A 47,884-nucleotide genomic window follows, 5' to 3' on the forward strand; every position below is an offset into this window, starting at 1 on the left:
AGTTCGCTCCTACAAAAGCCTGTGAGCACCTGTAGGCGCGAACTTGTTCGCGAAGACGATATTGCAGACGCAGAAATTACATCGAGTGTAACTACCTATTCGCGAACAAGTTCGCTCCTACAAAAGCCTGTGAGCACCTGCAGGAGCGAACTTGTTCGCGAAGACGCTATTGCAGACGCAGAAAGTGCATCGAATGTAACTGCCTTCGGACCAGCCCGCTCCTGCAAAAAGCGCGGCATTACTTCGTCATGGAGTTGGTACGAGATCATCAGGTCTACAAAACACAAAGGCACCCGCTGAGGGTGCCTTTGTGTTTGTGGCGCTTGAGACGTTCAGGTCAGAACTTGTAACCCACGCCCACCATGTACACCCACGGGTCGATGTCCACGTCGACCTTGGTCTTGCCGACGGCCAGGGCTGACGGGCCGTCCACGGTTGCTTTGGTGTCGATGTCGACGTACCAGACCGAGGCGTTGAGCAGCACGTTGTCGGTGATCATGTAATCCATGCCCAGCTGTGCGGCCAGGCCGACCGAGTCTTTGAGCTTGAGGTTGCTGAAACCCTGATCCTTGCGGTTGCCGGTCAGGTCGGTATCGAAGAAGGTGGTGTAGTTGATGCCCACGCCGGCATACGGCTGGAACTTCGACGATGGTTCCATCGGGTAGTACTGCAACGACAGCGTCGGCGGCAGTTGTTTGATATCGGCCAGCTTGCCATCCAGGCCAGGCCCGAGGCCTTTGACCGACACGGTATGGCTGAACGGTGTGGCGGCCAGCAGCTCGATACCGACGTGCTGGGTCAGCATGTAGGCGAAGGTCAGGCCCAGCTGGTTTTCGCCGTCGACAGTCGCTTTGGTGCCGGAAACCTTGGCACCGTCGAGGCGCACTTCGCCGCTGTCTTCATTGGGTTGAACGTGCGCGACACCGGCGCGAACGATGAAGTCGCCAGGCTGGTAGGCGTGTGCCGCGACCGGGGCAGTAAGGGCAAGCGCGACAAGGGACGCGCGTAACAGATGCTTGTGCATGGAGGCTCCAGAGATCAGTCAAAATTTATGGGCGTAATGTTAAAGCGCTGTCGAGCGGCGACTTTGACTCAGCTCAATGAAATCGCTGGGAACCTCGTCATCCTTATGAATCCGGCAACTCGTAGACAAGAATCTTGTCTGCCTGCATCTGATAGCCCGCTTCTGCCAGTTCGCTGGAAGACGACTTGGCCTGCATCGGTCCTTCGATCCAGTACGGCTGATACAGCTCATCGACCTTCACACCCAGCTCGCTCGTGACGTGCACGATCTGGTTCGCCGGTGGCGGCGGCACATGGATGCAGGCGCCGAAATACGGCACCAGCAAAAACTCCGTCACCCGGCCTTCCTCACTGACCTCGAGCGGCACGATGTAGCCCGGTAAACGCACCAGTTTGCCATCCAGTGCCTTGACCACCGGCGCATGCGGCGCCAGTTGGTGGGCCGCAGGCGCTGCCTCCATGGCCAGTGCATCGGACAGCTTGGACATATCGTGGAGCGGAGCCGTTACCGGCTTCACCACAGGTGCATCGGGTGGAATCATGTCATTCCAGGTCAGCTCACGCGGCTCGGCGGCCCACACTTGAGTGGTAACCGAGAACAGCAGAGTGAGTAGCATGCGCCGCATCATGAAGGTCCTCATAAACGAATCGACAGTCCATCGGCCAGTGACTGCCTGTAGGCTCGCCAGGCTGGCACGGTTCCCATCAACAGCGCGCAGCCGAGAATGGCACCGAGTAATGTCCATTCATATTGGCCAGGTGGCATAGACGACAGGTACAGACCGTAGTTGTCGAGCACGTAGTCGCGGGCCACGAAGATGCCGATATAGAGCAGCGCAAGGCCGCTGATGACACCCGCCAGCGCCAGGGCGAAGGCTTCGAGTATAAGCAGGCTTGCGATATGCCAGGGGCGCGCGCCGACCGAGCGCAGGATGGCCATTTCCCGGCGCCGTTCATTGAGGCTGGTGAGAATCGCGGTCAGCATGCCGATCAGCCCGGTCAGCACCACGAACAGCGAAATCACGAACAGCGCCTTTTCCGCCGTGCCCATCAGGCTCCACAGCTCCTGCAGTGCCACGCCGGGCAGAATCGCCAGCATGGGTTCGCCACGGTATTCGTTGATCTCGCGTTGCAGGCTGAAGGTGGAAATCTTGCTGTTCAAGCCCAGCATGAACGCGGTGATCGCAGTCGGCGTCAGGTCCATGTTGCGCGCCTGATCGGCTGAAATGCGCTCGTTGCCGCGTGCCGGGGCGCCGTTGTGCCAGTCGATATGAATGGCTTCCATGCCGCCCAGGCTGATATGCAGCGTGCGGTCCACCGGCGTACCGGTCGGCTTGAGGATGCCGACCACGGTGAACGGTTTGTCGTCATGCTTGACCAGGCTGATCGCCGCTACACCGTGCGCCAGCACCAGTTTGTCGCCCAGCTTGTAATGCAGCGCCTTGGCGACCTCCGAACCCAGCACCACTTCAAAGGGATCGGTCTTGAACTCGCGTCCTTCGGCCATTTCCAGGTGCTGCTGGCGACCGAACTGGTAATGCTCGAAATACGCCTCATTGGTGCCCATCACCCGATAGCCACGATGGGAGTCGCCCAGCGAAACCGGGATCGCCCACTTGACCTGTTTGCTGTTGGCGAAATGCTCGAAGCTGTCCCAGCGAATGTTGTTGGTGGCATTGCCGATGCGGAACACCGAGTACAGCAACAGGTTGATCGAGCCCGAGCGTGCACCGACGATCAGGTCGGTGCCGCTGATGGTGCTGGCGAAACTGGAGCGCGCTTCGGTGCGCACCCGTTCGACGGCCAGTAACAGGCAAACCGACAGCGCAATGGCGAAGGCAGTGAGGAATGCAGTGAAACGGCGGTTGGCCAGGCTGGCCATGGCCAGACGAAACAGATACATCTCAAATCTCCACGGCGACGGCGGCGCGATTCAGGTCGCTCAGCGACAGATTGCGATCAAACAGCGGTGCCAGGCTCTGGTCATGACTGACAAACAGCAGGCTGGCCCCGGCCTCGCGGCACTCGGCGAACAACAGGCGAATGAACGCCTCGCGCGAGTCCGCGTCCAGCGCAGACGTAGGCTCGTCGGCAATCACCAGTTCCGGTTGACCGATCAGCGCGCGGGCGGCAGCGACTCGCTGTTGTTGGCCGATCGACAGCGAGTCGGCGCGGCGTGTCAGCATCGCCGGATCTTTCAGACCCAGGTGGGCGAGCAGGGTGGTGGTCGCTTTCTCGACGCTGCCGTGGCGTTGCCTGGCACGCTCGGCACGCACGCTGGAAAAGTGGCAGGGCAGTTCGATGTTTTCCCGCACCGACAAAAACGGCAGCAGGTTGAACTGCTGGAAGATGTAGCCGGTGTGATCGACGCGGAAGCGATCACGCGCGGCCGAAGAGAGCGCCGACAGGTCCTGGTTCAACAGGCGAATGCTGCCGCTGACCGGTTTTTGCACACCGCCCAGCAGGCCCAGCAGCGTGGTTTTACCGCTGCCACTCGGGCCTTTGAGGAACACGGTTTCACCGCTTTGCAGGCGGAACTCGGGGATGTCCAGCAGTTGCGGGTGGCCGGGCCAGTTGAAGCGCAGGTCCGACAGTTCGATCAGTGCTTGGGTCATGGGCTGACTCACGCTCGGTTGGAAATTAAAAGACCGGGCCAGGCCCGGTCGTTGTGCCGCAGGGTGCGATCAGAATTTCAGCGTCGGGTTGGCTGCGATCACTTCTGCGCCCGACTGGCCGCCTGGCGAAATCAGTTGTACCTGAAGCTTCTTGGTGTCGGGAAAGGTTTTGAAGATTTGCGACAGGTCGAGCTTCTTCAGAATGGCCGGTGCGTCACAGACGAACTTGTAGTGACCGTGGATTTCACTGTGCTCGTGATGCTCGGCATCGCCAGCGTCGGCATGCGCGTCGTGATCGTCATCCTTGTCACCAAACAGCGGGCTTTCCAGCTTCACCGAAGTGGCCGAGCAATTGGCGGCATCGGCAATGCTGAACAACGCGTTGGGCTTGAGCAGCAATTCGCGGGCCTTGGCGACTTTGGCCTTGTCTTCATCCGAGGTCGCAACGTGTTCGAAGCCGACGATGTTCATGGCCGGACTGTCGAATTCGAATTCCAGCGTCTTGCCTTCCAGCACCACATCGAGACGCCCTACGCCATGCTCGTGCGCGCCCAGGCTGCCATGTTCATCGCCATGATCGTGGTCGTGTTCTTCAGCCGCGTGCGCAGCAACGAGTGGCAACAGGGCGAAAGGCAGGGCGAGTAGCAGACGGCGCATAGCGGGCTCCAGAACAATAATCGAGAAAAACTGTTATGTGATCTTATAACAAGTAGCGTTCTGCGTGGACGTGTTTTTATCCAGGCGCCGGGTGACCGGGCTGCAGCAAAGCACCATCGACGAGTTTATCGGGAATACCCCGTGCAGTGCTTATGCCTAAGTAGTCTCACACTTCGCGTTATCAAGTCCTACTCTGGAAGATGAAAATCGCTACACCTGCGCCGGATGCGCAGGAAAGATTTTCATCGCCAGCCGGGACCTGCGCTCGACCTGGGCCGAGCGCGACATCAGGGAAGATACTCATGAACAAGCTCCATTCGAACAGAGAAGTCCTGCGTGCGGTGTACAAGGATATGACACGCATCACCGAATTCGCCGACGCTGACATCGTGCTGCACAAGGCGGATCAAGGCGCTGGCGGTGGCTTGTCCATAGCCGTTGGCAAGGAGGCCGTGCTTTCCCACCAGATCAATCTGATCAGACGCACGCATCAGACCCTGTACATGGATGTCCACGACATCGTCGCCAACGATCACTTCGGCTCGGTGCTGGGCGAGATGCGCGCCAGTTGCGAGGGCCGGAAAATCATCATGCCGTTTTGCGGCCTGTGGCGGTTTCGCGATGGCCGAATTATCGAGTACTGGGAAAACGTCTACGACGTGCGGGCGCTTGGCAATTTCATGAACGGCAAGGAGCCGGTCCTCAATCAGTGGCGTTACGGTTGATCATGGGAATGCGCGCCAGCCTGTGGGAGCATGTACGCCTGACTGTCAGCAGGTGCACATCATGTTGCGTATTCGTGGAACCGTAGGCCAGTGGCCGGTGGATTTGACCCTAGAACTGGACGAAGGAGACTGGGCACAACTGGGCGCGCAGCTCAAGGGCGTGGCCCCGGAGGCGCCAGCCGCCGTGGCCGAGAGCACGCCGCTCAACCAGGACGACAGGCTCTGGCAAGTCGCTCAGGAATTGCTGCGCAAGGCCGGGCAGATGAGTGGGCCGGATCTGTTGGGGCAACTGGAAGGGTTGGCGGGCAGTACCGCTGCGGGCAAGCATCTGCTGGTGCGCTTGCGTCACTCGGCGAACGTGAAAGTCGAGAGCGGCGGGGATGCGCCGCTGTACAGCTGGGTCGAAGCGACGTGACCTGACGGCTTTCAATAACAACAGGCACCCGAGCCGTGCCTGTTGCTTTTTACCTCAGTACAGCGCGGCAAACAGTTTGCGGCGGTAGGCCGTGACCAGCGGGTGCTCGTTGCCCAGCAGGTCGAATACCTGCAGCAGCGTCTTGTGCGGCAGGCCCTCGGCGTAATTGCGATTGCGGATGAACAGCTTGAGCAAGCCCTCGAGCGCCGCTTCGTACTGTTGACGCGACAACTGCTGAATCGCCAGTTGCAGCGCCGCTTCATCGTCCTGCGGGTTTTGCGCAAGACGGCTTTTCAGTTCGGCGGCGTCCGGCAGGGTCGCGGCTTGCGCGAGGAACGTCAGCTGGGCCTTGGCGCCGGCGAGTTCGGCCTTGTGCGCATCACCGGTGACCGCATCCAGCACAGCCTTGGCCTCGCTCAGTTCGCCACGTTCTGCCAGGCAGCGCGCATACAGAATCAGCGCGGCGCCATTGGTGTTGTCTTCGCCCAGCAGCACCTTGAGCTGTGCTTCGGCTTCGGCGAAACGACTTTCCGCAAACAGCGCCTGTGCCTGCTTGAGCGGGTCGGCGGCTGGCGGTGGCGGCATGACCACGTGCTGGTCGAGAATCTTGCGGATTTCCGACTCGGGCTGGGCACCGGCAAAGCCATCTACCGGCTGGCCGTCCTTGAACAGCACCACGGTCGGCAGGCTGCGAATGCCGAAGCGCGCCACGATGTCCTGCTCGATGTCGCAATTGACCTTGGCCAGCAGCAGCTCGCCCTGATAACTCTCGGTGATTTGCTGCAGCAGGGGCATCAAGACCTTGCAGGGCGCACACCACTCGGCCCAGAAATCCACCAGCACCGGCTGGTCGAAGGACTTGTCGATCACCAGTTGATCGAAGTTCGCGGCGGTTGCGTCGAAGATGTAAGCAGTTTCCTGGCTCATTGCACGTCTCGAAGAATCTGAATGCTGCCAACTATAAAGCCCGCAGGGCAATGCTGAAAGCGGTGTCGTCTATTGGACATGATCGTGCCCACACTCATTGCTATTGATGCTGGCCGAAGGCCGTGGGAGCGAACCGGGCGACGCTTCGCTTGTTCGCGAAAGGGGTGGAAAGCTCTCTGGAAATTTATCGTTTGAACGACCGTCTTCGCGAACAAGTTCGCTCCTACAAAAGCCGTTTAGCTGAGCAATCCCGGACTGTTATTTAGCGCTCACCGCGCCGCGTGATAGAGGCTCACGTCGCGAAACTCGTGCGGTTCGGCCAGGTCCGGCAGGGTGTGGGCATGCAGCATCGTCAGACGCTGGTAGGCAGCGTGTTTGAAGTCGCGCACGCGGGAATCTGCCACCAGTGCCTCGCGGCCCCGGGAGAGAAACTGATCAAGCAACGGCAGGTTGGCGCGGTCGTAGAGCACGTCGGCGACCAGAATCAGATCGAAGCGGTCCGCCTCGGCAAAGAAATCCGTCGAGTAACGCAATGACACCTGATTGAGTTCGGCATTGGCCCGGCAGGCAGTGAGCGCCAGTGGATCGAGATCACAGGCCACCACCTCAAGCGCCCCGGCCCTGAGCGCGGCAATGCCCGCTACACCCGAGCCCGCACCGAAGTCCAGTACCCGCTTGCCGGCCACCCAGTGCGGGTTTTCAGCCAGAAAACGCGCCAGGGCCAGGCCGCTCGCCCAGCAGAAGCTCCAGTACGGTGGTTCTTCCAGAATGCGCCGCGTTTCCTCCGGGCTGAAGGCGCGGTCCATGTTGACATCGTCGATCAGCCACAGCTTCAGCTCGGTGCCCGGCAGCGCAGTGACTACCAACCGGGCGTCGCCAAGCAGTTCGCTCAGCGCGTGTTGCAGATGCTGCGGAGCGATCATGGCGCCTTGACGAACTGCAACTGCCCCAGGGCCTGAGTCACCGGCTGATCGATACGCATTGATGGCAGGTGCAGGATCAATTGCCCGGACTTGCTGGCGCGGCCACGCAACTCGACACGTCCGCCGACCGGAAAGGCTTCCGGGTTGAAGCGCAGCTGGAACGGCAATGATTGACCGTTGCCCTTGAGCAGGGTGTTGGTCAGCAGCTTCTGTGGACGCCCGCGCTCGTCGATGACCAGCATTGCCAGCTCGACCTCGGCGCCGGCCGGCACGCCCAGCAATTGCCCGCTGAGTTCACGTTGGTACGGTTGCAGTGGCCCTGGCCCGGCGGGCAGCTTGATCGAGGGTGCGACCGGTGGCGGCGCAGCCGGTTTCGGCGCGTCATTACTGCTGCACGCGGCCAGCAAGCCGATGAAGCAGAGTAGAAAAGCGGGGCGTAACGTCATCAAAAGCTCCACAAGACAAAATTCGAAAGGCTGGGGGACGCCAAGCGTGCAGTATTACCGAGCCCGGACAATTTCACACCGCTTTAATGTGCGTCTATATACCGTAAACCCTCAGCCTTGTCTTGCCAGCAGGATGCGCTAACATGGCGCTCCTCATTCTTTTGTTGCCAGCCACCATGCACTGTCCCTTCTGCGGTGCCAATGACACCAAAGTCATCGACTCCCGCCTCGTCGCCGAAGGCGAGCAAGTACGCCGCCGACGCGAGTGCCTGGCCTGCGGCGAGCGCTTCACCACGTTCGAAACGGCCGAGCTGGTCTTGCCGCGTCTGATCAAGCAGGACGGCAGCCGCCAGCCTTTCGATGAAGAAAAACTGCGCGCCGGTATGCAGCGGGCGCTCGAAAAGCGTCCGGTGAGTGTCGAGCGCCTGGAAGCGGCCCTGGTTCACATCAAACACAAGCTGCGCGCAACCGGCGAACGCGAAGTCAAATCGCTGGTGGTGGGTGAGCTGGTGATGACCGAGCTGCAGAAGCTCGACGAAGTGGCCTATATCCGCTTCGCTTCGGTGTACCGCCGCTTTCAGGACCTCAACGAATTCCGTGAAGAAATCGATCGTCTGGCCCGCGAGCCGGGCAAGGAATAAATGCATTGCTGACTGAACAGGCGGCTCTCGACGTTCATTACATGGCGCGAGCACTCGAGCTGGCGCGCAAGGGGCTGTACTCCACGCATCCCAACCCGCGAGTCGGCTGCGTGATCGTGCGTGAAGGCCGGATCGTTGGCGAAGGCTGGCATGCGCGCGCCGGTGAACCGCATGCCGAAGTGCATGCCTTGCGCCAGGCCGGCGAGCTGGCCAGAGGCGCGACCGCCTACGTCACCCTCGAGCCGTGCAGTCACCAGGGGCGCACACCGCCCTGTGCCGATGCACTGATCGAAGCCGGGCTGACGCGGGTTGTCGCAGCGATGCAGGACCCCAACCCCGAAGTTTCCGGTCGCGGCCTGTTGCGCCTCATGAATGCCGGCATCGGCGTTCAGTGTGGTGTGCTGGAAAGCGAAGCGCGAGCGCTGAACAAAGGCTTTCTCAAGCGCATGGAGACCGGCCTGCCGTATGTGCGGGTCAAAATGGCCATGAGCCTGGATGGCCGAACGGCGATGGCCAGCGGGGAAAGCCAGTGGATCACCGGCCCCGAGGCGCGCTCTGCCGTACAGCGCCTGCGCGCCCAGTCGAGCGTGGTGCTCAGCGGTGCCGACACGGTGCTGGCCGACAAGGCTCGTCTCACCGTACGCCCTGATGAACTGGGGCTCGATGCCGAATTGACCGCGCTGGCCGCGGCACGCGCGCCGTTGCGCGTGTTGATCGACGGCCGTTTGCGTGTGCCGCTCGATGCACCGTTCTTCCAGGCAGGCAGTGCGCTGGTCGTGACCTGCGCTGCTGCGTCGGCGCGAGGTCGCTATCAGGAGGAGGGCCACGAAATGCTCGCGCTGGCCGACAGCGCCGGTCATGTGGACCTGCGCAGGTTGATGGGCGAACTCGCAGCGCGGGGCGTCAATGAAGTGCTGGTCGAGGCCGGTCCGCGACTGGCGGGGGCTTTTGCGCGGCTCGGGCTGGTCGACGAGTTTCAGCTCTTCATTGCTGGCAAGTTTCTCGGCTCATCGGCCCGTCCGCTGCTCGATCTGCCACTGGCGCAGATGAGCGAAGCGCTGGAACTGAACATTGTGGAAATGCGTGCTGTCGGTAATGACTGGCGAGTCATCGCTCTCCCTGTGCGCACACCCGGCGTATAATTCCCGGCTTTCGCCTTGCGCGCAGCCCTTGTTCTCCCGGAGGACCCATGTTTACCGGCATTATCGAATCCATTGGCAGCATCCGCGCCCTGACTCCCAAAGGCGGCGACGTCCGCGTTTATGTGGAAACCGGCAAGCTTGACCTGACCGACGTCAAACTCGGCGACAGCATTGCCGTCAATGGCGTATGCCTGACCGCCGTCGAATTGCCCGGTGATGGCTTCTGGGCTGACGTCAGCCGCGAGACACTGACTGTCACCGCCTTTGTCGACCTGAAGAGCGGCAGCCGGGTCAACCTGGAAAAGGCCCTGACCCCGACCACACGTCTGGGCGGCCATCTGGTCAGCGGCCATGTCGATGGCGTCGGCGAAATCGTCGCCCGCGCGGATAACGCCCGTGCCATTCAGTTCACGGTGCGTGCGCCACGTGAACTGGCCAAATACATCGCCCACAAAGGCTCGATCACGGTCGACGGCACCAGCCTGACCGTCAATTCGGTCAACGGCGCGGAGTTTGAACTGACCATCGTGCCTCATACCTGGAGCGAAACGATCATGGCCGACTACCAGCCCGGCCGTAAGGTCAACCTGGAAGTCGATCTGCTGGCGCGTTATCTGGAGCGCCTGCTGCTGGGTGACAAGGCCGCCGAGCCGGGCCACGGCACGATCACCGAAAGCTTCCTGGCCGAGAACGGCTACCTCAAATCCTGAATTGATTGAAGGGGGTGCCGCGTGGCGCTCAACAGTATCGAAGAACTGGTCGAAGACATTCGCCAGGGCAAGATGGTCATCCTCATGGATGACGAAGACCGCGAAAACGAAGGCGACCTGATCATGGCCGCCGAATGCGTGAAGCCCGAGCACATCAACTTCATGGCGCGTTTCGCCCGTGGTCTGATCTGCATGCCGATGACTCGCGAGCGCTGCGAAACCCTCAAGCTGCCGCTGATGGCAGCGCGCAACGGTTCGGGTTTCGGCACCAAGTTCACCGTTTCCATCGAAGCCGCCGAAGGCGTGACCACCGGCATCTCGGCAGCCGACCGTGCACGCACGGTGCAGGCCGCCGCTGCCAAGGACGCCAAGGCCGAAGACATCGTCAGCCCTGGGCATATCTTCCCGCTCATGGCTCAGGCGGGCGGCACCCTGGCGCGCGCCGGTCATACCGAAGCGGCCTGCGACCTGGCGCGCATGGCCGGTTTCGAGCCGACGGGCCTGATCTGCGAAGTCATGAACGACGACGGCACCATGTCGCGTCGCGCCGAACTCGAAGCATTTGCCCTGCAACATGACATCAAGATCGGCACCATCGCCGACTTGATTCACTACCGGATGATCCACGAACGTACCGTTCAGCGGATTGCCGAGCAGCCGATGGACAGCGAACTGGGCAGTTTCAACCTGGTGACCTACCGCGATTCGGTCGAGGGCGACGTGCATCTGGCGCTGACCCTGGGCACCATCTGCGCCGAAGAGCCCACGCTGGTTCGCGTGCATAACATGGACCCGCTGCGTGACCTGTTGATGGTCAATCAGCCCGGCCGCTGGAGCCTGCGCGCCGCCATGCGCGCGGTTAACGAGGCGGGCAGCGGTGTGGTGCTGCTGCTCGGTCACCCGCTGGATGGCGATGTCTTACTGGCACATATCCGCGAAACCGCCGGTCAGCAACCGATCAAGACGCCGACTACGTACAGCACGGTCGGTGCCGGTTCGCAGATCCTTCGTGACCTCGGTGTGCGCAAAATGCGCCTGATGAGTTCGCCGATGAAGTTCAATGCGATATCCGGTTTCGATCTGGAAGTTGTAGAATACGTGCCCTCCGAATAAATACTGGCAGGTCGGGGCGTGTGAAAGATGGTTTTTCGCAGGTTTTGGCCTGGCAGGCATGATTCGTGGCCTAATATCCCTCAAAGTCCGCCCCAAGGCGGGCTTGCTCTTTAATACGAGACTCACCGAATGACCTTGAAGACCATCGAAGGTACCTTCATCGCCCCCCAAGGCCGCTATGCCTTGGTAGTTGGCCGTTTCAACAGCTTCGTCGTGGAAAGCCTGGTTAGCGGTGCCGTTGATGCGCTGGTACGCCATGGTGTGAGTGAAAGCGACATCACCATCATCCGTGCGCCGGGTGCGTTCGAGATTCCACTGGTTGTGCAGAAAGTTGCCCAACGCAGCGAGTTCGCGGCCATCGTCGCACTGGGTGCAGTGATCCGTGGCGGTACTCCGCACTTCGAATACGTGGCAGGCGAGTGCGTCAAGGGCTTGTCCCAGGTGTCCATGGAATTCGGCGTGCCGGTCGCTTTCGGCGTATTGACTGTCGATTCCATCGAGCAGGCCATCGAGCGTTCCGGCACCAAGGCTGGCAACAAGGGCGCTGAAGCTGCCCTGTCCGCCATCGAAATGGTCAGCCTGCTGTCGCAGTTGGAGGCCAAGTGATTTCCGACGATACCGACCAGTTCAACCCGCGCGACGCCAAATCGCCGGAAGCCGCCAAGGGCAAGAGCGCCAAACGTCGCGAAGCGCGTCAGATGGCAACTCAGGCCCTGTACCAACGGCACATGGCTGGCCACGCGCTGAACGAAATCGAAGCCCAGTTCCGTGTCGACAATGACTTCAGTAACGTTGACGGCACTTACTTCCGTGAGTTGTTGCACGGCGTGGCAACCAACCAGACCGAGATCGACACCGCTCTGAAGCCTTGCCTTGACCTGACCATCGAAGAACTCGATCCGATTGAGCTGGCGATATTGCGCCTGTCCACCTTCGAACTGCTCAAGCGCATCGACGTGCCTTATCGCGTGGTGATCAACGAAGGCATCGAGCTGGCGAAAGTCTACGGCTCCACTGACGGCCACAAGTTCGTCAATGGCGTGCTGGACAAGCTGGCGCCGCGCCTGCGTGAAGTCGAAGTGAAGGCCCACAAGCGCTGATTCGCGCCTGACCTTCATGGGAGAGTTCGAGCTGATCCGCAATTACTTCGCCGCCGCGCCCTGTGCGCAGGCGGGCGAGGAAGTTGCCCTGGGGATCGGCGATGACTGCGCGCTGCTGGCGTTGGCGCCCGGCGAGCAGTTGGCGATCTCGACCGACACCCTGGTTGCCGGGGTGCATTTTCCTGATGTCTGCGACCCCTTTCTGCTTGGCCAGCGTGCGCTGGCAGTGTCTGCCAGTGACCTGGCGGCCATGGGCGCCAGGCCTGTCGCGTTCACCCTTGCCCTGACCCTGCCGCAGGTCGATGCCGACTGGCTGCAGACCTTCGCTCGCGGCCTGAACCAGATGGCGCAAGGCTGTTCGCTGCGTCTGATCGGTGGTGATACCACGCGCGGTCCCTTGAGCCTGACCCTGACAGTGTTCGGCGCTGTGCCGGCCGGATCAGCCCTGACCCGCGCGGGTGCCGAGGCGGGTGACCTGCTGTGTGTCGGCGGCACACTGGGTGATGGCGCCGGTGCATTGCCGCTGGTATTGAAGCAGCGCAGCGCCGAACCCTCGATCGCCGAAGCATTGCTGGCCCGCTACTGGTCGCCCCAACCGCAACTGGCGCTGGGCCAGGCCTTGCGCGGCAGGGCGACGTCGGCGCTGGACATCTCCGATGGGCTGCTGGCCGACTGTGGGCATATCGCCCGCGCTTCGGGTGTGCGTCTGGTGGTCGAGCGCGACAGGCTGCCGATGTCCGATCAGTTGCTGACCTTGTTCGATCTGCCCTCAGCCCGACAGGCCGCGCTGAGCGGTGGTGATGATTACATCCTGGCCTTCACCCTGCCTTCCGAACACTTGTCGGCGTTGCTGAAAGAAGGCTGGCCGGTGCATGTCATTGGCCGGGTAGAGCAGGGGCAAGGCGTCGTGCTTGTCGACGACACCGGGCAAGACGTCACACCCGACACGCGTGGCTACCAGCATTTTGGCGGTGAGCAGTGAGCGGATGAGCACTTCTATCTATCGAACTTTATGATCTAAATGCCCGAGAATTCACCCTGAGCGTCTGCAGGAGCCTGCTGTTACAATGCAAATCTTGCGAATTTCCAGTCTTCATACTGATCAGGAGCACACGGTGCCCGTCGTCTTTGTCGCCGCTTCCAAACTGCCCACTCCCTTTGCAGAGTTTGCCATGCACGGCTTTATCGAGTCGGCAACCGGCCGTGAACATGTCGTCCTGAGTCTGGGCGATGTGGCGGACGGTGAGCCGGTTCTGGGTCGCGTACATTCCGAATGCCTGACCGGCGACGCCCTGTTCAGTCAGCGTTGCGATTGCGGCTCTCAACTGGAGGCTGCCCTGCGCGCCATCGCCACCGAAGGGCGGGGCGTACTGTTGTATTTGCGCCAGGAAGGGCGCGGTATCGGTCTGATGAACAAGATCCGCGCCTACGAGCTGCAGGATGGCGGTGCCGATACGGTTGAAGCCAACGAGCGTCTGGGCTTTGCTGCCGATCAGCGTGACTACGCGATCTGCCTGCCGATGCTTCAGCATCTGGGCGTGCAGTCGCTACGGCTTATGACCAACAACCCGCGCAAGGTCAAAGCCTTGACCGAGATGGGCATCAGGGTCGCTGAGCGCGTGCCTCTGCACACCGGGCAAAACCCGCACAACCGCCTTTATCTCGCGACCAAGGCGGGCAAGCTGGGGCACATGATGGGTAACGAACATCAAAGCGAGGTCGGTCCCGCGTGACACGCAGCGAGGTTCGTCAAAAGCTGGAGATGCAATGGTGGCGTCAACTGGGCCTGACCCTGGCGCCATTGCTGGTGGTCTGTGTCTTTTTCGGTGCCAGCGAGCCGCTCATTCCGGTGTTGGCGCTCCCGCTGTTCATCGCCGGGATAGGCTCGATGTTCGTCAGCCTGAAACCCTTCGGCGCGTACAAGCGCGCGTTGGCCGTCACCCAGGCTGCACTCGATACCCCCGAGGAGCCGGCAGCATGGCTGAAACTCGCTGCCATCCGCCGCCTGGCCTTTCTGGCCGCCGGGTTGCCTGCCTGGATCGCCGCCATCGCGGTGCTGTTCGGTCTGCATCCGTTGCCGGTCTGCCTGCTGGCGTTTGCCAGCGCAGTGCTGCTCTACCTGTACCGCATTCCTGTGCTTTCACGCTGATCATGCCCAGCTGAAGCGGACACGAGCAGCGCGAAACTCCCTCAGGCTGCCAGCAACCATACTCCCGCTGCCGCAGAAGCTGCACCGGCGATACGCACCAGCGGTGCTGCCGCCTGCGGCAACACGCGAACCACTGCATAACCCAGCGCATGCAAGGCCGCGGTCGCTGCAACGAAACCTGCTGCGTAGGCCCATGGGCTGGACATTTCCGGCAGTTCAAGGCCATGCGCCACGCCGTGGAACAAGGCGAACAGGGCTGTTGCGGCTACCGCCAATGCCAGTGGCGGACGTACTGCCAATGCCACGGCCAGGCCCAGAGCCAGTACCGATGCTGCAATGCCGCTTTCCAGCGCTGGCAGGTTCAGACCTTCAAAGCCCAGCATGCCGCCGACCAGCATGGTGCCAACGAAGGTGCATGGCAGCGCCCAGCGTGCCGAACCTTGTTGCTGCGCAGCCCACAAGCCGACGGCAAGCATTGCCAGCAAATGATCCAGCCCGCCGATCGGGTGGCTGATACCGGCGATCAGGCCGTTATCGCCATGACCGGGGTGAGCCAGCGCCAGAGTCGGGACCAGCAACAGCGCGAGGGCGCCAAGGGCTTTTTTGTAATTCATCGACGGGTTCCTTTTGGTTGTGAATTCAGGCGGCCGCAGTCAGCAGGCCCTGGCGCTCAATGAAGGCAATGATCTGTTCCAGACCCTGACCGGTTTTCTGATTGCTGAACACGAACGGCTTTTCGCCACGCATCCTGCGCGTGTCGCTGTCCATCATCTCCAGTGACGCGCCCACCAAAGGGGCGAGGTCGATCTTGTTGATCACCAGCAGGTCGGACTTGCAGATGCCCGGACCGCCCTTGCGCGGCAGCTTGTCGCCGGCCGACACGTCGATTACGTAGATGGTCAGGTCGGAAAGCTCCGGGCTGAAGGTCGCGGAAAGGTTGTCGCCACCGGACTCGACGATGATCAGGTCCAGGCCTTCGAAGCGGCGATTGAGTTGGTCGACCGCTTCCAGGTTGATCGAAGCATCCTCACGAATGGCGGTATGCGGGCAGCCGCCGGTTTCAACGCCGATGATGCGCTCTGGTGCCAGTGCCTCGTTACGCACCAGAAAATCGGCGTCTTCACGGGTATAGATATCGTTGGTCACGACGGCCAGGTTATAGCGGTCGCGCAATGCCAGGCACAGCGCCAGGGTCAGCGCCGTCTTGCCGGATCCGACCGGGCCACCGATTCCGACACGCAGAGGTTGGCTGTTCATTGAGTTCTCCATAAGGACTGATCAGGACCGGAATAACCGGCTGTATTGACGTTCGTGCGCCATGCTCGCCAGGGACAGGCCGAAGGCTGCACTGCCGGCATGGCAGGGATCTTGTGCGCTGGCACTGACCTGCGCCTGCTGCAATAACGGCAACAGCTCGCTGGTCAGGCGCTGGGCGGCTTGCTGGCCCAGCGGCAGGGTTTTCATCAGCACCGCCAGCTGGTTTTCAAGCCAGCTCCATAGCCAGGCGGCCAGCGCATCCTGCGGGCTGATCTGCCAGGCGCGTGCGGCCAGCGCCCAGCCAAGGGCCAGGTGCGGCTCGGCAGTCTGCTGCAGAAAATGGCGTGCATCACGATCCAGTTCAGGCAGGCCATTGAGCAACTGCTTCAAGGAATACCCCATCTGCCGACTTTCCAGATGCAGCTCGCGGGTCTCGCGGCTGGCGCGATGCTGTTCGCTGACTTGCAGCAACTGGCCCCAGTAACCGGCTGCCGCCGCCTCGCAATGAGCCAGCAGCAGGGGCGCCTCGAAACGCGCGAGATTAAGCAACAGTTGATCGCCGATCCAGCGGCCCGCGGTCTGCGGGTCCACCACAATGGATTGCTCCACTGCCATTTCCAGCCCTTGCGAATAGCTGTAGCCACCGATAGGCAACTGCGGACTGGCCAGGCGCAACAGCGCCCAGGCGCTGTTCACTTGCGCACGCCGAACTGGTGCATGCGCGGCGGATAGTTGAAATCCTCCTCGCCTGCGCGCGAGTGATGATGCCCGCCGCCGTAGGCGCCATGTTCCGGCTGGAACGGCGCTTCGATGGTGTCGACAGTAGCGCCCAGTTGGTCGAGCATCGCCTTGAGCACGTAATCGTCGAGCAGGCGCAACCAGCCGTCGCCGACTTGCAGGGCCACGTGACGATTGCCAAGGTGATAGGCCGCGCGGGTCAGTTCGAACGTGCTGCTGCACGTGACATGCATGAGTTTTTCGGGACGTGCGCAGACACGCACGACACGGCCGTCCTTGGCCTGCAGAAACTCGCCATCGCGCAGGGGCGACTGGCCGCGTTGCAGAAACAGGCCAACGTCTTCGTTTTCCGCACTGAAGCAGCGCAGTCGACTTTTGCTGCGTGCCTCGAAATTCAAATGCAGCTCGGCGGCCCATTCGGCCTGAGGTTCGATTCGGTCGTGAATCACCAGCATCAGATAGCTTCCAGCCAATTGCGATGCTTCAAATCAGAGCAAGGGGCTTGCCAACAGTGCAGCTTGTAGGGAAAAGGCTGACAGAGGCAGGTGATGCGAGCATTGGCGGGCTTATCAGTGATCTTTTATGGTGCGCAATCAAGTTCGTGCTTTAAGTTGGTGCGTAGTGTGGTGGTCAAGATAACGTTAATAATGAGACGGTTAACGCCGCAGGACGGAGTACAGCGTGCTGACGCTCAATCATGACTGCCCAGCCCCCGCCAGTGCCGTGCGCCGATGAAGATGAAGCGCAGTTGCTGGGTGATCTTCGCCTGAGGGGTCAGGTGCGGGGCGAGTGAGGCGGGGGGCGGGTCGATCAGTTCCGGCAGCATCGCAAACACGCTTTTCACCACCAGATCGGCGATGATCGATAGTGCATCGGCATTCAGATGCTGCCATTTGGGCATCTTTGCCAGATCGGCCGTAAGGTCGGCGCTGATGCCTTCGCGCAGCGCTCCGAGCGCCTGGCGCACCTTCAAGGAGCCGCCGTATTGTTCGCGCGCCAGAAACAGGAACTGCGAGCGGTTGGCCGCCACGCGTTCGAGGAATATCTTCACCGACGCACGAATCAGCCCGCCCATGGCGAATTCGTTGTGGCGCACCAGCCGGATGGTCTCGCGAAAGGTCTGGCCGACCTCGCTGACCAGCGCCAGCCCCAACTGGTCCATGTCTTCAAAGTGCCGGTAGAACCCGGTCGGCACGATGCCCGCCGTGCGCGCCACTTCGCGCAGGCTCAGGCTGCCGAAGCCGCGCCCGCTCTCCATCAGTTGATGGGCAGCATCGAGCAAGGCTCTTCGGGTCTGTTGTTTCTGTTCGGCGCGGGGCAGCATGGCTCAAACGATTCTTGGATTAGGCTGGGATGCACTTTAGCAAATGCGCTTTACCTGCGTCGAAAGGGTTTTCAGTCAGGCTCCTTGACCAGTAATAGTGCATGAGTGCTGGCCTTCGATGCATTTTCGTATTCAAATCAAACCCTCGGCGCGTTTGTCAGTCGAATATTCATGTCGTATTCAGCGCGCCAGGGTCGGGGCGCTGTTTTCTGGAGAGTCACGCATGACGCGCAGCCGCAAGATTTTCGCCTGGACAGGTGCCACGTTGCTGGTGGTGCTGGCTATATTGGTCATTGTGATTGTCACTTTCGACTGGAACCGCATCAAACCCACCCTCAACGCGAAAGTCAGCGAAGCGCTGCATCGTCCGTTCGCCATCAATGGTGATCTGGATGTGCGCTGGACGCGCGAGCCCGAACTCGGTGGCTGGCGCGCCTGGGTGCCGTCGCCGCATTTTGTCGCCGACGACCTGAGCCTGGGTAACCCCGAGTGGTCGAAGACCCCGCAGATGGTGACCCTCAAGCACGTCGAATTTCGTCTCTCGCTGCTGCCGCTGCTGGCGCAGCAAGTGGTTATCCCGCGCATCGACCTGACCGGCCCCGAGGCCCGGCTGGAGCGCCTGGCCGATGGTCGCGCCAACTGGGTCTTCGATCTGCCCAAGTCCGACCCGAATGCCGAGCCCTCCAAATGGGTGATGGACATCGGTGCGATCAAGTTCGACAAGGGGCTGGTGAGCTTCAACGACCAGAAACTCAACGCCAATCTGGACGTCGTGATCGACCTGCTCGGCAAGCCGGTCCCGTTCAGTGAAATCGTCGGCAGCAAGGAAGCGCAAAAGGCTCAGGAAAAGGGCGCAGTGCCGCAGGACTACGCATTCGGTCTGGCGGTCACCGGCCAGTATCACGGTCAGAAGCTGAGCGGCACCGGCAAGGTCGGCGGTCTGCTCGCGCTCAAGGATGCCAATCAGCCGTTTCCGGTGCAGGCTGACGTGAAGGTCGGTGACACCCATGCGGTGATCGCCGGGACCCTGACCGATCCACAGAACCTGGGCGCGCTGGATCTACGCCTCAAGCTTTCCGGCGCGAGCCTGAGCAATCTGTACCCTCTGACTGGCGTGACCCTGCCGGATTCTCCGGCGTACTCCACCGATGGCCGCCTGATCGCCAAACTGCATGATCCGGCCGGCGCCAGCTTCCGTTACGAAGGCTTCAACGGCAAGATCGGCAACAGCGATATCCATGGTGATCTGGGCTTCGTCGCCAGTCAGCCCCGGCCCAAGCTGAGTGGCGTGCTGGTCTCCAACCAATTGCTGTTCAGTGATCTCGCGCCGCTGATTGGTGCGGACTCCAATGCCGCGCAGAAAAAGCGTGGTGGCGAGAGCAAACAGCCTTCGGGCAAGGTTCTGCCGGTAGAAGAGTTTCAGACTGATCGCTGGCGGGCGATGGACGCCGACGTGGAGTTCACCGGCAAGCGCATCGTGCAGAGCCCGGACCTGCCGTTCACCGACCTCTACACCCATCTGGTTCTCGACGATGGTCAGTTGAGCCTCGAGCCGCTGCGTTTTGGTGTGGCAGGCGGCAAGCTGGACGCGGATATTCGCCTGAACGGGCAAAACAAACCGATGCAGGGCCGGGCAAAACTGTCGGCGCGTAATTTCAAGCTCAAGCAGCTGTTCCCGACCTTCGAACCGATGAAAACCAGCTTCGGTGAGCTGAACGGCGATGCCGACATCAGTGGGCGCGGCAACTCGGTCGCAGCCTTGCTGGGGACTGCCAACGGCGAAATGAAGATGCTGGTAAACGACGGTGCAATCAGTCGTGGCCTGATGGAAATTGCCGGGCTCAACGTGGGCAATTACGTGGTCGGCAAGCTGTTCGGCGACAAGGACGTGAAGATCAATTGCGCGGCCTCGAACTTCGGCATCAAGGACGGGCTGGCGACCAGCCGGCTGTTTGTCTTCGATACCGAGAACGCCATTATCTACATCAACGGCACCGCGAACCTGAAAACCGAGCAACTGGACCTGCAGATCAATCCGGAATCCAAGGGCTTTCGCGTGTTCTCGCTGCGTTCGCCGCTGTACGTCAACGGCCCGTTCGCCAAGCCCAACGCAGGCGTGCAGTCTGGCCCGTTATTGCTGCGCGGAGCCGGCATGGTCCTGCTCGGTGCAACCGTAGGTCCTGTTGCCGGTTTGCTGGCGCTGGTCGCCACTGGTGACAGCGAGCCCAATCAGTGTGGCCCGCTGCTGGAGCAGATGCGCACCGGCAAGGCGCCGAAGACGGTGAAGTAACCCTCCATCTCTCGTGCCAGCGCTCCGCGTTGGCGCGCACGTGGATGGACGCAGAGCGTTCAGACATGCATTCCCATGCTGGAGCATGCAGAACGATGTTCACGCATCTGGCTTGAGACAATATCTCCCACAAAAAAGCCAGGACACAGGTCCTGGCTTTTCATTTGCTGCCGCGCGTTACAGATCGTTCAGAATGTCTGCCATGTCATCGGCGTGCTCTTCTTCCTGAGCAAGGATTTCTTCGAAGATGCGGCGGGTCGTCGGATCGTTGTCGCCGAGGTATTGAATGATTTCGCGGTAGCTGTCGACGGCGATGCGCTCGGCAACCAGATCTTCGTAGACCATTTCCTTCAGCGTGTTGCCAGCCACGTACTGCGCGTGGGAGTTTTTCGACAGCGTGTCCGGGTTGAACTCCGGTTCACCGCCCAGTTGCACGATACGCTCGGCCAGTTTGTCAGCGTGCTGCGCTTCCTGTTCTGCGTGCTCCAGAAACTCGGCTGCCGCGACGCTCGCTTTGAGGCCCGACGCCATGTAGTAGTGGCGCTTGTAGCGCAGCACACAGACCAGCTCGGTAGCCAGCGATTCATTGAGCAGGCGCAGGACCGTTTCGCGGTCAGCGCTGTAGCCTTGAGTCACAGCACCATCCTCAACGTTCTGGCGTGCGCGCTGGCGCAGAGTATTGACATCGGAAAGCTGTGATTGCGGTGCAGAATTCATCATTTATCTCCAGGACTCATCAGGTTTTGCTGTCTCGCTCTGTGTATTGCCCGGCAGGATCAGCAAGGGTTGTGAGTGTTGGAGAAGGGAAAAAGTTTTATCGGATTTTCGCAGGTGCGCAAGGTTGTGACTGAATGTAAAAATATAAGAAACGAGTGCTGAGCCTCGCGGTCCCAACCTTGAGACCCAAATAAATCGTGGAGATACACAATGCTCAAGTTCCTGGGAAGCACCGTTGGCATCATCTTTCTGATCGGCCTGGTCGTGGTTATCGCCCTGTTCAAGCTGGTTTTCTAGGCTCTGTACGAAAAGTCGGCGAGCGAAGGTCAGGCGAGGCAAAAACAGGCGAGGAAGCGGAGTCTACGTGTTGTAAATGAGCATTCCGAGCCTGTTTTTAACGAAGCATCACCGAGCGCAGCCACTTTTCGTACAGATCCTAAAAAAGCGTTCAACAAAAAGCCCGAGGCATTCATGCCTCGGGCTTTTTGTTTGTGCCTGCGTTTTGATTACATCGCTTTTTCGTTCTTCTCGCGTTGTTCGCAAGTCATGAAACCTTTGTTGGTCACACGCCCGTCGCTGTTGAAGCTGACGTGGTAAACCTGTTTGTGGCCGTCCTTGTTCATGACGTAGTTGTTGCAAGTGCCCGGGTTGACCTTGCGCTCGATGGTGCTCGACGGTTCACCGCCGATGGTCAGGACCTGCTGGCGCGTCATGCCGTTCTCGACCTGCTTGACCAGCGGCTCGTTGCGATAAGTGACGTAGTCCACCGGGTTCTGCACGGTTGTGTTGCTGCAGCCAGCCATCGTCGCCAATACAAAGGTCGCCGCGAAGAGTTTTTTGTACATCGTTGTTGCTCCACATGTCAGAGCCGGTTTTGGCCCGGTATGCCTTGGAGCCGGGAGGGGTCCAAGAGTTCGAAAAAAAGATGGCGATGAGGCAGTACCTTGCATCCACCCTGATGCCGTTGCTGATCCCCCGAACGCTATGACGATAGCGCATGAAAAGCGCTTTGAATATTCCTCGCACGTTCCCCAAAGGCCGAGGTCAATCTGATGGCATGGTTGAGCGTTTTGCTCAGCCTTGGGCTCGGTCATCGGTTGTCGGACCGTAGTTCGTTAATCAGCCGCTCCTCTGTGACGGCCAGGAAGATGCGATGAGCGATAAAGAACTGTATGAGATCGAGTACACCCTGCTCGGCGAGCACCACGTAGACATTATCGAGAATCTGGACGTGCCTATCATTGAAGTGGTGCACGAACTGGCGCTCAAGCATCACGTAGAACTGGACGAGCTTCCAATGGGTGAAGCCGGTCTGCCGCTTGCCGCCGGCATCACCGATGTGTCGATTCACAGCCTGGAGGGCAGCGAAGGCAGCGCGACTGTCTAATCCGCACCTGACCGCAGCGGCGTCGTCCAGCGTTCCGCGAGGATGACGCCGCACAGGGTCAGCGCTCCGCCGAACAGGTGATAGAGCGCCAGTTGCTCGCCCAGTGTCGCCGCGGCAATCAATGCCGTGGCGATGGGCATCAGGTTGAAGAACAAAGTTGTGCGGCTGGGGCCCAGGCGCATGATCGAGGTCATCCACAACCACGGCGCGAGCATCGACGTTGGAATCGCTGCATACAGCACCATCGGGAGGTTGCTCGCATTCAGGCCGGTTTTCGCCGATAGCATGAACGGCGGCAGCAAAACCATAATCGCCAGCAGGATCTGTACGTAAAGCAGCTGCAGGGGCGGCAGGCGCAACTGCCACTTCTTCAGCAGCGTGCTATAGACCGCATACGACGCGGCGGCCACCAGCACCATCGCGTCGCCCCGATTGACACCCTGCTCGATCAGGCTGGCCGGATTGCCCGCCGAGACCACAACCAGCACCCCCGCGAATGACAGCACTGCCCCCAGCAGCGCGCCCGAGGTCAGGCGAGTGCCGAGGCAGGCTATCGACAGCCCCAGCGCCATCATCGGCACCATCGACTGAATGATCCCCATGTTGGTGGCCGTCGTCAGGCTGGCCGCGAAGTACGCCAGGCTCTGATACAGCGCTGTGCCAAGCACGGCCAGAATGAAGATCTTGCCCAGTACCGGTTTGATCGCCGCGCGGTTCGCCCACACCGGCCCGAGCATGAACGGCGTGAACAGCAAGCCGGCCAGCGCCCAGCGATAAAAGCCTATTTCAGCCGGAAAGATCACCCCGGCAGACGCCTTGGTGACAGCTGTGTTGATCGCCCAGATAAGGACGGTAATCAGCGGGAAAGCGTATTGCATGAGGGGATCATCGTTAAAGCGAGGCGTAATTATCCGCCTGTTTGTCGAGAATGCCAGCGGCGATGTCCGGTGTCCCGTCACAGAGCGCAGACGCTGACTACACTGACTCTCAGCCTGTGCCGCCCGGTGCAGTGGATCTGGAGAGTGGATCGATGAACAAGCTCGGTATTCCTGTGCTGCTCGTAGGCTTGATGTTGTCTGCCCAGGGTTTCGCTGCGACCGCGCAGCAGAACAAAATGACCACCTGCAATGCCGACGCCAGCGCGAAGTCGCTGAAGGGCGATGAGCGCAAGACGTTCATGAGCACTTGCCTGAAAGCGGCACCGCCGCCGGCGGCCACCCAGCAGGAGAAGATGAAAACCTGCAACGCGACTGCCAGCACTCAGGCGCTCAAGGGTGACGCGCGCAAGAGTTTCATGAGCGATTGTCTCAAGAAGAAATAATTTTTCAGCCGGCCCCCTTGCTGCAGGTAACAGGCGCGGGTGCAGTAAACACTGCACTTTCGCGCCGTTCTCGAGCCGATCATCGGGCAGATGGTTGCTGCTTGTTTTTTAGCGCTTTCGGATCACTGGTTCTGGACTGCGAAGGCTGGCAGACTGCCCACCTTCCTTGTGTTGCCCGTTGAGGGTCTATGCCAACGTTTTCTGCGCGTCAGGTGTTAATAGCCAGCTGGATTCTTGTATTTGGCGGTCTGTTATTGGTGTTGCCATTCAAGTTATTGCCCAGCCTGCTGGCCGGACTGTTGGTGTTCGAGCTGGTCAACATGTTGACCCCCAAGCTGCAACGTCTGATCTCCGGCGAACGGGCGCGCTGGCTGGCTGTGGCGCTGCTGGGCACGCTGGTGGTCAGCCTGCTGACGCTGATTTTCGCCGGGGCCATCAGCTTTGTGCTGCATGAAGCCGAAAACCCCGGAGCCTCGCTCGACAAGTTCATGACCCTGGTGGATCGCGCACGTGGTCAGTTGCCACCGTTTATCGATGCCTATCTGCCTGCCAGCGCCGCGGAGTTTCAGGTTTCGCTCGGGCAGTGGCTGCAGAAACACGTCGGCGAGTTGCAATTGATCGGCAAGGGCGCGGCGCACATGTTCGTCACCATGCTGATCGGCATGGTACTGGGCGCGATCATTGCCTTGCAGCGTATCTCCGATGTGCATGCGCGCAAACCGCTGGCAGCCGCACTGTTCGATCGGCTGTACCTGGTCAGCCGGGCGTTTCGCAACATCGTTTTCGCCCAGATCAAGATTTCCCTGCTCAACACCGCGTTTACGTCGGTATTTCTGGCCGTCGTGCTGCCGCTGTGCGGGATTCACCTGCCGCTGACCAAGACCCTGATCATCATGACCTTCCTGCTCGGCCTGTTGCCGGTGGTGGGTAACCTGATGTCCAACACCCTGATCTTCATCGTCGGCATGTCCATCTCGATCTGGGTCGCGCTGGCGGCGCTGGGCTACCTGATCGTGATCCACAAGGTCGAGTACTTCCTCAATGCGCGCATCGTGGGCGGGCAGATCAATGCCAGGTCGTGGGAGTTGCTGCTGGCGATGCTGCTGTTCGAAGCCGCATTCGGCCTGCCGGGTGTGGTCGCAGGGCCGATTTACTATGCGTACCTGAAGAGCGAGTTGCAGAAGGAAGGGTTGGTCTAGGGCGCTTGCGTAGATAGGCGTCCGAAAGAACGTCTATCGTGCCAGTTCACCGCGTTGGCATGCAGTTCTGGACGCTCTACGTCTGCGGTGCTGCAGAGCATCCACATGGCTCGAAATACTTCCGCCCGTGGGAGTGAGCTTGCTCACGAAGAGGCCCGTGCAGCCGCTGGACATCCATTGATCAGGTAATCCGTCTTCGCGAGCAAGCTCGCTCCCACAAGATCAGCGATCTTTGACGCGGAGCATCACGAAGGGCATTGCCACGATAGGCGCATGACTAGCCGTAACGCTTCTTCGCTTCGATGGCCAGGCCGCTGCCGATGCTGCCGAAGATGTTGCCTTCGACGTGGCGTGCGTTGGGCAGCATGTCCGAGACGCTGTTGCGCAGGGCCGGGATGCCGCTTGAACCGCCGGTGAAGAACACCGTGCTGACCTGTTCGACACTCACTCCCGCATCGTTGAGCAAGTTCGTCACGCTGTTGCGCACGCGCTCAAGCTGGGCGTCGATCGCTGCTTCGAACATCACCCGGCTCAGGTCCACGCTCATTCCGGCTTCCACTCGATCCATGAGCAGGTGACGGCTGTCAGCGTGGGTCAGCTGGATCTTGGTTTCTTCCACTTCCATGGCCAGCCAGTGCCCGGCGCGCTGTTCGATCAGTTTGAACAGGCGATCGATGCCGCCGGTGTCTTCGATGTCGTAGCGCATGCTGCCCAGGGCCAGTTGCGACTTTTGCGAGTACACGGCGTTGATGGTGTGCCAGGTCGCCAGGTTCATATGGTGGCTGGTCGGCATGTACGCACCGCTTTTCATGCGGCTGCCATAACCGAACAGCGGCATCACGCCTTGCAGGCTCAACTGCTTGTCGAAGTCGGTCCCGCCGATGTGCACGCCACCGGTGGCGAGGATGTCCTGCTGGCGATCATCGTGCTGGCGTCGCTCGGGCGACAGACGCACCAGCGAAAAGTCCGAGGTACCGCCGCCAATGTCGACGATCAGCACCAGTTCTTCGTCCTGGATGGTGGACTCGTAGTCGAAGGCCGCAGCGATAGGCTCGAACTGGAACGACACGTCCTTGAAGCCGATCTTGCGTGCCACTTCAGCCAGCGTATCTTCGGCTTCCTGATCGGCCTGGGCGTCGTCATCGACAAAATGCACCGGACGGCCCAGTACGACTTGCTCGAATTCGCGTCCGGCCGTTTGCTCCGCGCGCTTTTTCAGCTCGCCGATAAACAGGGCCAGCAAATCCTTGAAGGGCATCGCCGTGCCCAGCACGCTGGTGTCATGTTTGATCAGCTTCGAGCCCAGCAGGCTCTTGAGCGAGCGCATCAGGCGGCCTTCGTAGCCTTCCAGATACTCGTGCAGCGCCAGGCGGCCATACACCGGGCGGCGTTCTTCCATATTGAAGAACACCACCGAAGGCAGGGTAATCTTGTCGTCCTCCAGCGCGATCAACGATTCCATGCCGGGTCGTTGCCAGCCGACAGTGGAGTTGGACGTGCCGAAATCGATACCGCAGGCACGGGCCGGGGATTGGTCATTCATGTCTTTTACGTTCCAGTCAAAAAACGGCCGCGCAGTTTATGTCAGCGCGGGCAAATTGCGTAGCGCGACACGTCGCTTATATTTACCTGGCTGTATTTGCGGCCAAGGCTTGAACTGAGGCCCGTTACCCCCAATCTTGTAGGGATTCTCGGTAGACCCTGTTGTCGGACACTATGTTGTCGAGCTATCGACCCGCCGGCAAAGGCGGCTGGTCTATCTGTATATTTTTCGACGTTAGGTAATCCAGATGCCTCGTGACAGAGGGAGCTGGGCGCGTGACGCCAGCGTATCTGGCTTTGCCGGATAATTCGGATGGGTGATCGTTACATGGATTTCAAAGACTACTACAAGATACTTGCCGTGGAGCCGACTGCGGACGACAAGGCGATCAAGACCGCCTATCGCAAACTCGCGCGCAAGTATCATCCGGACGTCAGCAAGGAGGCAGGCGCCGAAGACAAGTTCAAGGAAGCTTCCGAAGCCTATGAGGTACTCAGCAGCCCTGAAAAGCGCGCCGAGTATGATGAGCTGCGCAAATACGGTCGTCAGGGCCGCCCGTTCCAGACTCCGCCGGGCTGGCAAAGCCGCGCAGGCGCCGGGGCAGGCGGGTTCGAGGAAACGGCAGACTTCTCGGAGTTTTTCAGCTCCATTTTCGGTGGCCGGCCACAGCAGGGCGGGCGTACCCGCAACCCGGGGCGTACCGGGCAGGACGTGGAGATGGAACTGGCGGTGTTTCTCGAAGAAACCCTGTCGGGGGAATCCAAGCAGGTCAGCTTCAAGGTGCCGCAGCACAGCCCCAACGGGCAGCGCATGAGTGATATCACCAAGACCCTGAACGTGAAGATTCCGGCGGGCGTCGTCGATGGCGAGCGTATTCGCCTGAAGGGGCAGGGCGCGCCGGGCGTAGGCGGTGGTGCCAATGGCGATCTGTACCTGATCCTTCGCCTGGCCCCGCACCCGCTGTTCGAGGTCGAAGGCCATGATCTGGTCATCACCGTGCCGCTGGCCCCCTGGGAAGCCGTGCTGGGCACCAAGGTCGCCGTGCCGACGCTGACCAGCAGGCTCAACCTGACCATCCGCCCGGACAGTCAGAATGGTCAGCGTCTGCGGATCAAGGGTAACGGCTTGATGAACAAGAGTGGCGAACGCGGCGATCTTTATGCGCAGCTGAAAATCGTCGTGCCCAAGCACACCGACGAGGCTACGCGGGCGCTCTGGCAGAAACTGGCAGACAGTTCTTCGTTCGATCCCCGTGCGCAGTGGAAGGGTTGAGCGGAGCAGTCTTGCGACTCGGTCTTTTCTGCCTGGGCTGATGCGGCACCCGTATCTGCGGGCAGTCAGCCCCGGTCAGTTTTTCGGCAGCACCACATTGAAGGTCGTGCCCTCACCAATGGTCGAGGTCACAGTGATGCTGCCGCCGTGGGCGTTGACCACTTCCTTGACGATGAACAGGCCCAGGCCCAGGCTGGTCGACGTGCCGCGTGTTTCGCTGTTTTCCTCGGTGCTGCGCACCAGCGGATCGAAAATCGTCCCGATAGCGTCTTCGGCAATCGGTTTGCCTTCGTTGTGTACCACCAATATCACGGCTTTCTCGGCGCCCGTGACTGTCACCGTTATCTCGTGGCTGGCCGCACCATGCTGCAGGGCATTGCCGATCAGGTTTTGCAGCATCTGGCTGATCCGCCCGGCGTCCCAGTGGCCCTTGGTGTTGCCTTCTACGTTCAGCACCGGAGCAGAGTCCGGTCGCCCTGCACAGGCTTCTTCGATCGCCTCGCGGCAGGCGCTGGCCAGGTCCATGTATTTGCGTTCCACCGGCAGCCCGGCGCCCAGACGACTGCGTACGAACTCCAGCAGATCGCTGACCATCGAGCCCATATGGCGGGTGCTGGTCTGGATACGTGAAACATAGGACTGGGTTTTTTCGTCCAGCGTTATTTTGCGTGCCAGCAACTCGGTGGACATGCTGACGGCCTGCAGCGGTGCGCGCAGATCGTGACCGAGAATGGCAAGAAAGATATCCCGTGAGCGGCCAACCCGTTCCGCATAGGCCGCGGTGGATTCGGCAAGCGCCTCGTCGATGGCTTCGTTGAAGCGAATCACGTCCTGAAAATCAGCCAGTTGCGGCGCTGCCAGGCTTTCTACCCAGAGGCGGATGACGCTGGCGCGCAGATGGCGAAACTCCGACGTCATCTGCACCAGATCAAAACCGACCTCATGGCGCAACTCGCCATGGCTGCTGGCTGCTTCATCCAGGCTTGGCGTCTTGTTCAGCTCTTCGCCTCTGGCCTTGGCAATCTCCTCGCTTTTGCTCTGCGCGGTCTTCATGTCCCGTGCGGCGGCGAGCAAAATCGACCTGGCATGATCCCGCAGCTCGGCCTTGGTCATCGTTTCTGCCGCAGGTTTCAGGGTTCTGGCGAAGGCTTCCCATTCATCGACGATGCGATCCACATGAATAACGATGAATTCGGAAAGGCGCATGGCCGAGTACCTTGCTGGAGAGGCGTGACGAAAGATGGCGCATATTATCGCCTTTACAGAGCACGACAAACAGAGTGTTTACTGTCATTTCTGTCAGTAGACGCTGATTTCTATGGGGCCTATGTTCATTCGGCAGGTTAATCGAATGGAGGCCCTGAGCATGAGTGTCATGACAGTTACTGATTCGACCTTTCAGAAGGATGTCATTGAGGCGAGCAACCAAAAGCTCGTGGTGGTGGAATTCTCGACGAAAGTGAAGGTAAACAAGCGAGGCGAGGATAACGCCAGCGCCAGAATGGATACCATTTTTAATGCGCTGGAAGAGAAATATGCCGGAAAGGTCAGCTTGGTCAGGGTCGAGATCGAACTGGATTCGCATCTCAACCCGGTGACTTCGACTCAATATCAGATAAATCATGGTCCGACGATGGTTTTCTTCAAGGCTGGCGCAAGAGCAAGGGAAGACCTTGTCGGCCAGCAAACCAAAGAACGGATGACGCAAATCCTGGATGAATTGCTACCCGCTTCGTAATGGGAGAATGACCATGTCGAACACAGAACTCACAGCTTTTGTCGAAGAGCGTGTAACGCGTGCCCAGCAGACACTGGCTGATGGAAAAGTCAGCAAGCTCGACGACGTAGCGACAGGAAAACTGAGCGTTTTTCTCCCATTGCAGCGAGCATTGCAGGGCACCGGCACCCCCCAGGATCTGGGGGTACTGGACGCTATCAACGATACGCTGCAGTCGCTGAAAATATTGGAATCTAAAGAAACACTTCTGAATTACCAGAACAAAGCGGCCCGGGCCCGGGTCGTTAAGAACGATGCGGACTTCAGTTCCCAATGGACTGCAATCAGCCCGTTGGTGGTGTTGGAATTCAGCAACCCCGGCGTTAATGACCACGGTGAAGCGAACAACAGTACACGGACTGGGGCAATTCTCGATGAGCTAGCGCCTGAGTTTGCCGGGAGGGTCGTCATGCTTCGTGTGCCTGTGGACACTAGCCCAGCGACCGCCCAAAACTACAATGTCACCGTTACACCAACCGTCATCTTTTTCAAGAGCGGTAAAAAGATTGAGGAAACCGCTGATTTTCATCTGAAGTCCTGGTTCAGAGCCAAACTCAACGAGTTGCTTAGCCTCAAAGAATAAACCGAGCAATAAATATTGAAGGGCCTTCTGAAAGCGAAGGCCCTTGCTGATTCAAAACAGAAAATACCGCTGCGCCATTGGCAGCACATCGGCAGGTTCGCACCATAGCAGCACACCGTCGGCCTTGACCTGATAGGTCTGCGGGTCGACTTCGATGTCCGGCAGGTAATCGTTGTGGATCAGGTCTTTCTTCTGCACAGTGCGACAGCCTTTGACGACACCGATCTGCTTCTTCAGGCCCAGTGACTCCGGTACGCCGGCGTCGAACGCTGCCTGGCTGATGAAGGTCAGGCTGGTGGCGTGCAGCGAGCTGCCGAAGCTTGCGAACATGGGGCGGTAATGAACCGGTTGCGGGGTCGGGATCGAAGCGTTGGCGTCGCCCATCAGGCTGGCGGCGATGGCCCCGCCCTTGAGGATCAGGGTCGGTTTGACGCCAAAGAACGCTGGCCGCCACAGCACCAGATCCGCCCACTTGCCGACTTCGATCGAGCCCACTTCATGGCTGATGCCGTGGGTGATCGCCGGATTGATGGTGTATTTGGCGATGTAACGCTTGGCGCGGAAGTTGTCGTTGCCCGGGCCATCCTGCGGCAGTGGCCCACGCTGTTTCTTCATCTTGTCGGCGGTTTGCCAGGTGCGCATGATCACTTCGCCAACCCGGCCCATGGCCTGGCTGTCGGAACTGAGCATGGAAAAGGCGCCCAGGTCGTGAAGGATATCCTCGGCGGCGATGGTCTCGCGGCGGATGCGGCTTTCCGCGAAAGCCACGTCTTCGGCGATGCTAGGGTCCAGGTGGTGGCAGACCATGAGCATGTCCAGGTGCTCGTCGATGGTGTTGCGGGTGAACGGGCGCGTCGGGTTGGTCGAGCTCGGCAGCACGTTCGGCGAACCACAGGCCTTGATGATGTCCGGCGCGTGACCGCCACCGGCACCTTCGGTGTGATAAGTGTGAATCGTGCGGTTCTTGAACGCGGCCAGGGTGGTCTCGACAAAACCCGACTCGTTGAGGGTGTCGGTGTGGATCGCGACCTGCACGTCGTATTCGTCGGCCACGCTCAGGCAATTGTCGATGGCCGCAGGCGTGGTACCCCAGTCTTCGTGCAGCTTCAGACCGATGGCCCCCGCCTTGACCTGTTCGATCAGCGGGCCGGGCAGGCTGACGTTGCCCTTGCCGGTGAAGCCGATGTTCATCGGGAACGAGTCCGAGGCCTGGAGCATGCGCGCCATGTGCCACGGGCCGGGTGTGACGGTGGTGGCGTTGGTGCCCGTGGCCGGGCCGGTGCCGCCGCCGATCATCGTTGTCACGCCGCTCATCAGGGCCTCTTCGATCTGTTGCGGGCAGATGAAGTGGATGTGCGTGTCGACGCCACCCGCGGTGAGGATCATGCCTTCGCCGGCAATGACCTCGGTGGCAGCGCCGACGGCAATGGTCACGTCCGGCTGGATGTCCGGGTTGCCCGCCTTGCCAATGGCCGCGATACGCCCGTTCTTGATGCCGACGTCGGCCTTGACGATGCCCCAGTGATCGATGATCAAGGCATTGGTGATCAGCGTGTCGACCACCTCGGCGGCCAGCAGCTGGCCCTGGCCCATGCCGTCACGAATGACCTTGCCACCGCCGAACTTCACTTCTTCGCCATAGGTGGTGAAGTCCTTCTCGACCTCGATCCACAGCTCGGTGTCGGCCAGGCGAACCTTGTCGCCGACGGTGGGGCCGAACATGTCTGCGTAGGCCTGTCGGCTTATCTTCATCTCTCGTACCTCGGATTCAGAGCGGCAAGCTGCAGGCCGCACACTGTAATGTGTTCAAAGCGACAAGCTGAAAGATGCAAGCTGCAAGTCTTTAGTCGTCACATGCTTTTCTCTTGAAGCTTGAAGCTTGAAGCTTGAAGCTTGAAGCTAAAGCTCCCCCATCACTCGCCCGGCAAACCCGTAAACCTTGCGCAGGCCGGCCAGGTCGACCAGCTCGACTTCGCGGGACTGGCCCGGTTCGAAGCGCACGGCGGTGCCTGCCGGAATGTTCAGGCGCATGCCCCGGCTGGCGGCGCGGTCGAAGGTCAGTGCGTCGTTGGTTTCGAAAAAGTGGAAATGCGAGCCCACCTGAATCGGCCGGTCGCCGCTGTTGGCGACGGTCAGGCTGAGGGTGCGGCGTCCGGCGTTGAGTTCGATGTCGCCGGGCTGGATCTGGTATTGACCAGGGATCATGTCGGTTGCCCCAAGGTTTTGAAATAAATGGCGGTCGGCCGATAGCGACCGTCCGGTGTGGCGCAATAATCCGGCAGCTCCCCGACACGGTGGTAGGCCAGCGCGCTGTAGAAGGCTTCAGCCGTCGAACCTGCTTCGGTGTCCAGGTGCAGCAGCCCACGCTTGTGTTTCACCGCAGTCTGTTCGACCTCCTCCATCAGTTGCCTGCCCAGGCCGCGACCTCGGGCTTGCGGCAGAACCATCAGTTTTTGCACTTCGGCGCGGTTCAGGCCGTTGGGCTTCTGACACAGCGACAACTGCGCGCTGGCCAGCACATGGCTGTCCTCGGCCACCACCCACAGCAGCAGATCGCCTGCGGCGATATCGGCCTTCAGGCTATCGCACCAGGCATACGCCTGCTGCATATCCAGATCCGCCATGAACCCGACCGATGCGCCGCCGTGAACCGTGTCGAACAGCAGTTGCGCCAGGCCATGGCGATAATGCGCGAAGCTTTCAGCGGTAACACGTCGCAGTTGTGCATGGTTCATGGCGTGCTCTCTAGAGGGGCTTGGGTGAGAGGGGCTTGGGTGCCTGTGAAGCGGGCGCAGGCGCACCGGGCGACAGGTCGAGCTGCATGAACGTCAGGTCCAGCCAGCGGCCGAACTTGGTGCCGACCTGCGGCATTTGCCCGGTAATCTTGAAGCCCAGGCGATCATGCAGGGCGATGGACGCAGCGTTACCGCTTTCGATGGCCGCGACCATCATGTGCTTGTCACAGTCGCGGGCGCGCTCGATCAAGGCGTCCATCAGGCGCGGGCCCAGGCCTTTGCCGCGCTGGTCGGCGCGCACGTAGACCGAATGCTCGACCGTATGGCGAAAGCCTTCGAACGGCCGCCAGTCGCCAAACGACGAATAGCCGAGCACTTCGCCGGCGTTGTCGACCGCCACCAGAATCGGATAACCCTGACTCTGGCGAGCTGCGTACCAGGCCTGGCGGTTGGCCAGATCAACCGGCTGCTCGTTCCAGATAGCCGTGGTGTTGAGCACTGCATCGTTGTAGATGTCCAGAATGCCCGGCAGATCGTCCGGCAGGGCATCGCGAATCACGTCCTGCATGATTACTCCTTCAGGCAATCGGCTGATGCACGGTGACGAGTTTGGTGCCGTCCGGGAAGGTGGCTTCCACCTGGATCTCCGGGATCATTTCCGCGATACCTTCCATGACCTGATCGCGGCTCAGCAGGGTCGTGCCGTAATGCATGAGCTCAGCGACGGTCTGCCCGTCACGCGCACCTTCGAGCAGCGCCGCAGAAATATAGGCCATGGCTTCCGGGTAGTTGAGCTTCACGCCGCGCGCCAGACGCCGTTCGGCGACCAGTCCGGCGGTGAAGATCAGCAGCTTGTCTTTTTCGCGTGGTGTCAGGTCCATGGGGCTTCCGTTTGTTCAAATTCGTTGGTTGATCGTTCCCAGGCTTGAGCCCTCATCGTTATGTATAAGTCTGTTTTGGGTTCTGGCCGAAGGCCGTGGGAGCGAACTTGTTCGCGAAGGGGCCGGTGTAGTCGCCGAAAATGCAGCGCCTAAAACATTGTCTTCGCGAACAAGTTCGCTCCCACGCCCTGCGGGCAGAAGCGCTAAAAGCCCCGATTTTCGGGCTTTTCAGGACTTATGTATCACGCTGAGTGCATCAGCGCCGAGGGTGTAGCATGGAATGCAGAGCGTCCAGTCATCAATCAGGTGTTCCAGATTCTTGGCGTTACCGCCTCGCGTCCCAGCAGGGCAGGGCGCAGGTATTTCCAGATTTGTATCAGCCAGGCCCGTGCGTGCAGTGCTTCGTCTGCCAGGCAGCGAGCGACCAGCAGGCCGGGCAGTTGCGTCAGATCGCCGCGTACCGGGTTGGGCATCGACAGCGAACGGCAGGCCTCGAGCAGCTCGCTGTCGACTTCGCCGGTCATCAGCAGGGTGGCGAACACTGTTCTGCCGTCCAGGCCGATGGGCGAGTCCAGCAGCCCGTCGCCACCGATAATGCGTTGTCGCTCATGCCAGAGCAATGTGCCGTCGCGACGGATATCCAGATGCGATTGAAAATGCCCGTGCTCGAACCGCTCGCCACTGGCCGGCCGGCCCAGCGCCACCACATCCCAGTAGCATAGCTTCGCATCACCGTGCAGCTCTATGCGGGTGCTCAGTTCTGCCTGGGCGTTGCTGAAGACGATGCTTTCCTGCGGCAGCCATTCCAGTGTCGCGCCGGGCTGGACGTGCAGTTCCAGTTGCTGAAAGGCCGGGCTGGCGGCGCGATACCATTTGGCCGCGCCGGGGCTGGTCAATTGTGCCCAGGCATCGGCACCCACGGTGGCCGAGATATCCAGCCGGTCTCCCCCGGCGATACCGCCCGGTGGATGTACGATGATGTGCTGGCACACCTCCGGGCCTTCGGCGTACAGATGCTTTTGCACGCGCAGCGGTCCTTTGTGGCGCCGCAGTGTCGGGCGTGTGCTGTCATCGAAACGGCCGTAACCCAATTCCAGCTCGGCGTGCCAGCTGGGGGTGAAGAGGGCGGTGTTGGCAGGCAGGTTCATGGTGTCTTCATTGGCTTGTCGAGTGCTGCACGATAACGGATTGACGCATCAAATGGTCACCAGACCACGAACGCCGTCGCTCTCCATGTTCTCGCCACGGCCCTGCTGGACGATCTCGCCCCGCGACATCACCAGGTACTGATCGGCCAGTTCCGCGGCGAAGTCGTAGAACTGCTCGACCAGCAGAATCGCCATGTCGCCACGCTCGGCGAGCTTTTTGATGACCGCGCCGATTTCCTTGATCACCGAGGGCTGAATACCTTCGGTGGGCTCGTCGAGAATCAGCAGGCGTGGACGGCTCGCCAGCGCCCGGCCTATCGCCAGTTGCTGCTGCTGACCACCGGACAGATCGCCGCCGCGACGGTGCTTCATTTGCAGCAGCACCGGGAACAACTCGTAGATGAAGGCCGGCACTTCCTTGGCCTCGGAGCCCGGAAAACGCGACAGGCCCATGAGCAGATTTTCCTCGACCGTCAGCCGGCCGAATATTTCCCGGCCCTGCGGCACGTAAGCAATCCCGGCATGTACCCGTTGGTGTGTCTTGAACTGGGTGATGGCCTTGCCTTCCCATTGCACCGAACCTTCCTTCGATGGCAGCAGGCCCATCAGTACACGCAGGAGCGTGGTCTTGCCCACGCCGTTGCGGCCCAGCAGGCAGGTGACCTCTCCGACCTTCACATCAAACGACAGACCGCGAAGAATGTGGCTGCCGCCGTAATATTGGTGGAGCTGGCTAACAGTGAGCATGAGGGCCTCATGAGTTATAAGCTTCAAGCTTCAAGCTGCAAGTAAAGAGCAGCACGTTGTTTTTGCTTCTAGCTTGCAGCTTGCAGCTTGCAGCTAAAAGCTTGCAGCTGGTCGCGCTAGCGCCCCAAGTAAACTTCGATCACGCGTTCGTCGGCCTGTACGTCGTTCAGCGAGCCTTCAGCCAGCACGCTGCCCTGGTGCAGCACGGTGACATGGTCGGCAATCGAGCCGACAAACCCCATGTCGTGCTCAACCACCATCAGCGAATGCTTGCCGGCCAGGCTCTTGAACAGCTCGGCGGTGAATTCGGTTTCGGCATCGGTCATGCCCGCGACGGGTTCGTCGAGCAGCAGTAATTGCGGGTCCTGAACCAGCAGCATGCCGATCTCCAGAAACTGCTTCTGGCCGTGGGACAGCAAGCCCGCAGGGCGGTGCATCGAGCTGATCAGGCGGATCGTTTCCAGCACCTCAGCGATCCGGTCCTGTTGCTCGCCGCTCAACCGCGCACGCAGACTGGCCCACACCGATTTGTCGGTCTTCTGCGCCAGCTCAAGGTTTTCGAACACGCTCAAGGCCTCGAATACCGTGGGTTTCTGGAACTTGCGGCCGATGCCGGCCTGAGCGATCTGCACTTCGGTCATCTTCGTTAGGTCCAGCGTTTCACCGAACCAGGCCTTGCCGTGGCTGGGACGGGTCTTGCCGGTGATGACGTCCATCAGCGTGGTCTTGCCCGCGCCGTTGGGGCCGATGATGCAGCGCAGTTCGCCTACGCCGATGTACAGATTCAGATCGTTCAGGGCCTTGAAGCCGTCGAAGCTGACGCTGATGTCTTCCAGCGTCAGGATCGTGCCGTGGCGAGTATTGAGGCCCTTGCCTGCGCTCTTGCCGAGCCCCACCGCATCGCGGCTGGTGCCGGCGTCGGAGTTCGGGGCCAGGATCGGTTCCAGCATGAAAGACGGGGTCGGAGTGGTTTTCATTGCTCGCTCCTTTTCTTCAGCATGCCGATCACGCCCTTGGGCAGATACAGCGTGACGATGATGAATAGCGCGCCGAGAAAGAACAGCCAGTATTCCGGGAAGGCCATGGTGAACCAGCTTTTCATGCCGTTCACCAGACCTGCGCCCAGCAGCGGGCCGATCAGCGTGCCACGGCCACCCAGGGCTACCCAGACAGCGGCTTCAATGGAGTTGGTCGGCGACATTTCGCTGGGGTTGATAATGCCGACCTGCGGCACATACAAGGCGCCAGCCAGACCGCACAGCACGGCGCTCAGCACCCAGACGAACAGTTTGAAGCCGCGCGGATCGTAACCGCAGAACATCAGGCGGTTTTCCGCATCGCGCAGCGCGGTCAGCACGCGGCCGAACTTGCTCTGCGCCAGGCGCCAGCCGATGTACAGACTGGCCACCAGCAGTGCGACCGTGGCCAGAAACAGCGCGGCTCTGGTCCCTTGTGCACTGATGCTGAAGCCCAGAATGCTGCGGAAGTTGGTGAAGCCGTTGTTGCCGCCAAAGCCGGTCTCGTTGCGAAAGAACAGCAGCATGCCGGCGAAGGTCAGCGCCTGGGTCATGATCGAGAAGTACACGCCCTTGATCCGCGAGCGGAAGGCGAAGAAGCCGAAGATCAGCGCCAGCAGTCCCGGTGCCAATACCACCAGGCACATCGCCCAGAGGAAATGGTCGGTGCCCGCCCAGTACCATGGCAGCTCGGTCCACGACAGGAAGGTCATGAAGGCCGGCAACCCATCCCCAGCGGCCTGGCGCATCAGGTACATGCCCATGGCATAACCGCCCAGGGCGAAGAACAGGCCGTGGCCCAGCGACAGCAGCCCGGCGTAGCCCCAGACCAGGTCCAGCGCCAGCGCGACAATGGCGTAGCAGAGGATCTTGCCCACCAGGGTCAGGGTGTAGGCCGAGACCTGAAAGCTGTTATCGGCAGGCAGCAGCGACAGCAGCGGCAGTGCCAGCAGCACTGCAAGGATTACGCAGCCTGCGGTCAGCGTGCCTCTGGGCCCGACTTTTTGCGCGGCAGTTACTATCAATGGCTGGCTCATCAGTCGATCACCCGTCCTTTCAATGCGAAGAGGCCTTGCGGACGTTTCTGGATAAACAGAATGATCAGCGCCAGGATCAGGATCTTGCCCAACACGGCGCCGATTTGCGGTTCGAGAATCTTGTTGGCGATGCCCAGCCCGAAAGCCGCCATCACGCTACCGGCCAGTTGCCCGACACCGCCGAGCACGACCACCAGGAACGAATCGATGATGTAGCTTTGGCCAAGATCAGGGCCCACGTTGCCGATCTGGCTCAGGGCTACACCCCCCAGACCTGCGATACCTGAACCCAGACCGAAGGCCATCATGTCGATGCGCCCGGTCGGTACGCCACAGCAGGCGGCCATGTTGCGGTTCTGGGTAACGGCGCGCACGTTCAGGCCCAGGCGGGTCTTGTTCAGCAGCAGCCAGGTCAGCACCACCACGAACAGCGCGAACGCGATGATCACGATGCGGTTGTAAGGCAGCACCAGATTAGGCAGCACCTGGATGCCGCCAGACAGCCATTGCGGGTTGGCGACTTCGACGTTCTGCGCGCCGAAGGCCAGACGCACGGCCTGAATCAGCATCAGGCTGATGCCCCAGGTCGCCAGCAGGGTTTCCAGTGGGCGGCCATACAGATGACGAATGACCGTACGCTCCAGGGCCATGCCGATCGCGGCGGTGACAAAGAACGCCACCGGCAACGCGATCAGCGGGTAGTACTCGATGGCCCCCGGTGCGTAGCGCTGCAGCATCAGTTGCACGACGTAGGTGGAGTAGGCCCCCAGCATCAGCATCTCGCCATGGGCCATGTTGATCACGCCCAGCAGGCCGAAGGTGATCGCCAGACCCAGCGCCGCCAGCAACAGGATAGAGCCCAGCGACATGCCGCTGAACGCCTGGCCGAGGATCTCCCCGATCATCAGCTTGCGCTTGACCTGCGCCAGGCTGGTTTCAGCCGCCACGCGTACCGAAGCGTCGGTTTCCACGCCGGGCGCCAGCAATGATTCAAGACGGGTACGCGCCAGCGGATCACCGGTTTCGCCCAGCAGTCGCACGGCAGCCAGACGTACTGTCGGGCTTGAGTCGACCATTTGCAGGTTGGCCAGCGCCAGGGTCAGTGCGCTTTTGACGCTGGAATCTGTTTCGCCGGCCACGCGTTCGGTCAGCAACTCCAGTTGTGCAGGGCGGGCGCTTTTTTGCAATTGCAGGGCGGCGGCCATGCGCAGTCGTGTATCGGCTGCCAGCAACTGGTGGCTGGCCAGCGCGGTTTCAACCAGGCCGCGCAGCCGGTTGTTCAAGCGCAATTTACGCGGTTCGTCAGGCGTTGGCGCATCGGCGGCGGCTGGTGCCTGTGCATCGACGGCCACGTATTGATCGTTGTTTTCGATCCAGGCGCGCTTGCTGCTGTCGGCACCCACACGGCCATCGCGTAAGGCTTCAAGCAGCTCGACGCGTTCCGGCACAGGCTTGGCGGCCCAGGCCTCCAGCAGTTCTGCCTGTTGCGAAGAACTGGCTGCGACAAAGTCGCTGGCATCACCGGCCTGGGCAGCCAAAGGCAGCAGCAGGCAGATGGCGAGGATCAAACGGTAAAAATAAGAAGGCATATCAATATGGCCTTGGTCTGTTATGGCGTTCCACTAGACATTCGTGGCTGTTCGCCCTGACGCTGCTCGTTCCTCACGCTCTGCGTGGGAATGCCGTTCGTGACGCTCTGCGTCAACCATGCACCGAGCCGCGCGCTCAGGATCGGACGCGGAGCGTCCAGAACTGCGTTCCCACGCTGGAGCGTGGGAACGATCAGGCTGTGTTGATAGGGGGTCAGTTGCTCTTCGCCGGGGCGTCCGGCTTCTTGTCGTTGCCAGGGATGTACGGGCTCCATGGCTGGGCGCGGATCGGCTCTTTGGTCTGCCAGACGACGTTGAACTGACCGTCGTCCTGGATTTCGCCGATCATCACTGGCTTGTGCAAGTGGTGGTTGGTCTTGTCCATGGTCAGGGTAAAGCCCGACGGCGCTGCGAACGTCTGTCCGGCCATGGCTTCACGGACCTTGTCCACGTCGGTGGATTTGGCTTTCTCGACCGCCTGCGCCCACATGTGAATGCCGACGTAGGTGGCTTCCATCGGGTCGTTGGTCACGGCCTTGTCAGCGCCTGGCAGGTTTTTCTTTTTGGCATAGGCTTTCCAGTCAGCCACGAACTTCTTGTTGACCGGGTTTTCCACCGACTGGAAGTAGTTCCAGGCGGCCAGATGGCCTACCAATGGCTTGGTGTCGATGCCGCGCAGTTCTTCTTCGCCTACCGAGAAGGCCACAACCGGTACGTCGGTAGCGTTCAGGCCCTGGTTGGCCAGTTCCTTGTAGAACGGCACGTTGGAGTCGCCGTTGACGGTGGAGATAACGGCCGTCTTGCCACCCGCGGAGAACTTCTTGATGTTGGCCACGATGGTTTGATAATCGGAGTGACCGAACGGGGTGTAGACCTCTTCGATATCGGTGTCTTTCACGCCTTTGGAATGCAGGAATGCGCGCAGAATCTTGTTGGTGGTGCGCGGGTAGACATAGTCGGTGCCAAGCAGGAAGAAGCGCTTGGCAGCGCCGCCATCTTCACTCATGACATAGTCGACGGCCGGGATAGCCTGTTGGTTAGGCGCGGCGCCGGTGTAGAAAACATTGGGCGACATTTCTTCGCCTTCGTACTGCACCGGGTAGAACAGCAGGCCGTTGAGTTCTTCGAAGACCGGCAGTACCGATTTGCGCGACACCGATGTCCAGCAGCCGAACACCACGGCGACCTTGTCCTGGGTCAGCAACTGACGGCCTTTTTCCGCGAACAGCGGCCAGTTGGACGCCGGGTCCACAACGACCGGCTCCAGCATCTTGCCGTTGACGCCGCCTTTGGCGTTGATCTCGTCGATGGTCATCAAGGCCATGTCCTTGAGCGACGTCTCGGAGATGGCCATGGTGCCGGACAACGAATGCAGAATGCCGACCTTGATGGTCTCGGCAGCCTGAACGGTCCAGGTCAGCCCCATGGCGGCGATGGATGCGGACAGGGTAAAGGCTTTGATCAGGCTGCGACGCTTCATTGACTGGCTCCCTTAGTACATTGTTTGAGGTTTGGCGGCGGTGCATTTCGTTGCTCTTTCAGGCTTTAGCAAGGTCTGGGCCAACGCAGCAACGTCGCGAAACGGAATGATTTTGTCGCGTTGAGTCGAGGAGTCGCACCAAGGTGGAACAACGTTCTGCCGTTGGTGCGTATGAAGCTCTGCGATGGTGCGAAAGGGGTGTTCAGGCTAGCGAGCGGTCAATTTCCCAGGTGTTTCAGACCCATAGCTCCTTTGCTCCGGTGTACAGGTCAAACGTCTGATCAGTGAGTTGCTCGGGAGCGTCGAACCACGCAAACAGCTGACCGTTGATTCGCGTTGTCGCCCCCAGTTGCATGCGCGTGCCCGGTGCGACGGCGACGTGATCACCGAGGAAGCCGGTAAACATGTTTTTTTTCGGTATGCCCGGGGCAAAGATGAAAAAGACCGGGTGATTTTCTGCATTGGCGTTACTGCTCACAAATCCATCCCGGCTCCACAGGAAGGCATTGGCTCGCGATATCGAGGCGGACTGCACGCCACTGTCGGTAAACACCGCACCTGCTTCGTGCTCCAGACAGGCCATCCCTTCGCTTGATACGTACGTCGAGCGAAAAGCAGTGCCATCCCATGCTTTGAGCTGATAGAACTGGCTTAGAAAGTTGCGTGTTGTGGCATTGCGCACACCGCTTCGTAACAGAGGGTTGATGTCCGTCGAGCCACCTTCCGCATAAGCCGCTATTTCGGAAAGGTTTTCGGCGTTGGACGCTGCGCCCAGGGCGAGGTAGTCGGCCTCGAACTTCAAGCGTTCGGCGCTACCTGTCTCTTCCAGGGACACAGGCCAGGCAGTGGTCAGGCTGGCCAGTTGTGATCGGGCATTACGGATGGCGGACTGACTGATGCGTGGTATCTGTTTGCCCACGGTTTTCCAGGCCCCGCTGGTGGTGCGCAAAGCGTATTCCTGCTCATGCACCAGTAGCGTTGGGTCAGTCGGGGATCGCCGATAAAGGCGCGAGTGACCAAACATATTGGTACGTCGGCTTACGAAAAAGGTCTGGCCCTCTATATCGATGGCGATGAAACGTTGGGAGTCCATAGCGACGATCAATTTGGGGTCTGCAAAGCGGGGGGCTCTGGAGTGCGACAGGAGGTAGCCGATCTGGATCTGCCCGTCGCGGCCGACCCTGCGGATCAGGTGCGGGCGTCTTACCACCTTCGAGGCATGCATTGCCGGCTTCAGGGCGAGCGCCAGGCGGCCAATGAAAGCGGTAGCAAGATAGCCTACGGCGCTCAGAAATTCCTCGGCTGCACCTTCGAGGTCGCCTTCGTCGAGTTTCGAGAAGGCGCTCCAGGTCTTGTACAGGCCCACGCCCAGTGCGACAGGCATCATGATCGGGTCAGGCAAAAACAGAATTCCGATGTTGGCGATCAGATCGAAGGTTCGGCCTGATCGCCCCATGCCGTTGGCCAGACTCATTTGCCGTTTGGCTTCGCTGATCAACTGATTGATCCTGGTCTCGTGGATTTCCACATAAAGGTCTTTGCTTTGGCTGACAAATACCACCGGGTGCAGCAGCCTCGCCGGGATCGGTATCAGCGACAGTTGGGTAAAAACCTCTGGCATGCGCCAGTGCTTGGCCTGCTTTTCGTATTGCATGGCACGCAACGTTTCCAGGCGTCTGGAAACCGGTATTTGCTCAATCAGATACTGCTGGAATGGCGCTTTTTCCAAAAAACCGGTGGTCAGGTGATACATGCTGTTGAACCAGCGGAAGACGACGCCGTCGGCAGCATCCAGCGTGCACAGCACCAGTGGCCCCCGCTCGAATTTGTCGGCTGGAGCAATCAGCATGACATTGGTCATCATGAATTGATTGACGCTGAAAAACCGGACCTCGATGGCTTCCCCTTTGATGGTCCGACGCCCTTGCGGTGCCGGCGAATCAAGCACTGCCTCGATCCACTCAAGACCGGCCGGTGCAAAAGCCTGCTGTTCGATCTCCAGCAGGGCCATCTTCATCCGGGCTTCCAGCATGGCTTTCTGCAACTGCTTGAGTTGTCGCGCATACGCCGATGTCTTCAGATTGAGATCGAGGTAGTCGCTAAGGTGCTGAGGGTTCTCTATGGCTGTGATCAGCCCCTTTATAGTGGCCATGTCCAGTTTATGGATGACGGCGCCTGCCTCATCGACAGCCTTGATCAGCACTGCATCTGCGGCCCTGGCACGGTGGGCATGGGTATGCGCCAGTTGCCAGAGCGAAATGTTTTCAGTTTCGGTTGTCGGCAGCACAGGTGCGCCGGGGATCTCCAGCACTTCGGTGCCAAGCCTGTAATTAATTGAAACGGTAATCTGCTGCGCGGCTATTTCGACAGATGCCTGTTTCAATACTTCATCCAGCTGCTTGTCGATATAGCGCGTGAGATAGGTACGGCTATCATTGTCCGGCGGGTCGAAGTTAGCCTTGCTGACTTGGCGGATGCTGACAACCGACTCACCAAACTGTTGTGCCTGCGCAAGCCATTCCTCGCGTTGCGACGCCTGCATGGTTTTCCACCAGTCAGGCATCTGGCTCTGAACCAGGTCGTTATCGAGCCTGTCCAGGCGCCAATGGTTGTCAAAGTAAAACTCTGGCTTCAGCAAATGCGTTATCGATTGCTCGAAACAAACCTCGTCCATCCGTTGAGCACGAGCAAGCTGTACGGCCTGAGCGAACATTGATTGCTGTCGGGCGATCTGGCGGGTGTGCAACAGGCTCAGAAAATTGCCTTCCAGCAAGGTGTACTGCCATTGCAGCGCGATGAAACCGGAGGCGGCCTGGCTTGCCTGTTCAGCCGCAGGCTCAATCCCCAGGCGTCGCCTGTAGTCAGGCTCTGTTGCGCGTTGAGCAAGGCGCTCATTCATGTGTGTCAGGGATGCAAATGCCTCCAGCCCGTCATAAGGAGTGAACAGCAGGACGTCCTCAAGCTCCTCTTCGTCAAGCTTTAACAGCGGTTCTTTACGAAGACGTCGAGCGATGGCAAACGCACCGGAGATCGCAATTGCAGGGCCATCACCGATACGGGTCGAGAGGCTGAAAATGCTGTGGGGTTGAATCTGCGCGATGTTTCCGGCCGGGCGTGTGGCACATGGCCCCAGTGCTGCCGATAGCAGACTGTAGTGCCCGGTCGCCATTTTTCCCGAGGCGATCAGCACCGCGCATTCGGATTTCAGACACTCGATCTGCTCGGCCAGATACCGGTTGCTCCGGGTTTCACCGTCCGGCGTTGCGATGGCCCAATAGTCTGCAAGTTTCTGGCTATAGAATTGCTCCAGCTGCTGGCTGACCCGAGTGTAGAAATCCACGATAGCCGCTCGACCCAGCGGCTGGATGGCCGGTGTCTGCGAAGTGGACGACGGGGTCGGGTAAAGACCCTGCACATCATTGTCGGTCCAGTTCAAAAGGCCGGTGAAATGCTCGACCAGGCTGGAGATCAACGGAACGCTGTGTATGTTGGCGCCGTCGTCCGCTGCGACCTTGCTGTCGCGGTAGGTCAGCCATGTGGTCTCGACATCCAGGTCGGGTTTGAGCGGGTGCAGCAGGCTACGGGCGAGCTCTTGCGTCGTCTTGCTGAAACCGGGTGGATAGCTATCGCTGGCAAGCGAGGCGGGTAGAGGTGGGGGTGATGTCGTGAGCGGTAAGTTCATGGTGCCGATTCGTCTGCATGATGGATGATCCGCTCGAGGCAATGGCCTGGCGGTTCATGTCATGTAGTCACGGTCGGTGCTGCGGGGATATCAGCCAGCGATGGTCGATGGCTGCGGCATCGGCTATTCGGTGGGTAGGACGTGTAGGGGGAGCAAGAGCAATTCAAGGCAGGGCGAGGCCTGAAACCGGGTATGAGGAGGAATTCATCACAACGCCACTCAGTGGTTTCAGGCCCCGCAGGGAGCAATCTAAGCTGTTGTCGCCTGTTTGGCAAAGCGCGAAAGCACTATTCGATCAAGCACCCAGACAATGAGCATCGAAATGCCCACCAGAGGGAACACTGCGCCCAGGGCAATCATCACCACTGTCGCTGTTTTCCAGCGTGGCAGGTCGTGGCGCAAGGGCGGTACACCGAGCCCGCGCTGAGGTCGACGTTTCCACCAGATCACCAGGCCGCTGACCGAACTGAGCAACACCATCAGGCAAACCAGCAAGATAAGCAGCTGGTTGATCCAGCCGAAAAACTTGCCCTCATGCAGCATGACGCCCAACTCGGTAGCCTTGGACACCGTGCTGTAATCGACGTAGCGCACATCGGCCAGCACCTTGCCGGTGTATTGGTCGATGTGCAGCGTCGCATCATCACGGGGGTCGTCGGCGAACACCGACACGGTAAACACGCCGTCAGCTGTCTTGGGCTGGGTGATGCTGTAGCCCGGCACGATGTCTCTGGCCCGCGCGATGTCGACCACCTTCTGCAAGGACACTGTTGGCGCTGCCGGTGCGCTGGACATGTGCATGTGGTCCATGTGCTTGGCGTGTTCGCCGGTCGAAACCGGCATCGGTGTGTTCTCCATTGCCCACGGCACGGTCTGCACGCTGGCATTGTTCAGCTCGCCAGCCTGCCTGTCGGACTTGGGGACGTCGGTCCACATGGCGGCCGGGAAGGTGTTCCACACCGCCGCGTATTGCTTGCCCCACAGACCGGTCCAGGTCATGCCGCTCAACAGCATGAACAGCAACAGCAAAGCGCCCCAGAAGCCGGTAACCGCGTGCAGATCACGCCACAGCACGCGCCCTTTTGCCGTCAGGCGCGGCCAGAAAACCCCAGCCGCGGAGCGACCGCGTGGCCACCATAGATAAAGGCCGGAAATCACCAGCACAACGCCCCAGCCTGCCGCCAGCTCGACAAGCCGGTCGCCCAGCGTGCCGATCATCAGCTCGCCGTGCAGTGCGCGGGCAACCGCCTGCAGGTTCTTTGTGGCGTCCTGGGTGCCAAGAATGTCGCCGCGATAGGGGTCGATGAAGACATTCAGCTCCCGTCCCTGCTCGCTGACGACAAACTGCGCACTGCCCTCGGTGCTGGTCGGCGGGAAATACTTGCCGACCGTGGCGTGTGGATAAGTACTCAGCACGCGCTGTTGCAACACGTCGGCAGTCAGGCGGTGCTCGGCCGGCGCGACGTTCAGCAGATCGCTGTACATCAGGTTATCCAGTTGCGGCTTGAACAGGTAAATGATGCCGGTCAGCGACAACAGGATCATGAACGGCGCGACGAACAGTCCCGCGTAGAAATGCCATCGCCAGGCAAGGTTGTAAAAAGAGACATCAGGTTTGGACACGTCAAACGCTCCCCAATAGGGACAACACAGCACGAACGGCGCGCAGCAGTGAGCCGCGCGCCCTCGTGAAATCTTTTTTTCGGCTTATGCGGTGATGAGCGCTGGTGGTGCCCGGCTTCGAGCATTGGGGAAGATGGCGTTGCGGGCATGCCCCGGCAAGGGCAGCAGGGCGAAAAAATCAGCGGGTCCGGGTGGCGGGGCGGCGACCAGTTGAAGGACATGGGGCAATGCCGGGCAACTGAACAGCAGTGTGCAATAGCCACATTTTGCCCACAGCGCGTGATCGCTCATACCGGCGTCGGCAGGCATCGCATGCTCGCTGCCATGCTGGGCGTGACCATCGGCCGGCATGTCCATCCCGGCTGGCATGGACATCGACATGCCGGCGTGATGATCCATCGGCATCGACTGGGAAACCAGTGGACCGATAAAGATCATCAACATGGCAAACAGGCTCAGCCAGGCTCCCCGGTTATTACGAGGGGCTGATCTGTCGCGACGGCATGCGTTGCTCACTCGGGAAGGCTACTCAGTGCTGGTGCTCCGAAGCCTGCTTTTGTACCACGACCTGCACCTCGATATCCCCCGCCTTTTCGAAATGCAGGGTCATCGGGAAGCGCTGGCCGACCACCAGCTTCGAACGGTCCTTGATGTCCAGCAGCATCACGTGCCAGGCCATGGGTGCGAAAACCACCTTCGCGCCAGGCGGTATGTCGACCGCCTGCACGTGCTGCATCTTCATCAGCCCGTCGGCGTGTACATGCTCATGCAACTGCGCCTGTCCGGCGATGGGCGTGTCGACGCCGATCAAGCGGTCGGCGCTGTCACCCTTGTTCTCGAGGGTGAAATAGGCCGCCACGGTTGGTGCATTGGGCGGCAGCTCCATTGACCACGGATGGCCGATCAGCAATGGCCCTGCCTTGTACTCATGGGCGTGGACGAGGCAGGCTGGCAGCAGCAGTGCGGCCAGCAGCAGTGCTTGTTTGAGCATGGGGGATTCTCCGGGGGATTCGATGAAGGAGTGAAAGGTAGCTCAACTGGAAGTCCGAAACACTTGGGCAAACCTTTGAGCGCCGCTGAGTGAGCCCGTTTCGTAGAGTCGTTCCCCAGCACGCAGCCATAAGGTGATGAGGATGAATCAGAGATCACAATCACATCGTTTACGCTTGGGGCGATTCTCCGGTACCGGCCAGATTTATTTGGTCACCGCAAAAACATTCCAGAGAACTCCTGTCTTTTCCGATTGGCGCATGGGGCGTCTGTTGGTGGATGAGCTTCGACACGTTCAGGCGCAGCAACTGGCCGATTCATTAGCCTGGGTTGTAATGCCCGACCACATTCACTGGCTACTGCAGTTGAATAGCCACTCATTATCCAGCGTTGTACAGCGCGTTAAATCGAAAAGCGCGATCGCCATCAACAGAGCCAGAGGCTGCAGTGGACCTTTTTGGCAAAGCGGATTCCACGACGTCAGCATCCGCACTGAAGAAAGCCTTTTGGATTTTGCCCGTTATATCGTTGCCAATCCTGTTCGAGCCAACCTGGTCAAAAGCGTACGCGATTATCCCTTATGGGACGCAATTTGGCTGTGAAAAACCGGCCTCTTCGTGAGCAAGCTCACTCCCACAGGTCCAGAGTTTTTTCGAGGAATGTGGATAACTCCCACAGGGCTGGTGTGTTTCAAGTCATGTAGATGTTCATGCGGCATCGCTGACCTTGTGGGAGCGAGCTTGCTCGCGAAGGCGGATTAGCAGATCAACAGATTTTCAGCGACTGCCCCGGCCTCTTCGTGAGCAAGCTCACTCCCACAGGGCCAGAGTTTTTTCGAGGAATGTGGATAACTCCCACAGGGCTGGTGTGTTTCAAGTCATGTAGATGTTCATGCGGCATCGCTGACCTTGTGGGAGCGAGCTTGCTCGCGAAGGCGTAGTCACGGATATATAGATTTTCAG

Annotated in this window: 53 protein-coding genes and 1 pseudogene; 21 read left to right on the forward strand and 33 right to left on the reverse strand. The window is 60.1% G+C overall.

Annotation, left to right across the window (positions count from 1 at the left end; genetic code table 11):
• Positions 1–337 precede the first annotated feature (337 nt).
• The 5 genes from QRN50_RS12755 to QRN50_RS12775 all read right to left on the reverse strand — a co-directional run bounded on the left by QRN50_RS12755 (position 338) and on the right by QRN50_RS12775 (position 4,295).
• Positions 338–1,024, reverse strand: coding sequence for an OmpW/AlkL family protein (locus tag QRN50_RS12755; protein ID WP_003400347.1), 687 nt, complete (start codon positions 1,022–1,024; stop codon positions 338–340).
• Between the two features lie 103 nt (positions 1,025–1,127).
• Positions 1,128–1,652 (reverse strand): DUF3299 domain-containing protein, encoded by a 525-nt coding sequence (locus tag QRN50_RS12760; protein WP_004412093.1) that lies wholly within the window; start codon positions 1,650–1,652, stop codon positions 1,128–1,130.
• Between the two features lie 8 nt (positions 1,653–1,660).
• Positions 1,661–2,926: an ABC transporter permease gene (locus tag QRN50_RS12765; RefSeq protein WP_003317058.1), complete on the reverse strand. Its 1,266-nt coding sequence runs from the start codon at positions 2,924–2,926 to the stop codon at positions 1,661–1,663.
• Between the two features lies 1 nt (position 2,927).
• Positions 2,928–3,638: an ABC transporter ATP-binding protein gene (locus QRN50_RS12770; protein WP_032654143.1), complete on the reverse strand. Its 711-nt coding sequence runs from the start codon at positions 3,636–3,638 to the stop codon at positions 2,928–2,930.
• Positions 3,639–3,707: 69 nt separating this feature from the next.
• Positions 3,708–4,295: a DUF2796 domain-containing protein gene (locus QRN50_RS12775; RefSeq protein ID WP_003400340.1), complete on the reverse strand. Its 588-nt coding sequence runs from the start codon at positions 4,293–4,295 to the stop codon at positions 3,708–3,710.
• Between the two features lie 302 nt (positions 4,296–4,597).
• Between QRN50_RS12775 and QRN50_RS12780 the strand changes: the two genes are divergently transcribed.
• Both QRN50_RS12780 and QRN50_RS12785 read left to right on the forward strand, forming a co-directional pair.
• A complete protein-coding gene (locus tag QRN50_RS12780) occupies positions 4,598–5,020 on the forward strand; it encodes a nuclear transport factor 2 family protein (RefSeq protein WP_003400338.1) in 423 nt (140 codons plus the stop codon).
• 61 nt (positions 5,021–5,081) lie between these two features.
• Positions 5,082–5,435, forward strand: a complete 354-nt coding sequence (locus QRN50_RS12785; protein WP_058399419.1) for a hypothetical protein — start codon at positions 5,082–5,084, stop codon at positions 5,433–5,435.
• 54 nt (positions 5,436–5,489) lie between these two features.
• Here QRN50_RS12785 and trxA read toward each other — a convergent pair whose 3' ends face one another.
• The 3 genes from trxA to QRN50_RS12800 form a co-directional block, all read right to left on the reverse strand.
• Complete coding sequence (gene trxA / locus QRN50_RS12790) at positions 5,490–6,362, reverse strand: thioredoxin (protein ID WP_024638220.1); 873 nt, start codon at positions 6,360–6,362, stop codon at positions 5,490–5,492.
• Between the two features lie 269 nt (positions 6,363–6,631).
• A complete protein-coding gene (locus QRN50_RS12795) occupies positions 6,632–7,285 on the reverse strand; it encodes a class I SAM-dependent methyltransferase (protein ID WP_096127288.1) in 654 nt (217 codons plus the stop codon).
• A complete protein-coding gene (locus QRN50_RS12800; protein ID WP_003419544.1) occupies positions 7,282–7,731 on the reverse strand; it encodes a lipoprotein in 450 nt (149 codons plus the stop codon). The genes QRN50_RS12795 and QRN50_RS12800 overlap by 4 nt, the downstream gene beginning before the upstream one ends.
• Positions 7,732–7,907: 176 nt before the next feature.
• Between QRN50_RS12800 and nrdR the strand changes: the two genes are divergently transcribed.
• The 9 genes from nrdR (at position 7,908) to QRN50_RS12845 (ending at position 14,586) form a co-directional block, all read left to right on the forward strand.
• Positions 7,908–8,372, forward strand: a complete 465-nt coding sequence (gene nrdR, locus QRN50_RS12805) for a transcriptional regulator NrdR (protein WP_003317051.1) — start codon at positions 7,908–7,910, stop codon at positions 8,370–8,372.
• Positions 8,373–8,413: 41 nt separating this feature from the next.
• Positions 8,414–9,514, forward strand: coding sequence for a bifunctional diaminohydroxyphosphoribosylaminopyrimidine deaminase/5-amino-6-(5-phosphoribosylamino)uracil reductase RibD (ribD, locus tag QRN50_RS12810; RefSeq protein ID WP_153222310.1), 1,101 nt, complete (start codon positions 8,414–8,416; stop codon positions 9,512–9,514).
• 47 nt (positions 9,515–9,561) lie between these two features.
• Positions 9,562–10,224, forward strand: a complete 663-nt coding sequence (locus QRN50_RS12815) for a riboflavin synthase (protein ID WP_003317049.1) — start codon at positions 9,562–9,564, stop codon at positions 10,222–10,224.
• Between the two features lie 21 nt (positions 10,225–10,245).
• Positions 10,246–11,337: a bifunctional 3,4-dihydroxy-2-butanone-4-phosphate synthase/GTP cyclohydrolase II gene (gene ribBA / locus QRN50_RS12820; protein WP_003400327.1), complete on the forward strand. Its 1,092-nt coding sequence runs from the start codon at positions 10,246–10,248 to the stop codon at positions 11,335–11,337.
• Positions 11,338–11,466: 129 nt separating this feature from the next.
• Positions 11,467–11,943 (forward strand): 6,7-dimethyl-8-ribityllumazine synthase, encoded by a 477-nt coding sequence (ribH, locus tag QRN50_RS12825; protein WP_002555427.1) that lies wholly within the window; start codon positions 11,467–11,469, stop codon positions 11,941–11,943.
• The gene (nusB, locus tag QRN50_RS12830) at positions 11,940–12,437 is read left to right on the forward strand and encodes a transcription antitermination factor NusB (protein WP_003400324.1); all 498 of its coding nucleotides are present in this window, start codon (positions 11,940–11,942) and stop codon (positions 12,435–12,437) included. The genes ribH and nusB overlap by 4 nt, the downstream gene beginning before the upstream one ends.
• Before the next feature lie 16 nt (positions 12,438–12,453).
• The gene (gene thiL / locus QRN50_RS12835; RefSeq protein WP_096127289.1) at positions 12,454–13,419 is read left to right on the forward strand and encodes a thiamine-phosphate kinase; all 966 of its coding nucleotides are present in this window, start codon (positions 12,454–12,456) and stop codon (positions 13,417–13,419) included.
• A gap of 133 nt (positions 13,420–13,552) precedes the next feature.
• Complete coding sequence (ribA, locus tag QRN50_RS12840; protein WP_003419520.1) at positions 13,553–14,170, forward strand: GTP cyclohydrolase II; 618 nt, start codon at positions 13,553–13,555, stop codon at positions 14,168–14,170.
• Entirely contained in the window at positions 14,167–14,586 is a 420-nt protein-coding gene (locus tag QRN50_RS12845) for a hypothetical protein (RefSeq protein ID WP_024640907.1), read from the forward strand. Before ribA ends, QRN50_RS12845 begins: the two co-directional genes overlap by 4 nt.
• A 41-nt stretch (positions 14,587–14,627) precedes the next feature.
• Here QRN50_RS12845 and QRN50_RS12850 read toward each other — a convergent pair whose 3' ends face one another.
• From QRN50_RS12850 to QRN50_RS12870, 5 genes are all read right to left on the reverse strand, one after another.
• Positions 14,628–15,200, reverse strand: a complete 573-nt coding sequence (locus QRN50_RS12850; RefSeq protein ID WP_003400315.1) for a HupE/UreJ family protein — start codon at positions 15,198–15,200, stop codon at positions 14,628–14,630.
• A gap of 25 nt (positions 15,201–15,225) precedes the next feature.
• Positions 15,226–15,843, reverse strand: a complete 618-nt coding sequence (ureG, locus tag QRN50_RS12855) for an urease accessory protein UreG (protein WP_003368915.1) — start codon at positions 15,841–15,843, stop codon at positions 15,226–15,228.
• A gap of 21 nt (positions 15,844–15,864) precedes the next feature.
• Complete coding sequence (locus QRN50_RS12860) at positions 15,865–16,539, reverse strand: urease accessory protein UreF (protein ID WP_003400313.1); 675 nt, start codon at positions 16,537–16,539, stop codon at positions 15,865–15,867.
• A complete protein-coding gene (gene ureE / locus QRN50_RS12865; protein WP_003347894.1) occupies positions 16,536–17,036 on the reverse strand; it encodes an urease accessory protein UreE in 501 nt (166 codons plus the stop codon). The genes QRN50_RS12860 and ureE overlap by 4 nt, the downstream gene beginning before the upstream one ends.
• Positions 17,037–17,272: 236 nt before the next feature.
• The gene (locus tag QRN50_RS12870; protein WP_002555418.1) at positions 17,273–17,905 is read right to left on the reverse strand and encodes a TetR family transcriptional regulator; all 633 of its coding nucleotides are present in this window, start codon (positions 17,903–17,905) and stop codon (positions 17,273–17,275) included.
• A gap of 223 nt (positions 17,906–18,128) precedes the next feature.
• Here QRN50_RS12870 and QRN50_RS12875 point away from each other — a divergent pair, with 223 nt between their 5' ends.
• Positions 18,129–20,195 carry an AsmA family protein gene (locus QRN50_RS12875; protein ID WP_024659640.1) on the forward strand — a complete coding sequence of 689 codons (2,067 nt, stop codon included), beginning with the start codon at positions 18,129–18,131 and terminating at the stop codon, positions 20,193–20,195.
• A gap of 177 nt (positions 20,196–20,372) precedes the next feature.
• Here QRN50_RS12875 and QRN50_RS12880 read toward each other — a convergent pair whose 3' ends face one another.
• Positions 20,373–20,912 carry a ferritin-like domain-containing protein gene (locus QRN50_RS12880; RefSeq protein WP_003400308.1) on the reverse strand — a complete coding sequence of 180 codons (540 nt, stop codon included), beginning with the start codon at positions 20,910–20,912 and terminating at the stop codon, positions 20,373–20,375.
• 210 nt (positions 20,913–21,122) lie between these two features.
• On the opposite strand from QRN50_RS12880, the gene QRN50_RS25870 reads away from it, so the two are divergent.
• A complete protein-coding gene (locus QRN50_RS25870; protein ID WP_441344152.1) occupies positions 21,123–21,209 on the forward strand; it encodes a small membrane protein YohP in 87 nt (28 codons plus the stop codon).
• Positions 21,210–21,418: 209 nt separating this feature from the next.
• On the opposite strand, the gene osmE is transcribed toward QRN50_RS25870, so the two are convergent.
• Positions 21,419–21,757 (reverse strand): osmotically-inducible lipoprotein OsmE, encoded by a 339-nt coding sequence (gene osmE / locus QRN50_RS12885; protein ID WP_003431761.1) that lies wholly within the window; start codon positions 21,755–21,757, stop codon positions 21,419–21,421.
• Between the two features lie 308 nt (positions 21,758–22,065).
• Here osmE and QRN50_RS12890 point away from each other — a divergent pair, with 308 nt between their 5' ends.
• Positions 22,066–22,299, forward strand: coding sequence for a hypothetical protein (locus tag QRN50_RS12890; protein WP_003317034.1), 234 nt, complete (start codon positions 22,066–22,068; stop codon positions 22,297–22,299).
• Here QRN50_RS12890 and QRN50_RS12895 read toward each other — a convergent pair.
• Complete coding sequence (locus tag QRN50_RS12895) at positions 22,296–23,177, reverse strand: DMT family transporter (protein ID WP_003400306.1); 882 nt, start codon at positions 23,175–23,177, stop codon at positions 22,296–22,298. The two genes, QRN50_RS12890 and QRN50_RS12895, sit on opposite strands and share 4 nt — an antisense overlap.
• A 152-nt stretch (positions 23,178–23,329) precedes the next feature.
• Here QRN50_RS12895 and QRN50_RS12900 point away from each other — a divergent pair, with 152 nt between their 5' ends.
• A complete protein-coding gene (locus QRN50_RS12900; protein WP_003368898.1) occupies positions 23,330–23,620 on the forward strand; it encodes a PsiF family protein in 291 nt (96 codons plus the stop codon).
• A 188-nt stretch (positions 23,621–23,808) separates the two neighbouring features.
• Positions 23,809–24,819: an AI-2E family transporter gene (locus QRN50_RS12905; RefSeq protein WP_003400304.1), complete on the forward strand. Its 1,011-nt coding sequence runs from the start codon at positions 23,809–23,811 to the stop codon at positions 24,817–24,819.
• Positions 24,820–25,096: 277 nt separating this feature from the next.
• Here QRN50_RS12905 and QRN50_RS12910 read toward each other — a convergent pair whose 3' ends face one another.
• A complete protein-coding gene (locus tag QRN50_RS12910) occupies positions 25,097–26,362 on the reverse strand; it encodes an Hsp70 family protein (protein ID WP_096126933.1) in 1,266 nt (421 codons plus the stop codon).
• Positions 26,363–26,689: 327 nt separating this feature from the next.
• Here QRN50_RS12910 and cbpA point away from each other — a divergent pair, with 327 nt between their 5' ends.
• Positions 26,690–27,634, forward strand: a complete 945-nt coding sequence (gene cbpA / locus QRN50_RS12915; protein ID WP_096126934.1) for a curved DNA-binding protein — start codon at positions 26,690–26,692, stop codon at positions 27,632–27,634.
• A gap of 75 nt (positions 27,635–27,709) precedes the next feature.
• Here the strand turns inward: cbpA and QRN50_RS12920 are convergent, their stop codons facing one another.
• Positions 27,710–28,840 (reverse strand): sensor histidine kinase, encoded by a 1,131-nt coding sequence (locus QRN50_RS12920; RefSeq protein WP_024641206.1) that lies wholly within the window; start codon positions 28,838–28,840, stop codon positions 27,710–27,712.
• Positions 28,841–29,000: 160 nt separating this feature from the next.
• Here QRN50_RS12920 and QRN50_RS12925 point away from each other — a divergent pair, with 160 nt between their 5' ends.
• The 3 genes and pseudogenes from QRN50_RS12925 to QRN50_RS25735 all read left to right on the forward strand — a co-directional run bounded on the left by QRN50_RS12925 (position 29,001) and on the right by QRN50_RS25735 (position 29,994).
• Entirely contained in the window at positions 29,001–29,372 is a 372-nt protein-coding gene (locus QRN50_RS12925) for a thioredoxin family protein (RefSeq protein WP_024651866.1), read from the forward strand.
• Positions 29,373–29,385: 13 nt separating this feature from the next.
• Positions 29,386–29,622 (forward strand): annotated as a pseudogene (locus QRN50_RS25730) (thioredoxin); the annotation flags it as partial.
• Positions 29,623–29,820: 198 nt separating this feature from the next.
• The gene (locus QRN50_RS25735; protein WP_308455320.1) at positions 29,821–29,994 is read left to right on the forward strand and encodes a thioredoxin family protein; all 174 of its coding nucleotides are present in this window, start codon (positions 29,821–29,823) and stop codon (positions 29,992–29,994) included.
• A gap of 51 nt (positions 29,995–30,045) precedes the next feature.
• Here the strand turns inward: QRN50_RS25735 and ureC are convergent, their stop codons facing one another.
• From ureC to QRN50_RS13005, 15 genes are all read right to left on the reverse strand, one after another.
• A complete protein-coding gene (gene ureC, locus QRN50_RS12935) occupies positions 30,046–31,746 on the reverse strand; it encodes an urease subunit alpha (RefSeq protein WP_011269033.1) in 1,701 nt (566 codons plus the stop codon).
• A 147-nt stretch (positions 31,747–31,893) separates the two neighbouring features.
• Positions 31,894–32,199, reverse strand: a complete 306-nt coding sequence (locus QRN50_RS12940; protein WP_003391866.1) for an urease subunit beta — start codon at positions 32,197–32,199, stop codon at positions 31,894–31,896.
• On the reverse strand, positions 32,196–32,729 hold the full coding sequence (locus QRN50_RS12945; protein WP_003400278.1) for a GNAT family N-acetyltransferase: 534 nt from the start codon (positions 32,727–32,729) through the stop codon (positions 32,196–32,198). The genes QRN50_RS12940 and QRN50_RS12945 overlap by 4 nt, the downstream gene beginning before the upstream one ends.
• Positions 32,730–32,739: 10 nt before the next feature.
• The gene (locus tag QRN50_RS12950; protein ID WP_024651865.1) at positions 32,740–33,297 is read right to left on the reverse strand and encodes a GNAT family N-acetyltransferase; all 558 of its coding nucleotides are present in this window, start codon (positions 33,295–33,297) and stop codon (positions 32,740–32,742) included.
• A 10-nt stretch (positions 33,298–33,307) separates the two neighbouring features.
• A complete protein-coding gene (gene ureA / locus QRN50_RS12955; RefSeq protein WP_003317023.1) occupies positions 33,308–33,610 on the reverse strand; it encodes an urease subunit gamma in 303 nt (100 codons plus the stop codon).
• A gap of 302 nt (positions 33,611–33,912) precedes the next feature.
• Positions 33,913–34,758, reverse strand: coding sequence for an urease accessory protein UreD (locus tag QRN50_RS12960; RefSeq protein ID WP_024642116.1), 846 nt, complete (start codon positions 34,756–34,758; stop codon positions 33,913–33,915).
• Positions 34,759–34,806: 48 nt separating this feature from the next.
• Positions 34,807–35,505: an urea ABC transporter ATP-binding subunit UrtE gene (urtE, locus tag QRN50_RS12965; RefSeq protein ID WP_024642115.1), complete on the reverse strand. Its 699-nt coding sequence runs from the start codon at positions 35,503–35,505 to the stop codon at positions 34,807–34,809.
• A 116-nt stretch (positions 35,506–35,621) separates the two neighbouring features.
• Positions 35,622–36,482, reverse strand: a complete 861-nt coding sequence (gene urtD, locus QRN50_RS12970; RefSeq protein ID WP_024651864.1) for an urea ABC transporter ATP-binding protein UrtD — start codon at positions 36,480–36,482, stop codon at positions 35,622–35,624.
• Positions 36,479–37,558 carry an urea ABC transporter permease subunit UrtC gene (gene urtC, locus QRN50_RS12975; RefSeq protein WP_011269027.1) on the reverse strand — a complete coding sequence of 360 codons (1,080 nt, stop codon included), beginning with the start codon at positions 37,556–37,558 and terminating at the stop codon, positions 36,479–36,481. Before urtC ends, urtD begins: the two co-directional genes overlap by 4 nt.
• Positions 37,558–39,147: an urea ABC transporter permease subunit UrtB gene (gene urtB / locus QRN50_RS12980; RefSeq protein WP_011269026.1), complete on the reverse strand. Its 1,590-nt coding sequence runs from the start codon at positions 39,145–39,147 to the stop codon at positions 37,558–37,560. The genes urtC and urtB overlap by 1 nt, the downstream gene beginning before the upstream one ends.
• Before the next feature lie 214 nt (positions 39,148–39,361).
• Positions 39,362–40,627: an urea ABC transporter substrate-binding protein gene (gene urtA, locus QRN50_RS12985; protein WP_011269025.1), complete on the reverse strand. Its 1,266-nt coding sequence runs from the start codon at positions 40,625–40,627 to the stop codon at positions 39,362–39,364.
• 235 nt (positions 40,628–40,862) lie between these two features.
• The gene (locus QRN50_RS12990) at positions 40,863–44,309 is read right to left on the reverse strand and encodes a dermonecrotic toxin domain-containing protein (RefSeq protein ID WP_096126932.1); all 3,447 of its coding nucleotides are present in this window, start codon (positions 44,307–44,309) and stop codon (positions 40,863–40,865) included.
• Between the two features lie 249 nt (positions 44,310–44,558).
• Complete coding sequence (locus QRN50_RS12995) at positions 44,559–45,932, reverse strand: PepSY-associated TM helix domain-containing protein (RefSeq protein ID WP_096126931.1); 1,374 nt, start codon at positions 45,930–45,932, stop codon at positions 44,559–44,561.
• Between the two features lie 84 nt (positions 45,933–46,016).
• The gene (locus QRN50_RS13000; protein WP_218961543.1) at positions 46,017–46,391 is read right to left on the reverse strand and encodes a DUF2946 domain-containing protein; all 375 of its coding nucleotides are present in this window, start codon (positions 46,389–46,391) and stop codon (positions 46,017–46,019) included.
• Positions 46,392–46,461: 70 nt separating this feature from the next.
• Positions 46,462–46,923, reverse strand: a complete 462-nt coding sequence (locus QRN50_RS13005; RefSeq protein ID WP_058399220.1) for a copper chaperone PCu(A)C — start codon at positions 46,921–46,923, stop codon at positions 46,462–46,464.
• A 142-nt stretch (positions 46,924–47,065) separates the two neighbouring features.
• On the opposite strand from QRN50_RS13005, the gene QRN50_RS13010 reads away from it, so the two are divergent.
• Positions 47,066–47,524, forward strand: coding sequence for an REP-associated tyrosine transposase (locus QRN50_RS13010; RefSeq protein WP_003400255.1), 459 nt, complete (start codon positions 47,066–47,068; stop codon positions 47,522–47,524).
• The last annotated feature ends 360 nt before the right edge of the window (positions 47,525–47,884 follow it).

The sequence above is a fragment of the Pseudomonas sp. MEJ108 genome (assembly GCF_030208985.1).
Taxonomy (GTDB): domain Bacteria; phylum Pseudomonadota; class Gammaproteobacteria; order Pseudomonadales; family Pseudomonadaceae; genus Aquipseudomonas; species Aquipseudomonas fragariae.

Bases quoted from the DNA above. Each gene is read 5' to 3' on its own strand.
- QRN50_RS12800 (WP_003419544.1), bottom strand. From the start codon at position 7,731: ATGACGTTACGCCCCGCTTTTCTACTCTGCTTCATCGGCTTGCTGGCC.
- QRN50_RS12905 (WP_003400304.1), top strand. From the start codon at position 23,809: ATGCCAACGTTTTCTGCGCGTCAGGTGTTAATAGCCAGCTGGATTCTT.
- QRN50_RS12755 (WP_003400347.1), bottom strand. From the start codon at position 1,024: ATGCACAAGCATCTGTTACGCGCGTCCCTTGTCGCGCTTGCCCTTACT.
- QRN50_RS12815 (WP_003317049.1), top strand. From the start codon at position 9,562: ATGTTTACCGGCATTATCGAATCCATTGGCAGCATCCGCGCCCTGACT.
- cbpA (WP_096126934.1), top strand. From the start codon at position 26,690: ATGGATTTCAAAGACTACTACAAGATACTTGCCGTGGAGCCGACTGCG.
- QRN50_RS25870 (WP_441344152.1), top strand. From the start codon at position 21,123: ATGCTCAAGTTCCTGGGAAGCACCGTTGGCATCATCTTTCTGATCGGC.
- urtA (WP_011269025.1), bottom strand. From the start codon at position 40,627: ATGAAGCGTCGCAGCCTGATCAAAGCCTTTACCCTGTCCGCATCCATC.
- urtC (WP_011269027.1), bottom strand. From the start codon at position 37,558: ATGAGCCAGCCATTGATAGTAACTGCCGCGCAAAAAGTCGGGCCCAGA.
- QRN50_RS13010 (WP_003400255.1), top strand. From the start codon at position 47,066: ATGAATCAGAGATCACAATCACATCGTTTACGCTTGGGGCGATTCTCC.
- ureA (WP_003317023.1), bottom strand. From the start codon at position 33,610: ATGGACCTGACACCACGCGAAAAAGACAAGCTGCTGATCTTCACCGCC.
- QRN50_RS12990 (WP_096126932.1), bottom strand. From the start codon at position 44,309: ATGAACTTACCGCTCACGACATCACCCCCACCTCTACCCGCCTCGCTT.
- QRN50_RS12945 (WP_003400278.1), bottom strand. From the start codon at position 32,729: ATGAACCATGCACAACTGCGACGTGTTACCGCTGAAAGCTTCGCGCAT.
- nrdR (WP_003317051.1), top strand. From the start codon at position 7,908: ATGCACTGTCCCTTCTGCGGTGCCAATGACACCAAAGTCATCGACTCC.
- ureE (WP_003347894.1), bottom strand. From the start codon at position 17,036: ATGCTGGTGATTCACGACCGAATCGAACCTCAGGCCGAATGGGCCGCC.
- QRN50_RS12890 (WP_003317034.1), top strand. From the start codon at position 22,066: ATGAGCGATAAAGAACTGTATGAGATCGAGTACACCCTGCTCGGCGAG.
- ribH (WP_002555427.1), top strand. From the start codon at position 11,467: ATGACCTTGAAGACCATCGAAGGTACCTTCATCGCCCCCCAAGGCCGC.
- QRN50_RS12940 (WP_003391866.1), bottom strand. From the start codon at position 32,199: ATGATCCCTGGTCAATACCAGATCCAGCCCGGCGACATCGAACTCAAC.
- QRN50_RS12880 (WP_003400308.1), bottom strand. From the start codon at position 20,912: ATGAATTCTGCACCGCAATCACAGCTTTCCGATGTCAATACTCTGCGC.
- QRN50_RS12775 (WP_003400340.1), bottom strand. From the start codon at position 4,295: ATGCGCCGTCTGCTACTCGCCCTGCCTTTCGCCCTGTTGCCACTCGTT.
- QRN50_RS12785 (WP_058399419.1), top strand. From the start codon at position 5,082: ATGTTGCGTATTCGTGGAACCGTAGGCCAGTGGCCGGTGGATTTGACC.
- QRN50_RS12795 (WP_096127288.1), bottom strand. From the start codon at position 7,285: ATGATCGCTCCGCAGCATCTGCAACACGCGCTGAGCGAACTGCTTGGC.
- ureG (WP_003368915.1), bottom strand. From the start codon at position 15,843: ATGAACAGCCAACCTCTGCGTGTCGGAATCGGTGGCCCGGTCGGATCC.
- QRN50_RS12910 (WP_096126933.1), bottom strand. From the start codon at position 26,362: ATGAATGACCAATCCCCGGCCCGTGCCTGCGGTATCGATTTCGGCACG.
- QRN50_RS12875 (WP_024659640.1), top strand. From the start codon at position 18,129: ATGACGCGCAGCCGCAAGATTTTCGCCTGGACAGGTGCCACGTTGCTG.
- QRN50_RS12950 (WP_024651865.1), bottom strand. From the start codon at position 33,297: ATGCAGGACGTGATTCGCGATGCCCTGCCGGACGATCTGCCGGGCATT.
- QRN50_RS12870 (WP_002555418.1), bottom strand. From the start codon at position 17,905: ATGCTGCCCCGCGCCGAACAGAAACAACAGACCCGAAGAGCCTTGCTC.
- QRN50_RS12895 (WP_003400306.1), bottom strand. From the start codon at position 23,177: ATGCAATACGCTTTCCCGCTGATTACCGTCCTTATCTGGGCGATCAAC.
- QRN50_RS12770 (WP_032654143.1), bottom strand. From the start codon at position 3,638: ATGACCCAAGCACTGATCGAACTGTCGGACCTGCGCTTCAACTGGCCC.
- urtB (WP_011269026.1), bottom strand. From the start codon at position 39,147: ATGCCTTCTTATTTTTACCGTTTGATCCTCGCCATCTGCCTGCTGCTG.
- QRN50_RS12850 (WP_003400315.1), bottom strand. From the start codon at position 15,200: ATGAATTACAAAAAAGCCCTTGGCGCCCTCGCGCTGTTGCTGGTCCCG.
- urtD (WP_024651864.1), bottom strand. From the start codon at position 36,482: ATGAAAACCACTCCGACCCCGTCTTTCATGCTGGAACCGATCCTGGCC.
- QRN50_RS12925 (WP_024651866.1), top strand. From the start codon at position 29,001: ATGAGTGTCATGACAGTTACTGATTCGACCTTTCAGAAGGATGTCATT.
- trxA (WP_024638220.1), bottom strand. From the start codon at position 6,362: ATGAGCCAGGAAACTGCTTACATCTTCGACGCAACCGCCGCGAACTTC.
- ureC (WP_011269033.1), bottom strand. From the start codon at position 31,746: ATGAAGATAAGCCGACAGGCCTACGCAGACATGTTCGGCCCCACCGTC.
- QRN50_RS12920 (WP_024641206.1), bottom strand. From the start codon at position 28,840: ATGCGCCTTTCCGAATTCATCGTTATTCATGTGGATCGCATCGTCGAT.
- ribD (WP_153222310.1), top strand. From the start codon at position 8,414: ATGGCGCGAGCACTCGAGCTGGCGCGCAAGGGGCTGTACTCCACGCAT.
- QRN50_RS12765 (WP_003317058.1), bottom strand. From the start codon at position 2,926: ATGTATCTGTTTCGTCTGGCCATGGCCAGCCTGGCCAACCGCCGTTTC.
- QRN50_RS13005 (WP_058399220.1), bottom strand. From the start codon at position 46,923: ATGCTCAAACAAGCACTGCTGCTGGCCGCACTGCTGCTGCCAGCCTGC.
- osmE (WP_003431761.1), bottom strand. From the start codon at position 21,757: ATGTACAAAAAACTCTTCGCGGCGACCTTTGTATTGGCGACGATGGCT.
- thiL (WP_096127289.1), top strand. From the start codon at position 12,454: ATGGGAGAGTTCGAGCTGATCCGCAATTACTTCGCCGCCGCGCCCTGT.
- QRN50_RS12760 (WP_004412093.1), bottom strand. From the start codon at position 1,652: ATGATGCGGCGCATGCTACTCACTCTGCTGTTCTCGGTTACCACTCAA.
- QRN50_RS25735 (WP_308455320.1), top strand. From the start codon at position 29,821: ATGCTTCGTGTGCCTGTGGACACTAGCCCAGCGACCGCCCAAAACTAC.
- urtE (WP_024642115.1), bottom strand. From the start codon at position 35,505: ATGCTCACTGTTAGCCAGCTCCACCAATATTACGGCGGCAGCCACATT.
- QRN50_RS12780 (WP_003400338.1), top strand. From the start codon at position 4,598: ATGAACAAGCTCCATTCGAACAGAGAAGTCCTGCGTGCGGTGTACAAG.
- QRN50_RS12960 (WP_024642116.1), bottom strand. From the start codon at position 34,758: ATGAACCTGCCTGCCAACACCGCCCTCTTCACCCCCAGCTGGCACGCC.
- QRN50_RS12900 (WP_003368898.1), top strand. From the start codon at position 23,330: ATGAACAAGCTCGGTATTCCTGTGCTGCTCGTAGGCTTGATGTTGTCT.